The sequence below is a fragment of the Scandinavium sp. M-37 genome, from assembly GCF_043558715.1.
Classification (GTDB): domain Bacteria; phylum Pseudomonadota; class Gammaproteobacteria; order Enterobacterales; family Enterobacteriaceae; genus Scandinavium; species Scandinavium vulneris_A.
This window is the reverse complement of the sequence record NZ_JBIGIN010000009.1, coordinates 56,265-113,271: the sequence shown is the minus strand read 5'-3', so window position 1 is coordinate 113,271 and position 57,007 is coordinate 56,265. Positions and strand designations below refer to the sequence as shown.

The 57,007-nt window shown below is 54.3% G+C and carries 52 protein-coding genes (2 of these 52 only partly in view); 31 read left to right on the top strand and 21 right to left on the bottom strand.

Annotated elements, in window-relative coordinates; genetic code table 11:
• Positions 1 to 1,621, bottom strand: the 5' portion of a protein-coding gene (locus ACG0Z5_RS09245; protein ID WP_394446636.1) for a cation:proton antiporter. Its footprint begins 167 nt before the window's first position; the window shows 1,621 of its 1,788 coding nt (coding positions 1-1,621); the start codon lies at positions 1,619 to 1,621; its stop codon lies off the left edge, out of view.
• A 197-nt stretch (positions 1,622 to 1,818) separates the two neighbouring features.
• Between ACG0Z5_RS09245 and pgi the strand changes: the two genes are divergently transcribed.
• A complete protein-coding gene (gene pgi, locus ACG0Z5_RS09240; RefSeq protein ID WP_394446635.1) occupies positions 1,819 to 3,468 on the top strand; it encodes a glucose-6-phosphate isomerase in 1,650 nt (549 codons plus the stop codon).
• A gap of 71 nt (positions 3,469 to 3,539) precedes the next feature.
• Here the strand turns inward: pgi and ACG0Z5_RS09235 are convergent, their stop codons facing one another.
• Positions 3,540 to 4,955: an arabinose isomerase gene (locus tag ACG0Z5_RS09235; RefSeq protein ID WP_394446634.1), complete on the bottom strand. Its 1,416-nt coding sequence runs from the start codon at positions 4,953 to 4,955 to the stop codon at positions 3,540 to 3,542.
• Positions 4,956 to 5,445: 490 nt separating this feature from the next.
• On the opposite strand from ACG0Z5_RS09235, the gene yjbE reads away from it, so the two are divergent.
• The 5 genes from yjbE (at position 5,446) to psiE (ending at position 9,764) form a co-directional block, all read left to right on the top strand.
• Positions 5,446 to 5,688 carry an exopolysaccharide production protein YjbE gene (gene yjbE / locus ACG0Z5_RS09230; RefSeq protein ID WP_319627616.1) on the top strand — a complete coding sequence of 81 codons (243 nt, stop codon included), beginning with the start codon at positions 5,446 to 5,448 and terminating at the stop codon, positions 5,686 to 5,688.
• Positions 5,689 to 5,753: 65 nt separating this feature from the next.
• Positions 5,754 to 6,392 carry a YjbF family lipoprotein gene (locus tag ACG0Z5_RS09225; protein WP_394446632.1) on the top strand — a complete coding sequence of 213 codons (639 nt, stop codon included), beginning with the start codon at positions 5,754 to 5,756 and terminating at the stop codon, positions 6,390 to 6,392.
• Positions 6,389 to 7,126: a capsule biosynthesis GfcC D2 domain-containing protein gene (locus ACG0Z5_RS09220; RefSeq protein ID WP_394446631.1), complete on the top strand. Its 738-nt coding sequence runs from the start codon at positions 6,389 to 6,391 to the stop codon at positions 7,124 to 7,126. The genes ACG0Z5_RS09225 and ACG0Z5_RS09220 overlap by 4 nt, the downstream gene beginning before the upstream one ends.
• Entirely contained in the window at positions 7,126 to 9,222 is a 2,097-nt protein-coding gene (locus ACG0Z5_RS09215) for a YjbH domain-containing protein (protein WP_394446630.1), read from the top strand. The genes ACG0Z5_RS09220 and ACG0Z5_RS09215 overlap by 1 nt, the downstream gene beginning before the upstream one ends.
• A 131-nt stretch (positions 9,223 to 9,353) precedes the next feature.
• The gene (gene psiE, locus ACG0Z5_RS09210) at positions 9,354 to 9,764 is read left to right on the top strand and encodes a phosphate-starvation-inducible protein PsiE (RefSeq protein ID WP_394446629.1); all 411 of its coding nucleotides are present in this window, start codon (positions 9,354 to 9,356) and stop codon (positions 9,762 to 9,764) included.
• A gap of 102 nt (positions 9,765 to 9,866) precedes the next feature.
• Here the strand turns inward: psiE and malG are convergent, their stop codons facing one another.
• The 3 genes from malG to malE form a co-directional block, all read right to left on the bottom strand.
• Entirely contained in the window at positions 9,867 to 10,757 is an 891-nt protein-coding gene (gene malG / locus ACG0Z5_RS09205; RefSeq protein ID WP_394446628.1) for a maltose ABC transporter permease MalG, read from the bottom strand.
• Positions 10,758 to 10,771: 14 nt separating this feature from the next.
• Positions 10,772 to 12,316 carry a maltose ABC transporter permease MalF gene (gene malF / locus ACG0Z5_RS09200; protein ID WP_319627622.1) on the bottom strand — a complete coding sequence of 515 codons (1,545 nt, stop codon included), beginning with the start codon at positions 12,314 to 12,316 and terminating at the stop codon, positions 10,772 to 10,774.
• A gap of 120 nt (positions 12,317 to 12,436) precedes the next feature.
• Entirely contained in the window at positions 12,437 to 13,627 is a 1,191-nt protein-coding gene (malE, locus tag ACG0Z5_RS09195; protein WP_394446627.1) for a maltose/maltodextrin ABC transporter substrate-binding protein MalE, read from the bottom strand.
• 372 nt (positions 13,628 to 13,999) lie between these two features.
• Here malE and malK point away from each other — a divergent pair, with 372 nt between their 5' ends.
• The 5 genes from malK (at position 14,000) to ubiA (ending at position 19,154) form a co-directional block, all read left to right on the top strand.
• On the top strand, positions 14,000 to 15,109 hold the full coding sequence (malK, locus tag ACG0Z5_RS09190) for a maltose/maltodextrin ABC transporter ATP-binding protein MalK (protein WP_394446626.1): 1,110 nt from the start codon (positions 14,000 to 14,002) through the stop codon (positions 15,107 to 15,109).
• Between the two features lie 40 nt (positions 15,110 to 15,149).
• The gene (locus ACG0Z5_RS09185) at positions 15,150 to 16,499 is read left to right on the top strand and encodes a maltoporin (RefSeq protein ID WP_394446625.1); all 1,350 of its coding nucleotides are present in this window, start codon (positions 15,150 to 15,152) and stop codon (positions 16,497 to 16,499) included.
• 117 nt (positions 16,500 to 16,616) lie between these two features.
• Positions 16,617 to 17,582, top strand: coding sequence for a maltose operon protein MalM (malM, locus tag ACG0Z5_RS09180; RefSeq protein ID WP_394446624.1), 966 nt, complete (start codon positions 16,617 to 16,619; stop codon positions 17,580 to 17,582).
• 191 nt (positions 17,583 to 17,773) lie between these two features.
• On the top strand, positions 17,774 to 18,271 hold the full coding sequence (gene ubiC, locus ACG0Z5_RS09175) for a chorismate lyase (protein ID WP_319627627.1): 498 nt from the start codon (positions 17,774 to 17,776) through the stop codon (positions 18,269 to 18,271).
• 13 nt (positions 18,272 to 18,284) lie between these two features.
• Positions 18,285 to 19,154, top strand: coding sequence for a 4-hydroxybenzoate octaprenyltransferase (ubiA, locus tag ACG0Z5_RS09170; protein WP_319627628.1), 870 nt, complete (start codon positions 18,285 to 18,287; stop codon positions 19,152 to 19,154).
• An 86-nt stretch (positions 19,155 to 19,240) separates the two neighbouring features.
• Here ubiA and plsB read toward each other — a convergent pair whose 3' ends face one another.
• Positions 19,241 to 21,661, bottom strand: coding sequence for a glycerol-3-phosphate 1-O-acyltransferase PlsB (gene plsB, locus ACG0Z5_RS09165; protein WP_394446622.1), 2,421 nt, complete (start codon positions 21,659 to 21,661; stop codon positions 19,241 to 19,243).
• A gap of 128 nt (positions 21,662 to 21,789) precedes the next feature.
• Between plsB and ACG0Z5_RS09160 the strand changes: the two genes are divergently transcribed.
• The 4 genes from ACG0Z5_RS09160 to ACG0Z5_RS09145 all read left to right on the top strand — a co-directional run bounded on the left by ACG0Z5_RS09160 (position 21,790) and on the right by ACG0Z5_RS09145 (position 24,649).
• Positions 21,790 to 22,158 (top strand): diacylglycerol kinase, encoded by a 369-nt coding sequence (locus ACG0Z5_RS09160; RefSeq protein WP_319627630.1) that lies wholly within the window; start codon positions 21,790 to 21,792, stop codon positions 22,156 to 22,158.
• A 109-nt stretch (positions 22,159 to 22,267) separates the two neighbouring features.
• Positions 22,268 to 22,876 carry a transcriptional repressor LexA gene (gene lexA, locus ACG0Z5_RS09155; protein ID WP_394446621.1) on the top strand — a complete coding sequence of 203 codons (609 nt, stop codon included), beginning with the start codon at positions 22,268 to 22,270 and terminating at the stop codon, positions 22,874 to 22,876.
• Between the two features lie 95 nt (positions 22,877 to 22,971).
• Entirely contained in the window at positions 22,972 to 24,291 is a 1,320-nt protein-coding gene (dinF, locus tag ACG0Z5_RS09150) for an MATE family efflux transporter DinF (RefSeq protein WP_394446620.1), read from the top strand.
• A 148-nt stretch (positions 24,292 to 24,439) separates the two neighbouring features.
• On the top strand, positions 24,440 to 24,649 hold the full coding sequence (locus ACG0Z5_RS09145) for a CsbD family protein (protein WP_125354113.1): 210 nt from the start codon (positions 24,440 to 24,442) through the stop codon (positions 24,647 to 24,649).
• Between the two features lie 77 nt (positions 24,650 to 24,726).
• On the opposite strand, the gene zur is transcribed toward ACG0Z5_RS09145, so the two are convergent.
• Entirely contained in the window at positions 24,727 to 25,248 is a 522-nt protein-coding gene (gene zur, locus ACG0Z5_RS09140; protein WP_394446619.1) for a zinc uptake transcriptional repressor Zur, read from the bottom strand.
• Positions 25,249 to 25,359: 111 nt separating this feature from the next.
• Here zur and ACG0Z5_RS09135 point away from each other — a divergent pair, with 111 nt between their 5' ends.
• From ACG0Z5_RS09135 to pspG, 4 genes are all read left to right on the top strand, one after another.
• Entirely contained in the window at positions 25,360 to 25,848 is a 489-nt protein-coding gene (locus ACG0Z5_RS09135) for a cupin domain-containing protein (RefSeq protein ID WP_394446618.1), read from the top strand.
• 176 nt (positions 25,849 to 26,024) lie between these two features.
• A complete protein-coding gene (gene traF / locus ACG0Z5_RS09130) occupies positions 26,025 to 27,335 on the top strand; it encodes a conjugal transfer protein TraF (protein ID WP_394446617.1) in 1,311 nt (436 codons plus the stop codon).
• A 99-nt stretch (positions 27,336 to 27,434) separates the two neighbouring features.
• Complete coding sequence (dusA, locus tag ACG0Z5_RS09125; RefSeq protein WP_319627637.1) at positions 27,435 to 28,433, top strand: tRNA dihydrouridine(20/20a) synthase DusA; 999 nt, start codon at positions 27,435 to 27,437, stop codon at positions 28,431 to 28,433.
• Between the two features lie 146 nt (positions 28,434 to 28,579).
• A complete protein-coding gene (gene pspG / locus ACG0Z5_RS09120) occupies positions 28,580 to 28,810 on the top strand; it encodes an envelope stress response protein PspG (protein WP_319627638.1) in 231 nt (76 codons plus the stop codon).
• Between the two features lie 168 nt (positions 28,811 to 28,978).
• Here the strand turns inward: pspG and ACG0Z5_RS09115 are convergent, their stop codons facing one another.
• Positions 28,979 to 29,962 (bottom strand): quinone oxidoreductase, encoded by a 984-nt coding sequence (locus ACG0Z5_RS09115; protein WP_394446616.1) that lies wholly within the window; start codon positions 29,960 to 29,962, stop codon positions 28,979 to 28,981.
• 84 nt (positions 29,963 to 30,046) lie between these two features.
• On the opposite strand from ACG0Z5_RS09115, the gene dnaB reads away from it, so the two are divergent.
• Together dnaB and alr are read left to right on the top strand one after the other, a co-directional pair.
• Positions 30,047 to 31,462, top strand: coding sequence for a replicative DNA helicase (gene dnaB, locus ACG0Z5_RS09110; protein ID WP_319627640.1), 1,416 nt, complete (start codon positions 30,047 to 30,049; stop codon positions 31,460 to 31,462).
• Between the two features lie 16 nt (positions 31,463 to 31,478).
• Positions 31,479 to 32,558 carry an alanine racemase gene (alr, locus tag ACG0Z5_RS09105; protein ID WP_394446615.1) on the top strand — a complete coding sequence of 360 codons (1,080 nt, stop codon included), beginning with the start codon at positions 31,479 to 31,481 and terminating at the stop codon, positions 32,556 to 32,558.
• Positions 32,559 to 32,610: 52 nt separating this feature from the next.
• Here the strand turns inward: alr and ACG0Z5_RS09100 are convergent, their stop codons facing one another.
• Entirely contained in the window at positions 32,611 to 33,114 is a 504-nt protein-coding gene (locus ACG0Z5_RS09100) for a hypothetical protein (protein WP_394446614.1), read from the bottom strand.
• A gap of 311 nt (positions 33,115 to 33,425) precedes the next feature.
• On the opposite strand from ACG0Z5_RS09100, the gene ACG0Z5_RS09095 reads away from it, so the two are divergent.
• On the top strand, positions 33,426 to 34,031 hold the full coding sequence (locus ACG0Z5_RS09095) for a response regulator transcription factor (RefSeq protein WP_394446613.1): 606 nt from the start codon (positions 33,426 to 33,428) through the stop codon (positions 34,029 to 34,031).
• Positions 34,032 to 34,289: 258 nt separating this feature from the next.
• Here ACG0Z5_RS09095 and ACG0Z5_RS09090 read toward each other — a convergent pair whose 3' ends face one another.
• Genes ACG0Z5_RS09090 through ACG0Z5_RS09075 form a run of 4 tightly spaced genes read right to left on the bottom strand, consistent with a single transcriptional unit; the run spans position 34,290 to position 36,520 of the window.
• Entirely contained in the window at positions 34,290 to 34,769 is a 480-nt protein-coding gene (locus ACG0Z5_RS09090) for a ribonuclease (RefSeq protein ID WP_394446612.1), read from the bottom strand.
• Positions 34,770 to 34,799: 30 nt separating this feature from the next.
• Positions 34,800 to 35,249: a lysozyme gene (locus ACG0Z5_RS09085; protein WP_394446611.1), complete on the bottom strand. Its 450-nt coding sequence runs from the start codon at positions 35,247 to 35,249 to the stop codon at positions 34,800 to 34,802.
• The gene (locus ACG0Z5_RS09080; protein ID WP_394446610.1) at positions 35,246 to 35,854 is read right to left on the bottom strand and encodes a DUF2589 domain-containing protein; all 609 of its coding nucleotides are present in this window, start codon (positions 35,852 to 35,854) and stop codon (positions 35,246 to 35,248) included. Before ACG0Z5_RS09080 ends, ACG0Z5_RS09085 begins: the two co-directional genes overlap by 4 nt.
• Before the next feature lie 57 nt (positions 35,855 to 35,911).
• The gene (locus tag ACG0Z5_RS09075) at positions 35,912 to 36,520 is read right to left on the bottom strand and encodes a DUF2589 domain-containing protein (RefSeq protein ID WP_394446609.1); all 609 of its coding nucleotides are present in this window, start codon (positions 36,518 to 36,520) and stop codon (positions 35,912 to 35,914) included.
• Between the two features lie 198 nt (positions 36,521 to 36,718).
• Between ACG0Z5_RS09075 and tyrB the strand changes: the two genes are divergently transcribed.
• The 3 genes from tyrB to ACG0Z5_RS09060 all read left to right on the top strand — a co-directional run bounded on the left by tyrB (position 36,719) and on the right by ACG0Z5_RS09060 (position 39,160).
• Entirely contained in the window at positions 36,719 to 37,912 is a 1,194-nt protein-coding gene (gene tyrB, locus ACG0Z5_RS09070) for an aromatic amino acid transaminase (protein ID WP_394446608.1), read from the top strand.
• A 66-nt stretch (positions 37,913 to 37,978) separates the two neighbouring features.
• A complete protein-coding gene (aphA, locus tag ACG0Z5_RS09065) occupies positions 37,979 to 38,695 on the top strand; it encodes an acid phosphatase AphA (protein WP_394446607.1) in 717 nt (238 codons plus the stop codon).
• Positions 38,696 to 38,806: 111 nt separating this feature from the next.
• On the top strand, positions 38,807 to 39,160 hold the full coding sequence (locus ACG0Z5_RS09060; protein ID WP_319627644.1) for an MmcQ/YjbR family DNA-binding protein: 354 nt from the start codon (positions 38,807 to 38,809) through the stop codon (positions 39,158 to 39,160).
• Here ACG0Z5_RS09060 and uvrA read toward each other — a convergent pair whose 3' ends face one another.
• The gene (gene uvrA, locus ACG0Z5_RS09055) at positions 39,161 to 41,983 is read right to left on the bottom strand and encodes an excinuclease ABC subunit UvrA (RefSeq protein WP_394446606.1); all 2,823 of its coding nucleotides are present in this window, start codon (positions 41,981 to 41,983) and stop codon (positions 39,161 to 39,163) included.
• 246 nt (positions 41,984 to 42,229) lie between these two features.
• Between uvrA and ssb1 the strand changes: the two genes are divergently transcribed.
• The 3 genes from ssb1 to ACG0Z5_RS09040 all read left to right on the top strand — a co-directional run bounded on the left by ssb1 (position 42,230) and on the right by ACG0Z5_RS09040 (position 45,382).
• Positions 42,230 to 42,766 carry a single-stranded DNA-binding protein SSB1 gene (ssb1, locus tag ACG0Z5_RS09050; protein WP_394446605.1) on the top strand — a complete coding sequence of 179 codons (537 nt, stop codon included), beginning with the start codon at positions 42,230 to 42,232 and terminating at the stop codon, positions 42,764 to 42,766.
• Between the two features lie 506 nt (positions 42,767 to 43,272).
• Positions 43,273 to 44,802 carry a catalase gene (locus ACG0Z5_RS09045; protein WP_394446604.1) on the top strand — a complete coding sequence of 510 codons (1,530 nt, stop codon included), beginning with the start codon at positions 43,273 to 43,275 and terminating at the stop codon, positions 44,800 to 44,802.
• A gap of 40 nt (positions 44,803 to 44,842) precedes the next feature.
• The gene (locus ACG0Z5_RS09040) at positions 44,843 to 45,382 is read left to right on the top strand and encodes an ankyrin repeat domain-containing protein (RefSeq protein ID WP_394446603.1); all 540 of its coding nucleotides are present in this window, start codon (positions 44,843 to 44,845) and stop codon (positions 45,380 to 45,382) included.
• 62 nt (positions 45,383 to 45,444) lie between these two features.
• Here ACG0Z5_RS09040 and ACG0Z5_RS09035 read toward each other — a convergent pair whose 3' ends face one another.
• The 6 genes from ACG0Z5_RS09035 to ACG0Z5_RS09010 all read right to left on the bottom strand — a co-directional run bounded on the left by ACG0Z5_RS09035 (position 45,445) and on the right by ACG0Z5_RS09010 (position 52,547).
• Positions 45,445 to 46,413 carry a carbohydrate kinase family protein gene (locus ACG0Z5_RS09035; RefSeq protein WP_394446602.1) on the bottom strand — a complete coding sequence of 323 codons (969 nt, stop codon included), beginning with the start codon at positions 46,411 to 46,413 and terminating at the stop codon, positions 45,445 to 45,447.
• Positions 46,413 to 47,789: a NosD domain-containing protein gene (locus ACG0Z5_RS09030; RefSeq protein ID WP_394446601.1), complete on the bottom strand. Its 1,377-nt coding sequence runs from the start codon at positions 47,787 to 47,789 to the stop codon at positions 46,413 to 46,415. The genes ACG0Z5_RS09035 and ACG0Z5_RS09030 overlap by 1 nt, the downstream gene beginning before the upstream one ends.
• 39 nt (positions 47,790 to 47,828) lie before the next feature.
• Positions 47,829 to 49,514: a glycoside hydrolase family 32 protein gene (locus tag ACG0Z5_RS09025; protein WP_394446600.1), complete on the bottom strand. Its 1,686-nt coding sequence runs from the start codon at positions 49,512 to 49,514 to the stop codon at positions 47,829 to 47,831.
• Positions 49,498 to 50,919 (bottom strand): glycoside-pentoside-hexuronide (GPH):cation symporter, encoded by a 1,422-nt coding sequence (locus ACG0Z5_RS09020; RefSeq protein ID WP_394446599.1) that lies wholly within the window; start codon positions 50,917 to 50,919, stop codon positions 49,498 to 49,500. Before ACG0Z5_RS09020 ends, ACG0Z5_RS09025 begins: the two co-directional genes overlap by 17 nt.
• 122 nt (positions 50,920 to 51,041) lie before the next feature.
• Positions 51,042 to 52,052 (bottom strand): LacI family DNA-binding transcriptional regulator, encoded by a 1,011-nt coding sequence (locus ACG0Z5_RS09015; RefSeq protein WP_394446598.1) that lies wholly within the window; start codon positions 52,050 to 52,052, stop codon positions 51,042 to 51,044.
• 207 nt (positions 52,053 to 52,259) lie between these two features.
• Positions 52,260 to 52,547 carry a YjcB family protein gene (locus ACG0Z5_RS09010; protein ID WP_394446597.1) on the bottom strand — a complete coding sequence of 96 codons (288 nt, stop codon included), beginning with the start codon at positions 52,545 to 52,547 and terminating at the stop codon, positions 52,260 to 52,262.
• Positions 52,548 to 53,039: 492 nt separating this feature from the next.
• Between ACG0Z5_RS09010 and ACG0Z5_RS09005 the strand changes: the two genes are divergently transcribed.
• Both ACG0Z5_RS09005 and ACG0Z5_RS09000 read left to right on the top strand, forming a co-directional pair.
• Complete coding sequence (locus tag ACG0Z5_RS09005; protein ID WP_394446596.1) at positions 53,040 to 54,434, top strand: diguanylate cyclase; 1,395 nt, start codon at positions 53,040 to 53,042, stop codon at positions 54,432 to 54,434.
• Positions 54,435 to 54,651: 217 nt separating this feature from the next.
• A complete protein-coding gene (locus ACG0Z5_RS09000; RefSeq protein WP_394446595.1) occupies positions 54,652 to 56,250 on the top strand; it encodes an EAL domain-containing protein in 1,599 nt (532 codons plus the stop codon).
• Here the strand turns inward: ACG0Z5_RS09000 and soxS are convergent.
• On the bottom strand, positions 56,235 to 56,564 hold the full coding sequence (gene soxS, locus ACG0Z5_RS08995; RefSeq protein ID WP_319627655.1) for a superoxide response transcriptional regulator SoxS: 330 nt from the start codon (positions 56,562 to 56,564) through the stop codon (positions 56,235 to 56,237). The two genes, ACG0Z5_RS09000 and soxS, sit on opposite strands and share 16 nt — an antisense overlap.
• An 86-nt stretch (positions 56,565 to 56,650) precedes the next feature.
• Between soxS and soxR the strand changes: the two genes are divergently transcribed.
• A protein-coding gene (gene soxR / locus ACG0Z5_RS08990) for a redox-sensitive transcriptional activator SoxR (protein WP_319627656.1) crosses the window boundary here: on the top strand, positions 56,651 to 57,007 show its 5' portion. 105 nt of this gene lie beyond the right edge of the window; 357 of the gene's 462 nt are visible here — the first part of the coding sequence; the start codon lies at positions 56,651 to 56,653; the stop codon falls past the right edge of the window.

The following is a 57,007-nucleotide window of genomic DNA, read 5'->3' as shown; positions in this document are numbered from 1 at the left end:
TCAGGCGTGTAACTTTCACCACCGCCCCTTTGGCCAGCAGGCTGCTGAGCCGCGCCCAGGTCAGCTCTTTATCAAACAACCGTTCATGGCGTGTCTCGGTTTCACTGCGGCCTTTAGTTGCCGGGCCAGTACGAATCGAGAACACCCGGTTTTCGCCGAAGATGTGTTTGAAATGCAGCACCGCGAGCGCATTTTGATGGCGGTTAGGCGAGAGGGCGATCACCTGGCGCGTCTCGCTCAGATTGAGGAAGTTCTCGGCATGTTCCGACCAGACGTTGCCGTAATAGGTCGGCAGCCCTTCCATCCGCGCCAGGCGATAATATTCCCAGCTGTTGTCGCTAAGCTGCACCGGAATATCGAGTTTTTTCAGCGCTTGCGCCAGGGTACGCGCCACGGTATTTGCGCCGACAATCAAAATGCCGCGTGGTTTACGCTGCTGCACCCCGAGCAGACGCGCCAGCCAGCCGCTGGTCAGGCTTTGCAGCACCACGGTGCCGATGATAATGGCGAAGACCACCGTCACCAGCTGGTCGGCGCCGTCATAGCCCTTTTGTTGCAGCGTCAGGGCGAACAGTGAGCTGACCGCCGCGGCCACAATCCCGCGCGGGGCAATCCAGCACAGCAGCAGCTTTTCACGCCAGTGAAGAGAGGAGCGGTAGGTCGAGGCCAGAATACACAGCGGACGGGCGATGAACTGCACCACCAGTAATAGCCCCAACAGCGGCCAGCCCATTGCCCACAGGGCCTGAATATCCAGCCGTGCGGCCAGAATGATAAACAGCGCCGACAGCAGAATAGCGGAAAGTTCTTCTTTGAACTCAACGATATCCGTGGTTTCGACCTCTTTCATATTGGCGAGCCAAATGCCGAGTACCGTCACCGCCAGCAGGCCGGATTCATCGGCGAGGGTGTTAGACAGCCCGAAGGTCAGCAGCACAATCGCCAGCACCGCAAAGTTTTGCAGATAGCCCGGGAGCCAGCCGCGCTTTAGCGCATTGCCGAGCAGGAAACCGAAAATTCCGCCGCTGACCAGCCCGACGACCAGCGTCTGCGCCAGCATCAGCAGCAGGTGGAGGCCACCACCGGAGACATCCTTGAGGGTGATAAATTCAAACACCATCAGGGTGAAGATCGCGCCAACCGGATCGATGACGATGCCTTCCCAGCGCAGCACCTGGTTAATGGACGAGGACGGGCGCACCACCCGCATCAGCGGGGCGATCACCGTCGGGCCGGTAACCACCGTCACCGCGCCTATCAGGGCGGAAATTTGCGGCGTCAGGCCGAGAATGCCCCAGCAGGCCAGTGAGATGACGGCAAACGTAATCAGCATCCCGACGGTGACCAGATTGCGCACCACGCCGCCGAGCCCGCGAATTTCGTCAACGCGTAGCGTCAGTGCGCCTTCGAACAGAATGATCGCCACCGACAGCGACACCAGCGGAAACAGCAGCGAGCCGAACAGCAGGTCGGGTTGCAGAATGTGCAGCCCCGGGCCAAGCCCTACGCCAATCAGCAGCAGTGGCAGAATCGCGGGGATGCGTAAACCCCAAGCCAGCCACTGGGCCAGCAGGGAGGCGATAGCGATGATCACCAATAGAAACGGGACAGGCAGTTCCATTTTTTCTCTTTATCCTCAATAACGTGGGCGGTTGAACCCGTCTAACGGCAGTATGCACAGAGTATAAACAAGACTGTTGGTAACAGAGCCCTCCCGGTGCGTAAGAAATCGCTGAATGACACAAAAATCATCACAAAAACCGTCGCAGGCGCTACAATCGAGCGAAGTCACATTTTTCAAATCAGAAGAGTATTGCTATGAAAAACATCAATCCAACGCAGACCTCTGCCTGGCAGGCATTACAGAAACATTATGATGAAATGAAGGACGTGTCGATTGCCGACCTGTTCGCGAAAGATGGCGACCGTTTCGCCAAATTCTCCGCGACGTTCGACGATCTGATGCTGGTGGATTTCTCCAAAAACCGCATCACTGAAGAGACGCTGAGCAAGCTGCAGGCGCTGGCGAAAGAGACCGATCTGGCCGGTGCCATTAAGTCGATGTTCTCAGGCGAGAAGATCAACCGTACCGAAGACCGTGCGGTGCTGCACGTTGCGCTGCGTAACCGCAGCAACACCCCGATTATCGTTGACGGCAAAGACGTGATGCCGGAAGTGAACGCGGTGCTGGAAAAGATGAAGCATTTCTCAGAAGCGATCATCTCCGGTAGCTGGAAAGGCTACACCGGCAAAGCCATCACCGACGTAGTGAACATCGGTATCGGCGGCTCTGATTTAGGTCCGTTCATGGTGACCGAGGCGCTGCGCCCGTACAAAAATCACCTGAACATGCACTTCGTGTCTAACGTCGATGGCACCCACATCGCTGAAGTGCTGAAGGGCGTGAATCCGGAAACGACCCTGTTCCTGGTGGCTTCTAAAACCTTCACCACCCAGGAAACCATGACCAACGCCCACAGCGCGCGCGACTGGTTCCTGAAAACCGCCGGTGACGAAAAACACGTGGCGAAACACTTCGCGGCGCTCTCCACCAACGGTAAAGCGGTTGGTGAGTTCGGGATCGACACTGCCAACATGTTCGAGTTCTGGGACTGGGTCGGCGGTCGTTATTCCCTGTGGTCGGCGATTGGTCTGTCGATCATCCTCTCCGTTGGCTACGACAACTTCGTTGAGCTGCTGTCCGGCGCGCATGCGATGGATAAACACTTCTCCACCACCCCGGCTGAGAAAAACCTGCCGGTGCTGTTGGCGCTGATCGGTATCTGGTACAACAACTTCTTCGGGGCTGAAACCGAAGCTATCCTGCCGTATGACCAGTACATGCACCGCTTCGCGGCGTATTTCCAGCAGGGCAACATGGAATCCAACGGTAAATACGTTGACCGTAACGGCAACGCGGTGGATTACCAGACTGGGCCAATCATCTGGGGCGAACCGGGCACTAACGGTCAGCACGCGTTCTATCAGCTGATTCACCAGGGCACCAAAATGGTACCGTGCGATTTCATCGCCCCGGCTATCACCCACAATCCGCTGTCTGACCACCATCCGAAGCTGCTGTCTAACTTCTTCGCCCAGACCGAAGCGCTGGCGTTTGGTAAAGCGCGTGACGTGGTTGAGCAGGAATATCGCGATCAGGGTAAAGATCCGGCCACCCTGGATCACGTGGTACCGTTCAAAGTGTTCGAAGGCAACCGTCCAACCAACTCCATCCTGCTGCGTGAGATTACTCCGTTCAGCCTCGGCGCGCTGATTGCGCTGTATGAACACAAAATCTTCACCCAGGGCGCGATCCTCAACATCTTCACCTTTGACCAGTGGGGCGTTGAATTGGGCAAACAGCTGGCGAACCGTATTCTGCCAGAACTGGCCGACGGCAAAGACGTCAGCAGCCATGACAGTTCGACCAACGGTTTGATTAACCGTTATAAGTCCTGGCGCGGCTAAACAAACCGTCACGGCTTGCACGGGCCTACAAGATCGTAGGCCCGGTAAGCGAAGCGCCACCGGGCGATAACTCAGGCTATCCGCAGACTCCTTATTCCCAGTAGTTTCGCGATAGCCTCTATTTTTTCCCCGACGTGACCCATACCTATCGCGCAATGATGCGCCGGACCCCCTTCGCACCAGCGACGGGTGAACTCCCGGGCAGAGAGCGAAAACCGATAGTGGCTGTTGGTGTTACCGATATCCAGTACCTCGCCCGGCACCGCTTCCCCTTCGGCATATTGCAGCGTCACGCTGCCGTCGCAATGTTCTACCACCGATAAAAAGGTCACTGGCCCCGGGGCGACCGTCATTTGAATCGACACCCCTTTGCCTGGCTTGCCGTGATACACCGGCAACGGCACCAGCCGCACTTTCTCCGTCGACATCAGCGGATGCGCGGGCCCATCGTGACCCCATTGCACGGTGTCACCCTCAAAATCAATGCCGTAAGGCTCCGAGAACGATCCGCCCGCCTTTAACAGGCTGAGGATTTTCATGGCGATCACATTCTTGATTTCGCACTCGCCCGCCACCGGAATATCCCGTGCGGTGAGGAGCGTATTGCCGAGGATCACCGAGGTAATACTGTTTTCCTCCGGCGAACCGGATGCGCCTTCGTAGTAATACGCCATCGCGCCGAGTTGATGGCGCGCCACCAGTTTATCCAGCGCCACCGAAGTACTAATGGCGCGATGCAGCTCAAATTCTTCACAGGCCGGGTCGACGTTGAGCGCCGCGAACACCTGCTCGCGCTTGTGCTGGCGCTCGGTGTCCGTGATCGGCGAGGCGGCCAGCTCGCAGACTTCCAGTACCTTAAAACGCACGCCGAATTTGGCCGACAGGTTGGTCATGTTGGAATAGACGTCAACCATGCCGTTGTAGTAATGCCCGAGCACGCCGATATGAGTGGTTTTCAGCGTCTTGACGGTTCTGGCTGCGTCGAGCCAGCTGGCGATTTCCTGCCATGCCTGCGGATCGTCGAGATATCCCGGCACCAGCGTGTAGCTGATGTTAGCGCGTTGAAACACGTTCACCAGCTCCGGGGCGCTACAGGCCTGGCAGTGCGCCAGCCATTGTCCGGTACGCTCCCCGCGATCTTCGCGCTGATTGATAGTGGCGCATGGCACTTTTTTCTCTGGCTGCAACGCCAGAATCAGCACCGGCACCTTGAGCTGCTGCACCAGCGGCAGCACCGTCGAGCTCAGGGCGTAGGTGGTGATGTACAGCACCAGTGCATCAACGTTTTGACGGGCAAACACCTCGGCGGCGTTATCCATGCAGTGTGGATTATCAACCAGCCCGGCGTTGATCACCGTGACCTCCCGCTGTTGCAACTGGTTATCGACCCGCCCGAGATAGCCGACGAGCTGCTCGCGCAGGCCATCAAACTGCGGCCAGTAGGTATCCAGACCAATGCCGAACAAACCAACGGTAAATGCTTTCATGAGACGTTCCTGGGAAAAGTGCGAGGGAGTGGGGTCACTTTACGCAGGGGGGTGGGGGAAAACCTGTCGCTGATGGACAGCGCAAAGTAGGGCGTGGCAATACCACCGAGGATTGCCTTAGACGGATCGCATAATAGTTATTCCGTTCGTGAACAAAGATTAATTTCCCCCGAAAACTGCAGGGAATAATGCGGAGATGACCGATATCTATTCCTGCCGTCGTGTTCAGGTTAATCCTAAAAACGGTTGTGATCGCGAAAGCATATTTTATTTTTTAGGATTTTCTTGAGGAACTGGAATTTACATCTAAATGATTTTCAAGGTTTTATATATTTTCATTGTTCCTGGAATAAAGATTTCTTCCCATAGTCCTAAAACCCGCTTGCTTATTTCCTGCGCCGTAATCCGGCTGCCTGAGTTGTGTATACTCGATGACGCCTGAATATCTCAGGTGAATCTCCATTCATTCAACCAATGAAGGGAAATAGTAATGAAAAAAGCTCTCTATGGCATTTTTGCCATTTCTGCGCTTGCGGCGACGTCTGCCTTTGCGGCTCCGGTGGAAACCGGTGAAGCGGCAGGGTCGGCAGCGACGTCTGTGTCTGCGGGCAGTTCTGCCGCAACCAGCGCCAGCGCCGTAAGTTCGGCCGTGGGGGTCGCACTGGCGGCGACCGGTGGTGGTGATGGCTCCAATACCGGAACCACGACCACGACAACCACAAGTACCCGCTAAGTCTCACGGGTCATTAACCCTAACCACACTTCGGTGTGGTTATTTTGCCCCCTCGGAGAAGAGTCGTGAAGCGACCCATTATTGTTACTCTTTGCCTGCTGCTTCAGGCCTGTTCCGCCAGCACGGAAGGGCTGGGCAAATCGTTTTGGCACAGCCTGTTCGGCACCCCCGGCGTGCAGCTGACCGCCGATGATATCCAGAACATGCCCTACGCCAGTCAATACATGCAGCTCAATAACGGTCCGCAGCTGTTTGTGGTTCTCGCCTTTGCCGAAAACGGCCAACAGAAATGGGTCACCCAGGATCAGGCGACGGTCGTCACCCAGCACGGGCGCATCGTGAAAACCTTGCTCGGCGGTGACAACCTGCTCAGCGTCAGCAATCTCGACGCCGATCCGCTGGTGAAGCCCAATCAGATTGTCGATGGCGCAAGCTGGACCCGGACAATCGGCTGGACGGAACACAAACAGGTGCGCTATGCCACCGCTCGCTCGCAGTTCCACTGGGAAGGCAGCGACACGCTGACGCTGGCCGGTGATTCCACCGCCGTTCGCGTGCTGGTGGAGGATGCCAGTACCGATCAGGCGAGCTGGCAGAACCGTTTTTGGGTCGACAGCGATGGGCAGATTCGTCAATCCGAGCAGTATCTCGGGGCGAATTTCTTCCCGGTGAAAACCATTCTGATCAAGGCGGCGAAGCAATGACAATACGCACCCTTGCCGCCCTGATGGCGTTGCTTATCTCCCCGCTGGCACTGGCCGCAGGCACCGTTGATGTTTATATCAATGGCGCAACACAACCGAAAACCCTGACTGATGCCGCTCATCTGGCGGATTTAGTCGGGCAGCCACGGCTGGAAAACAGCTGGTGGCCAGGGGCCGTGATTGCTGAAAAACAGGCGACCGCCGTGGCCCAGCAGCAGAAAACAGAATTACTGGCGCAGCTTGCCGCCCTGGCGGCAGAGGAAGACGGTGACGACGCGGCGGCGATTAACGCCATCCACCAACAGCTGCAGGCGCTGAACGTCACCGGGCGGCAGTTTGTCAGCCTCGACCCGGACCGTGTGCGTCTGGGGCGTCGCGCGAACCCGCCGCTGGAAGGACACTACAGCCTGTGGGTCGGCAAGCCACCGTCGACGGTAAGCGTTTTCGGCCTCGTCAGCCGTCCGGGCAGCATGGCGTTCACGCCGGGTAAACCGGTCGCCGATTACCTGGACGAAATGAGCCTGCTTAGCGGGGCCGACCGCAGCGATGCCTGGATTATCTATCCCGATGGACGCACAGAAAAAGCCCCGGTTGCCTACTGGAATAAGCGTCATCTCGAACCCATGCCCGGCAGCATCATTTTTGTCGGTTTCGCCGACTCACTTTGGACGAAGAAATATGCCGATCTGAACGCCGCCCTTCTTCGCGCCCTTGCACAGCGGATCCCGGAATAATGAAAAACAGATTTCTCTACAGCCTGCTGGCGCTGGGTGTCAGCGCGGCCTGCCATGCGGAAACGTACCCGGCGCCGATTGGTCCGTCGCAGTCTGATTTTGGTGGCGTGGGCCTGCTGCAAACCCCAACCGCCCGCATGGCGCGTGAAGGTGAGTTGAGTCTCAACTATCGCGATAACGACCAGTACCGGTATTACTCTGCCTCGGTGCAGCTGTTCCCGTGGCTGGAAACAACCCTGCGCTACACCGACGTGCGCACCAAGTCGTACAGCAGCGTGGAATCCTTCTCCGGGGATCAGACCTACAAAGACAAAGCGTTCGACCTGAAATTACGCCTGTGGGAAGAGAGTTACTGGCTGCCGCAGGTCTCGGTGGGGGCGCGTGATATCGGCGGGACCGGGCTGTTTGACGCCGAATATCTGGTGGCGAGCAAGGCCTGGGGGCCGTTTGATTTCAGTCTCGGGCTGGGCTGGGGTTATCTTGGCACCAGCGGCAACGTTAAGAACCCGCTGTGTAGCTACAGCGACAAGTATTGTTCTCGCGATAACAGCTATCGCCAGGCGGGTTCGGTGGACAGCAGTCAGATGTTCCACGGCCCGGCCTCGCTGTTTGGCGGGGTGGAATACCAGACGCCGTGGCAGCCACTGCGCCTGAAGCTGGAATATGAAGGGAATGATTACAGCCAGGACTTTGCCGGAAAGCTCGACCAGAAAAGCAAGTTTAACGTCGGGGCGATTTATCGCGTAACGGATTGGGCCGACGTTAACCTGAGCTACGAGCGCGGCAACACCTTCATGTTCGGCGTGACCGTGCGCACCAACTTTAACGATTTACGCCCGTCGTATAACGACAATTCGCGGCCAAAATATCGGCCGCAGCCGCAGGATGCTATCCTGCAACATTCGGTGGTGGCTAATCAGCTGACGTTGCTGAAATACAACGCCGGTTTTGCGGATCCGAAAATTCAGGTCAAAGGCGACACCCTATACGTGACCGGCGAGCAGGTGAAATACCGTGATTCGCGGGAAGGTATCGAGCGAGCGAACCGCATCATCATGAATGATTTGCCGGACGGCATCAGCACTATCCGGGTCACCGAAAATCGTCTCAACATGCCGCAGGTAACTACCGAAACTAACGTTGCCAGCCTGAAGCGTCATCTGGAAGGCGAGCCGCTGGGCCATGAAACGCAGCTGGTGCAGAAACGCGAAACGCCGATCGTGCCGGATAAAACCGAGCAGGGTTGGTACATCGACAAATCGAGCTTTGATTTCCATATCGATCCGGTGCTGAGTCAGTCAATCGGCGGCCCGGAAAGTTTCTACATGTACCAGCTGGGGGTCATGGCGACCGCCGACTGGTGGGTGACCGACCACCTGCTGACCACCGGCAGCCTGTTTGGCAATATCGCCAACAACTACGACAAGTTCAACTACACCAATCCGCCGACCGATTCGACGCTGCCGCGCGTGCGTACCCACGTGCGTGAATACGTCGAGAACGACGTCTACGTGAACAACCTGCAGGCCAACTATCTGCAATATCTGGGCAATGATTTTTATGGTCAGGTATACGGCGGCTATCTGGAAACCATGTACGGCGGCGTGGGGGCCGAAGTGCTGTGGCGTCCGGTCGACAGCAACTGGGCGTTCGGGGTGGACGCCAACTACGTGAAACAGCGTGACTGGACCAGCTCGCTGAACATGATGAAGTTCACCGATTACAGCGCCAAAGTGGGTAACCTGGCCGCCTACTGGACCCCGCCGTTTGCCCAGGACGTGCTGATTAAAGCCAGCGTTGGGCAGTATCTGGCGGGTGATAAAGGCGGCACGCTGGAAGTGTCGAAACACTTCGACAGCGGCGTGGTTGTCGGGGCCTACGCGACCATCACCAACGTGTCGGCAGATGAATACGGCGAAGGCGATTTCACCAAAGGGGTGTATGTTTCTGTCCCGCTGGACCTGTTCTCGTCTGGCCCGACCCGCAGCCGGGCAGCGGTTGGCTGGACGCCGCTGACGCGTGACGGCGGTCAGCAGCTGGGTCGTAAGTTCCAGCTGTACGACATGACCAGCGATCGCAGTCAGAACTTCCGCTAAGTTTTCCCTCGCCACAACCCTCTCCTTTCGGGGAGAGGGGACTGCGTTGCATAAAACATAAACAAAAAATGTAGATCTGCGTCACATTTTTACGTTATACAGGGATCTCGTCTTTGGGAAGGAGATACAGAATGACGCCGCTTATTCGTCCACGCGTAGAGTTTATCTCCACCGTTTTGCAGACCGTGTTGAACCTGGGTTTGCTCAGTCTTGGCCTGATATTAGTCGTATTCCTCGGCAAAGAAACGCTCCACCTGGCGGATGTGCTGTTCGCCCCTGAACAAACCAGCAAGTACGCGCTGGTAGAAGGGCTGGTGGTCTATTTTCTCTATTTTGAATTTATCGCTTTGATCGTGAAGTACTTCCAGTCCGGTTTTCATTTCCCGCTGCGTTACTTCGTCTATATCGGGATCACCGCCATCGTGCGGCTGATCATCGTCGATCATAAGTCCCCGCTTGATGTGCTGATCTACTCTGCGGCGATCCTGTTGCTGGTGGTCACTTTGTGGTTGTGTAACTCGAAGCGCCTAAAACGTGAGTAAAAAAATGGCGCTCCAGGGAGCGCCAAACAACAGTCACAAGTATGAGGGATAACGATTACAGCGGCATTACAGTGGCATTACAGTGGCATAGAACAATGAAACTTACCCTTTCACCCCGCCGGCGGTCAGGCCGTTAACCAGCCAGCGCTGGGCCAGCAGGAACACCAGGGTTATCGGAATGGCGGAGAGCACAGCCGCAGCGGCAAAGTCGCCCCACAGGTAGTTTTGCGGGTTGAGGTATTGCTGCATCCCGACGGCCAGGGTGTAGCTGTTCACGTCGCGAAGCAGCAACGAGGCGACCGGCACTTCGGTGATGGCGGCGATGAACGACAGAATAAAGACCACCGCCAAAATCGGCACCGACAGCGGCAGCAGCACCAGGCGGAAAGCCTGCCACGGCGTAGCGCCGTCCAGCGCGGCGGCTTCTTCCAGCGAGCCGTCGATGGTTTCGAAATAGCCTTTAATCGTCCAGACGTGCAGGGCGATCCCCCCCATATACGCGAAGATGACCCCGCCGTGGGTATTCAGGCCGATGAACGGAATGTACTGTCCGAGGCGGTCAAACAACGCATACAGCGCGACCAGTGACAGCACCGCCGGGAACATCTGGAAAATCAGCATACTTTTCAGCAGGGTGGCCTTGCCCGGGAACTTCATGCGGGCGAAAGCGTAGGCGCAGGTGGTGGACAGCGCCACGATACCCACCGCGGTGATCCCCGCAATTTTGATTGAGTTCCACAGCCACAGCAGCACCGGGAACGGCGGCGGCGTGACCCGGCCATCGGCGTGTTCGACGCTAAAGCCCAGCGCCAGCTTCCAGTGCTCCCAGGAGATTTGATCCGGGATGAGGCTGCCGGTTGCAAAGTTACCTTCACGCAGCGAGATAGCGATAACCATCAGCAGCGGGAACATGATCGCGGCGATAAACATCAGCAGTAACAGATGCGTGATGAACAGACGCAGCTTTTGAGATTTCGGTTGAACCATTGCCATTGTCGATAGCTCCCTTAATCGAATTTCATGCGCGTGGCTTTGAGGTTAATAATCGCCAGCGCCCCTACCAGCAGGAAGATCAGCGTCGCAATCGCCGCCGCCAGGCCGAAGTCCTGACCGCCGCCGCCTTCAAAGGCAATACGGTAGGTGTAGCTCACCAGCAGGTCGGTATAACCCGCCGGGGTGGTGGTGCCGAGACGGTCCGGGCCCCCGTTGGTCAGCAGCTGGATAAGCACAAAGTTGTTAAAGTTAAAGGCGAAGCTGGCAATCATCAGCGGCGTCAGCGGCTTGATAAGCAGCGGCAGCGTAATCTTAAAGAAGTTCTGGAACGGGCCTGCGCCGTCCATCGCCGAGGCTTCGTACAGGTCTTCCGGAATCGCCTTCAGCAGCCCCATGCACAGGATCATCATGTACGGATAGCCGAGCCAGGTGTTGACGATGATGATCATCGAGCGGGCAGTGGTCGGGTCGCTAAACCACGCCGGCTTGATGCCAAACAGCGCGCTCAGCATCATGTTGATTTCACCAAAGCTCTGGTTGAACAGCCCTTTGAAGATGAGGATCGAGATGAACGACGGCACGGCATACGGCAGGATTAACAGCACGCGGTAAATGGCTTTGCCTTTCAGCGATTCCCACTGCACCACGCATGCAAGCACCATACCTACGGCGACGGTCAACAGCACGGTCAGCACCGAGAACACCACCGTCCAGACGAAGATGGCGAAGAACGGTTTCTGAATGCCTTCGTCGGTGAATACCCGGGTGAAGTTGTCCCAGCCGATGCTAACGGTATAACCCGGGCTGAGTTTCTCATCGCCCCAGTTGCCGTCGGCGTTGACCGACTGATAAAAACCTATCTGATTATTCGGGCGGTATTTCACGCCGCTCTGATTGTTGGTCAGCTCACCTTTTTCGCCCTCGGTATACAGCGGGCGGGTACCGGAGAACTGGCGCAGGGAGCTCATGATGACTTTGCTGTCATCCGGCAGAATAGCGGTCAGTTGGTTCAGCGCCTGGCGATTCTGGGTGATCACCCGCAGGTTGCCGCGTTCGCCTTCCGGCAGCGCGTCGGCTTCTTTCAACGTAATCTTTTGCTCGCCGCCAAATTTAAAGGCATCGGAGACATAATTTTTACCGCTCTCGCCGTCGGTCAGCGCCAGTTTCCACTCACTGCCCGCCGGGTATAAGCCGAAGTTATAGGTTTTGCCCGCCTGATAAGAGCGGTCCATTAACACCTGCTGCGCACGCTCCTGCGTCAGCTGGTTGGTGCTGCTGTAGTTGGTGAAGGCGATGGCGATGGTACACACCAGCGGGAACAGCACGAACAGGCCCATCCCGGCCATACCAGGATAGACATAGCGCCACGCATAGGCTTTGCGGTTGGCGAAGATATACAGGCCAGCAGAGCTTAAAATCAGCGTCATGATGGCGAACAGGTATTCCCCCTGGGCATACATTAAAACAACAAGGTAACCCACCAGCAGGCCCAGTAGCCCGACCACGGACCACTTCAGCGTTTCGCTTTGCCACCAGTGACTCTTTTTAACGACATCCATGGGGTAATTTCCTCTACAGCTGTGAAAACGTGTAGGCCGGATAAGACGCTTTGCGTCGCCACCCGGCAACAGCGCCTGATGACGCTTCGCTTATCAGGCCTACATTTCGTGCCTTATGACTTACTTAGTGATACGACCCTGAGCATCTTTCAGCGCAGCATCCACGCTCTGACGTCCGCTGGCGGCGTTGATGACCGCGGTGCGGGTGGCGTACCAGAAGGCGGCCATCTGCGGGATGTTAGGCATAATTTCACCTTTCTGGGCGTTGGCCATGGTGGCGGCGATACGCGGATCTTTTTCCAGCTGTTCCTGGTAAGATTTCAGCGCCACGGCACCCAGCGGTTTGTCCTTGTTCACATCCGCCAGACCGTCGTTGGTCAGCAGGTAGTTTTCGAGGAACTCTTTTGCCAGCTCTTTGTTCGGGCTAGCAGCGTTGATGCCCGCACTCAGCACGCCCACAAACGGTTTAGACGCTTTGCCTTTGAAGGTTGGCAGCAGCGTTACGCCGTAGTTGATTTTGCTCTTGTCGATGTTGGACCACGCCCACGGACCGTTGATGGTCATCGCGGTTTCGCCCTTGTTGAACGCCGCTTCCGCGATGGAGTAATCGGTATCCGCGTTCATGTGTTTGTTCTTAATAAGGTCAACCAGGAAGGTCAGGCCCGCTTTTGCCCCTGCATTGTCTACGCCGACATCTTTCACGTCGTATTTACCGTTTTCAAACTTGAAGGCATACCCGCCGTCGGCAGCAATCAGCGGCCAGGTGAAGTACGGTTCTTGCAGGTTGAACATCAGCGCGGATTTACCCTTCGCCTTCAGCGCTTTATCCAGCGCTGGGATCTCTTCCCAGGTTTTCGGTGGGTTCGGCACCAGGTCTTTGTTATAGATGAGCGACAGCGCTTCGACCGCGATTGGGTAGGCGATAAGCTTGCCGTTGTAGCGTACGGCATCCCAGGTGAACGGATACAGTTTGTCCTGGAACGCTTTGTCTGGGGTCACTTCAGCCAGCAGGCCGGACTGCGCGTAGCCACCAAAACGGTCGTGCGCCCAGAAGATAATGTCCGGGCCATCGCCAGTAGCGGCAACCTGCGGGTATTTCTCTTCCAGTTTATCCGGGTGCTCAATGGTCACTTTGATGCCGGTGTCTTTCTCGAATTTCTTACCGACTTCAGCAAGGCCGTTATAGCCTTTATCGCCGTTGATCCAGATAACCAGCTTGCCTTCTTCAATCTTCGCGAAGGCAGAGGCGGAAAACATCATCGTGGTCAGTGCAGACAGCGCGAGGATGCGAGCGCCAGTTTTGATTTTCATATATCCCGTCCTATTTGGTGATGTGCTCGTGGATACGCCTGGTGGCTTTTACAACGCTGAGTTTCCTTTCTTAGCAACCTCTTTCCATCCTCCCCAACCCTACGCCCCACCGCTCCTTTCTGTGATCTCTGTTGCATAAACTTTAGTTATGAGTCCTGGCGCACACAAAACGACGCCGAATTTTGCCGTGTGCATCACGAATTTCGCCAGACCACGCCAGACGCGGGGGCAGAGCAGCCCTCCTCATCCTCCCGTCTCCTCCCCCATCAAAAACCCAGGGGGTGGAGGATTCACGAAAGTTATTGGTCGCGCATAGTCAGCCCCAGAATGAATATTTCTTTTCGTGACAGGTTGTAACCAAGGGAGAAGGGGATGGCGAGCGTACAGCTGCGTAATGTAACGAAAGCCTGGGGTGACGTGGTGGTGTCGAAAGACATCAATCTCGACATCCATGAGGGGGAGTTCGTGGTGTTTGTCGGGCCATCAGGCTGCGGTAAATCCACGCTGCTGCGCATGATCGCCGGGCTGGAAACCATCACCAGTGGGGACCTGCTGATTGGTGACAAGCGGATGAACGACACGCCGCCCGCCGAGCGTGGTATCGGCATGGTGTTCCAGTCTTATGCGCTTTACCCCCATCTCTCGGTGGCAGAGAACATGTCGTTTGGCCTCAAGCTTGCAGGGGCGAAAAAAGATGTGATCGCCCAGCGCGTGACCCAGGTGGCCGAAGTGCTGCAGCTGGCTCACCTTCTGGAGCGTAAACCGAAAGCGTTGTCCGGCGGGCAGCGTCAGCGCGTGGCGATTGGCCGTACGCTGGTGGCTGAGCCGCGGGTGTTCCTGCTCGATGAACCGCTTTCAAACCTCGATGCCGCACTGCGTGTGCAGATGCGTATTGAGATCTCCCGACTGCATAAGCGTCTGGGGCGCACGATGATTTACGTCACCCACGATCAGGTCGAAGCGATGACCCTGGCCGACAAAATCGTGGTGCTGGATGCCGGGCGCGTGGCGCAAATCGGCAAGCCTCTCGAGCTTTATCACTATCCGGCGGACCGGTTCGTCGCGGGCTTTATCGGCTCGCCGAAGATGAACTTCCTGCCGGTGAAAGTCACCGCCACCGCCATTGAGCAGGTGCAGGTGGAATTGCCAAACCGTCAGCAAATCTGGCTGCCGGTGGAAAGTACCGGCGTGCAGGTTGGCGCCAACATGTCATTAGGCATTCGTCCTGAGCATCTTCTACCGAGTGATATCGCCGATGTCACCCTCGAAGGGGACGTGCAGGTCGTCGAGCAACTGGGTCACGAAACGCAAATTCATATCCAGATCCCCGCCATCCGTCAGAACCTGGTGTACCGCCAGAATGACGTGGTGTTGGTAGAAGAGGGAGCCACATTCGCTATCGGTCTGCCGCCAGAGCGTTGCCATCTGTTCCGTGAGGATGGTTCCGCATGTCGTCGGCTGCACAAAGAACCGGGCGTTTAAATCCCATAACAAAAGAAAAGCAATGGTCTCAGGAGATAGAATGATGATTACTCTGCGCAAACTTCCAGTGGCAATCGCCGTGACAGCAGGCATTTTGTCTGCGCACGCGGGCGCCGTAGATTTTAAAGGTTACGCCCGTTCGGGTATCGGCTGGACCGGTAGCGGCGGCGCGCAACAGTGTTTCCAGGCAACTGGCGCACAAAGTAAATATCGTCTCGGTAACGAATGTGAAACGTACGCCGAACTGAAATTTGGTCAGGAAGTGTGGAAAGAGGGCGATAAGAGCTTCTACTTCGACACCAACGTCGCTTACTCCGTAGCACAGCAGAACGACTGGGAAGCCACCAGCCCGGCATTCCGTGAAGCGAACGTGCAGGGTAAAAACCTGATCGACGCTCTGCCAGGTTCCACTATCTGGGCCGGTAAGCGCTTCTATCAACGTCACGACGTTCACATGATCGACTTCTACTACTGGGATATCTCCGGTCCGGGTGCAGGTCTGGAAAACGTGGATGTGGGCATCGGTAAACTCTCCTTCGCGGCAACCCGTTCGACCGAAGCAGGCGGCTCCAATGCCTTCGCCAGCGACAATATTCGTGATTACACCTCCTCAACCGCCAACGACGTGTTTGACGTGCGTTTGGGCCAGATGGAAATCAACCCAGGCGGTACCCTGGAGCTGGGTGTGGATTACGGTCACACCAACGTAAATGACGATTACTACCTGCAGCCACAGGCATCGAAAGATGGCTGGATGTTCACCGCTGAACACACCCAGAGCATGCTGAAAGGCTTTAACAAGTTTGTGGTGCAGTACGCCACCGACTCCATGACTTCTCAGGGTAAAGGCCAGGCACAGGGTGCTGGTGTTGGTCTCGGCAATGACGAGAGCGGCAAACTGTACGCGTACGGCATTAACAACGACGGCCACCTGCTGCGTATCCTCGACCACGGTGCAATCTCCCTGGGCGACAGCTGGGACCTGATGTACGTCGGTATGTACCAGGACATCAACTGGGATAACAACAACGGCACCAAATGGTATACCGTCGGTGTTCGTCCGATGTACAAATGGACCCCTATCATGAGCACCTTGCTGGAAGTGGGCTACGACAACGTCAAATCCCAGAACACCGGCGACACCAACAACCAGTACAAAATTACCCTCGCACAACAATGGCAGGCTGGCGACAGCATCTGGTCCCGTCCGGCTATCCGTGTGTTCGCCACCTACGCCAAGTGGGATGAGAAATGGGGTTACGACACTTCCGGCAGCCCAGCGACCAACAACGGAAACTACAACTCCAACTTCGGTATGCAGACCGCTGGCCTTGGCCGTGGCGACAACGACGAGTGGAGCTTCGGTGCCCAGATGGAAATCTGGTGGTAATTCGCAGTTAAGTTAACCCACTGTTATGCCACACAAAGAGGGACGAAAGTCCCTCTGTTTTAGACTCAGCGCGCTATTGCCTGGCTACCGCTGAGCCCTGTCTTTGAGGTGATAAAAATGAAAATGAACAAAAGTCTCATCGCGCTGTGCCTCTCTGCTGGTCTGCTGGCAAGCGTCCCCGCCGTCAGTTTTGCTGAAGTGAATTTCGTGCCGCAGAACACCACTGCCGCACCGGCTATCCCGGCAACTGCGCTACAGCAGTTGGTCTGGACGCCCGTTGATCAAGCTAAAACCCAAACCACTTCTCTCTCCGGTGGCGGTCAGTCGCTAAACGTGCCGGGGATCTCTGGCCCGGTGGCGGCGTACAGCGTCCCGGCAAACATTGGTGAGTTGAACATTACCCTCACCAGTGAAGTGAACAAACAAACCAGCGTGTATGCGCCGAACGTGCTGATTCTGGATCAGAACATGACGCCATCGGCGTTCTTCCCGAGCAGCTACTTTACCTACCAGGAGCCGGGCGTCATGAGCGCCGACCGTCTGGAAGGGGTAATGCGTCTGACCCCAGCATTGGGTCAGCAGAAAATTTATGTGCTGGTGTTCACCACCCCGCAAGATTTGCAGCAAACCACGACCCTGATTGACCCGGCAAAAGCCTACGCTAAAGGTACAGGTAATGCGGTGCCGGATATTCCGGACCCGATTGCCCGGCACGTGACCGAAGGCACGCTGAAGCTGAAAGTGAAAACCTCGTCCGCCTCCAGCGTGCTGGTTGGCCCACTGTTTGGTTCTTCAGGCCCTGGTCCAGTCACCGTGGGTAACACGGCGGCACCGGTTTACAGCGCACCTGCGGCCGCCCCGGCGACGGCGGCAGTCGCAGCCTCAGCCACCGCGGCATCAGCACCGGCAGTGAAGAGCGAACCGGTTCTCAATGACACCGAAAGCTATTTCAACAACGCAATTAAACAGGCTGTGGAAGAGGGCAATATCGATAAAGCCCTGAAACTGTTAAACGAAGCCGAGCGCCTCGGTTCGACTTCAGCGCGTTCCACCTTTATCAGTAGTGTAAAAGGCAAGGGGTAAAAACATCTCCCCACATTGCTGATGTTTAGGCCCTGGCCATTCGGTGCGTCTCCCTCGACGCACCGTTTTTTCTGACGCAACGGCGGATGTTGCATCCCTGTTGCGCCGCCGCGCGGATATTAACGTTTCTTCCTCCCGCTAACCCTTTTCTACGATACAATGCCGATAAGTTTTGTATCGGAGAGTCTGGCATGTCACACCCTGCGCTGGCGCAGCTGCGTGCACTACGCTATTACACCACCCTTCCGGAACTCGATGCGGCGCTGCTCGACTGGCTGCTGCTGGAAGATTCCATGACCAAACGTTTTGAACAGCAGGGCAAGCGCGTCACCGTGACGCTGGTGCGTGAAGATTTCGTGGGTCAGGATGAGGTCGCCGAAGAACTGGCGCTGCTGCCCGCCGAGCCGCGCTACTGGCTGCGTGAGATTTTGCTCTGCGCCGACGGCGAACCCTGGCTTGCCGGGCGAACGGTGGTGCCGGAATCTACCCTGTCGGGACCGGAGCTGGCGCTGCAACAGCTCGGCAAAACCCCGCTGGGGCGCTACCTGTTTACCTCATCCACCTTAACCCGTGATTTTATTGAAATTGGTAAAGATGCAGAGCTGTGGGGGCGTCGTTCCCGCCTTCGGCTGAGCGGAAAACCGCTGCTGTTAACCGAGCTTTTTCTGCCTGCGTCGCCGCTGTACTGAGAGGAAGAGAATTATGGAGAGGAGTCTGACGCAAAATAAGCTCCAGGCTTATAGCCGTCTGATGCGTATTGATAAGCCGATAGGCTCGCTGCTGCTGCTCTGGCCGACGCTGTGGGCGCTGTGGGTAGCCATGCCTGGCGTACCGCCGCTGTGGATCCTCGCGGTGTTCGTGGCGGGGGTGTGGATGATGCGTGCCGCGGGCTGCGTGGTGAACGACTACGCCGACCGTAAAATTGATGGTCACGTCAAACGCACCGCCCATCGCCCGTTACCGAGCGGCGATATCAGCGAGAAAGAGGCGCGCATCCTGTTTGTGGTGCTGGTGGTGCTCTCGTTCCTGCTGGTACTGACGCTCAACACCATGACTATTCTGCTGTCGGTGGCCGGTCTGGCGCTGGCGTGGGTGTATCCGTTTATGAAACGCTACACCCATCTGCCACAGGTGGTGCTGGGCGCGGCGTTTGGCTGGTCTATCCCGATGGCCTATGCCGCGGTCAGTGAATCGTTGCCGCTGAGCTGCTGGCTGATGTTCCTGGCAAATATCTGCTGGACGGTGGCCTACGATACCGAATATGCGATGGTTGACCGGGATGACGATTTAAAGATTGGCGTCAAATCTACCGCGATTCTGTTTGGCAAACACGACAAGCTGATCATCGGGATTTTACAGGTCTTATCGCTGGGATTGATGGTGGCGGTCGGCTGGCTGAGCCATCTGAACTGGGAATTCTACTGGTCGATTTTCATCGCCGGGGCGCTGTTTATTTATCAGCAGAAGCTGATTAAAAACCGCGATCGTGATGCCTGCTTTAAAGCGTTTATGAACAATAACTACGTGGGGCTGGTGTTGTTTATCGGTCTGGCGATGAGCTATATGCTTTAACCTCTTCCCGGCGGCGAAATGCTTGCCGGGCAAAAACAAAAAAGCCGGAGCAACTCACATTGCTCCGGCTTTTTTACGCGCTAAGGTCAGGCGTCCTGATTGGCGCTCTCGACGGTCAGACGCACATCGGAAGCAATCAGCTCCGCCAGCATCTGATACACCTTCAGCGTTTCCGCCGGTTCGGCATCGCCGGTATCACTGATGTATCCTTCGTCACGCAGGGTCAGCACCAGGGTACTGAACACCGCTTTATCGAAGAACTCCGGCGCGTTGATGCCATGCAGCACTGACAGGCGTTGTGCCACGGTGCGGCTCTCTTTCTCCAGCGTGCTGCGGTTGATGGACGGATTCGCACTCAGTAGCCAGAAGGTAATGGCGTAGCGTTGCAGCGTTTCACGGGCACCGGCAGCCAGCAGTTGCAGGGTACGGGAGTGCGACGGATTGACGCTAACGTCGTCATTCTCAACGGTGATCAGCGCCTGACGCTGCATCTCGGCCAGCAGCAGGTCGATAACGCCCGCCAGCTCGTCTTTTTCCCAGCGCAGGAACAGCTCGGCTTTCAGCATCGGGTACAGCACTTCCACATGTCGCACCATCTCCGCGCGGGAGATTTTGCGATGCTGGGTCACAATCGCGGCCAGCAGCGACGGGATCATCAGCATGTGAGTGATGTTGTTGCGATAGTAGGTCATCAGCACTGCCTGCTCGCGCGGCAGGATGATGATATCGCCGATGGTGTCTTTCTCGACTTCGAACTTGTTCATCTGCAACGCGTGATCGATAAGCTCACCGGCGGTGGCAGAGGGCACGGTGGAATCCGAGGAATACGGCACATTGCGCATCAGCTGCAGATAGCAATCGAGCTGCTCGGTTAGCTGTTCACGGGTCAGCGAGCGCTGACGCGAGGCCAGCAGCGCCGTCACACACAGGTTCATGGCGTTGGCCGCCCCGGCGTTGTTAATGCGCACCATCAGGTCTTCGGCGATGTTGTTCACGGTCGGCGTCAGCCAGGCCGGACGAATGGATTCAATCGGGTCGATGGACTCCCGCCACTCCGGCACGTGCTGGTTGAGATAGGTCATCAGCGGCATCGGTTCGCCAAAGTTGACGTAGCCCTGACCGAGATTACGCAGTTTGCTCAGGCCGCGCAGCATCTGCGGCAGGCTCTCTTTCTCTTTGGTCGCCCCGCGCAGCTCTTTGGCGTAGGTGCCCACTTCCATCACGTGCTCGTAGCCGATGTAAATAGGCACAAGGGTGATTGGACGGGTGCCGCCACGCAGCATTGCCTGAATGGTCATAGACAGGGTGCCGGTTTTCGGATCCAGCAGACGACCGGTACGGGAACGCCCACCTTCCACGAAGTACTCAACGGAATAGCCGCGGCTGAACAGCTCGCCTAAGTATTCGCGGAATACGGTGGAATACAGCTTGTTACCCTTGAAGGTACGACGAATAAAGAACGCGCCCAGGCGGCGGAAAATCGGGCCCGCGGGCCAGAAATTCAGGTTGATGCCGGCGGCGATATGCGGCGGTACCAGGCCCTGGTGATAAAGCACGTAAGAGAGCAGCATGTAGTCCATGTGGCTGCGGTGGCAGGGCACATAGACAATCTCATGGCCGTCGTGCGCCAGCTGACGCACGCGCTCGGCGTTATTGACGTTGATCCCCTGGTACAAACGGTTCCAGGTGAAGCCGAGTACGCGGTCGGTGAGACGAATCATCTCGTAAGAGAAGTTGGCGGCAATCTCTTCCATCAGCGCAATGGCGTTCTGCTGTGCTTTTTCATGGGAGATTTTCTTGCTACGCGCTTCGTCTTCCACCGCACGGGCAATCGCTTTGGACGCCAGCAGCTTATTGAACAAGTCCTGACGGGCTGGCAGACGCGGGCCAACGGCAGCCAGACGCTGACGGGCAAAATGGGTACGCGCTACGCGGGCCAGCTTCTGAGCGATGATTTTATCGGTGCCATGCTCGGTGGCCATGCGGCGCAGCGACACGGACGGCGAGAAACGCACGAAGCTGTCGCGACCAAGCCAGGTCACGGCGAAGAATTTCTGGAAGCCGTTCATCATGCGCAGTGGCGGATTAGCTTCGCCTTTTTCACGGCCCGGTGAGCGACCAAACATCACCGACACAGGGACCATTTGCACATCGAGTTCTGGATTGCTGCGATGCAAATCCAGATAATTATGGAAGAGCTTGATAGACTCTTCTTTCGGCGTGTAATACGTAAACGCGCGCGGCCCGCCGTGAATGAACACGTAGCGCGGCAACACGGTGCCGTCGATCTCCAGCGGTTCCAGTGGATCCGGGAGGTCATGCGCCAGACACTGGGCGCGTAAGGTCAGCAGATCTGCTTTCGAGTTATACGGCAGAACATACATAATTGGGCGTGAGGTATCGAGTCCCAGCTCCTCGGCAGGATTTGCCGGGATAGACTTGCTTTTTACCAGCACGCTTAATGGTAAATTCAGTAATTTATAGTAAATTCGTGGCCAGCCAGACATAAACGATGTAAAGCCTCTGGTTAATCATGCAAATGCGCCGCAAGGATAACAGAAAGTGCACAGAATATCTGTTCTACCACGCGCGGCACACACCGACATTGACGCTAATAATGTAAAAGGTTCTTTTGATGGCAAATGATACCACCGGGTTCACCCGAATCTTCAAAGCGGCAGGCTATTCCTGGAAGGGCTTCCGCGCCGCATGGCAAAACGAAGCGGCCTTTCGCCAGGAGGGAACCGCCGCCATTATCGCCGTCATTATTGCCTGTTGGTTAGACGTGGATGCGATAACCCGGGTGCTGCTGATTGGCTCGGTCCTGTTGGTGATGATAGTGGAAATTCTCAACAGTGCGATTGAAGCCGTGGTCGATCGCATCGGCACAGAACGTCACGAGCTGTCCGGGCGAGCAAAAGACATGGGCTCCGCCGCGGTACTGCTGTCGATTATGGTCGCCGTCTTCACCTGGGTGTCGCTGCTGTGGACGCATTTTCGCTAACGCTCGCATAATTACGCAAACGTCTGGTTTTTTGTGCGTTTTGCGGTTCCAAAATCGCCATTAGCTGTATATACTCACAGCATAACTGTATATACACCCAGGGGGCGGAATGAAAGCGTTAACGACCAGGCAGCAAGAGGTGTTCGATCTTATCCGGGATCACATCAGCCAAACGGGCATGCCGCCAACGCGTGCGGAAATCGCGCAGCGCTTGGGGTTCCGTTCCCCGAACGCGGCTGAAGAGCACCTGAAAGCGCTGGCACGTAAAGGCGTAATCGAGATTGTTTCCGGCGCATCCCGCGGTATTCGTCTGCTGATTGAAGAAGAATCAGGCATTCCGCTGATTGGCCGCGTCGCAGCAGGTGAACCCCTGCTGGCACAGCAACATATCGAAGCACATTACCAGGTCGATCCAGCGATGTTTAAGCCGAGCGCTGATTTCCTGCTGCGCGTTAGCGGCATGTCGATGCGTGATATCGGTATTCTCGACGGCGATCTGCTGGCGGTACACAAAACCCAGGACGTGCGTAACGGCCAGGTGGTTGTCGCCCGTATCGATGACGAAGTGACCGTGAAACGCCTGAAAAAGCAGGGCAGCACCGTTGAACTACTGCCGGAAAACAGTGAGTTTTCCCCGATTGTGGTCGATCTGCGCAAGCAGAACTTCTCCATCGAAGGGCTGGCGGTTGGCGTTATCCGCAACGGCGAATGGCAGTAACCGTCTCGCCAGGCCGGAATTAAGTATTTTCAGTGGCGCCGTTCTGGCGCCATTTTGTTATCTTTTTTACCTCATTCACTCTCACAGGTTTTCTCATGTCGCTATTCACCGCTGCGGACAAGGCATTGTGGCGTCTCGCGCTACCGATGATTTTCTCCAACATTACCGTGCCACTGCTTGGGCTGGTGGATACGGCGGTTATCGGCCATCTCGATAGCCCGGTGTACCTCGGCGGCGTGGCGGTCGGATCAATGGCGACCAGCTTCCTGTTTATGCTGCTGCTGTTCCTGCGTATGAGCACGACCGGCCTGACCGCGCAAGCCTTCGGCGCAAAAGATCCTGTTCGCCTCGCCAGAGCGCTGGTACAGCCGTTGCTCCTGGCGCTGGGCGCGGGAGCGGCCATCGTGCTGCTGCGCATCCCGTTGATTGACCTGGCGCTGCATATTGTCGGCGGCAGCGAGGCGGTGCTCGAACAGGCCCGCCGCTTCCTCGAGATTCGTTGGCTGAGCGCGCCTGCATCGCTGGCTAACCTGGTGCTGTTGGGCTGGCTGCTTGGGGTTCAGTATGCGCGGGCCCCGGTGATTTTGCTGGTGGTCGGCAATGTGCTGAACATCGCGCTCGATTTATGGCTGGTGATGGGCCTGCACATGAACGTGCAGGGCGCTGCGCTGGCCACGGTCTGCGCCGAATACGTGACTTTTTTCATCGGCCTACTGATGGTGCGTCGGGTGTTACACCTGCGGGGCATTTCGTGGGCGCTATTGAAAGACGCCTGGCGCGGTAATATTCGCCGCCTGCTGGCGCTCAACCGCGACATCATGCTGCGCTCGCTGCTGCTCCAACTGTGCTTTGGCGCGCTGACGGTAATGGGCGCCCGGCTTGGGAGCGACATCGTCGCGGTCAACGCGGTGCTGATGACCATGCTGACCTTTACCGCCTACGCGCTGGACGGCTTTGCCTACGCGGTGGAAGCCCACTCCGGCCAGGCGTATGGTGCGCGGGATGGCAGCCAGCTCTTGCAGGTCTGGAAAGCGGCGTGCCGTCAATCCGGCATTGTCGCCCTGGCGTTTGCGCTGATTTATGCCCTGGCGGGGGAACACATTGTCGCCATGCTAACGTCCATCACTGAACTGCGTGAACTGGCCGATCGCTACGTTATCTGGCAGGTGGTTTTACCGGTAATAGGCGTGTGGTGTTATCTGCTTGATGGCATGTTTATTGGTGCGACGCGTGGGGCGGAGATGCGTAACAGCATGGCGGTAGCGGCGGCGGGTTTTGCCCTGACTCTGCTCACCGTGCCCGTTTTCGGCAACCACGGATTGTGGCTGGCGCTGGCGGTATTCCTCGCTCTGCGCGGCCTGGCGCTGGCGTGGATTTGGCGGCGTCACTGGCAACACGGAACCTGGTTTTCGTAGCCGCTTCGTTTTTAGTCGATGGTTAAAGATTCTGAATAATCTCCAGCTGGCAAAATCCTTACCTATACTGAATATCACGTCCAGCAGAAAACAGTGTTTTACGGACGATGTTATTTCACTCTCTCCACCGAACTAAGAGGAATGGATCATGAATAAAGACGAAGTCGGCGGTAACTGGAAACAGCTCAAAGGTAAAGTGAAAGAGAAATGGGGTAAGCTGACCGATGATGATTTTACCGTCATTGAAGGTAAGCGCGACCAGCTGGTCGGGAAAATCCAGGAGCGTTACGGCTATGCGAAAGATCAGGCCGAGGACGAAGTGAAAGACTGGGAAACCCGCAACGATTACCGCTGGTAAATAAATGCACTACCCGTGCGTACACGGATGTACAACCCTCAGGGCGGCTTAAAGGCCGCCCAATCTTTTTCTGGCGCTTATTTCTGACCCGGTTTGCGTTTGATGAGGATAGTATGATCGTGACCGCAGCAGTCCTGCGTGCGGCAAGCTTCCACTTCGACACACCCTGAACACAGCCCATGGGCTTCAATAACGTTATGGCGCAGCGCGAATCCCATCCGGGCCGCCAGCGCATGCATAATGTCTTCCACCCCGTCAGCCGCTTCTTCCTTCACCACGCCACAGCGATCGCAGATAAACATCGCCGATGTATGCGAGGGTTTATCGAACAGATGGCACAGCACATAGCTGTTGGTGGACTCCACCTTATGCACAAATCCCTGCTCGAGTAAGAATTCCAGCGCCCGATACACGGTCGGCGGCTTGGCCTGTGGTTCGCTCACTTTCAGCAGGTCCAGCAGGTCATAGGCGCTGATCGCACCCTGTTGCAGCGTCATCAGGCGGAGCACTTCGAGGCGTTGGGGTGTCAGTCGCACGCCACGTTGGGCGCAAAGCCTTTCGGCCTGCACGAGCATGTCTTGTGGAGTGGAGTTGTCCATAGGCGCCTCGAATCGGGTGTAAAGTAAACGCCTACTTTATCATGTTTAGGCCCAAACGCCGATAACCTGCCGAGTGTGCTATACATGACCCAACAACCCAGGAGGGACAAGATGAAAAGACCTGACTGTATTCGACACTGGCGTGAGCTGGAAGAAGCCGATAATTCAACCTATCCCGACAGCAGCGAGCTGTTTTCCATAGGCGCACCGCTGGCGCGTAAGCTCGGGCTGATGCGGCTTGGTATTCATCACGAACGCCTGCCACCGGGCCGCCGCACCTCATATCCTCATGCCGAAAGTGATGAAGAAGAGTTTATCTATGTGGTGAGTGGCCGCCCTCAGGCGTGGATCAACGGCTACCTTTGGCAGCTTGAACCGGGTGATAGTGTGGGCTTTCCATCGGGCACTGGCGTCTGCCACACCTTTATCAACAATACAGAGGCCGACGTAGAATTATTGGTGGTCGGAGAGGCCAATAAAAAGCATAACCGTATTTATTACCCGCTGAATCCGGAATATGCCGCCACTCGTCAGGACCGCTGGGTCGACCATCCGCCACAATTTTTTGGTCCTCACGACGGGAAACCTTCGCGAAAATAACAATCTCTTCTATAAATATTGAGGGGCATCACATAATTCAACCTTAACACAGTGAGCCTTAAGGCAAATCATCCTAATTGGCTGCTTTTTACATCGTTATTCACAGCAATAGTTCGGCCCTTTTCAGCGGATAACTGAACGGGGAAAAACGTTCACCTGCATATAACGAGCATACTGTGAAAAAAAATATTAAATATTCTGTGGTGTCAGCGGCCGTCTCCCTGTTTATGGCAAATCAGGCGGGAGCGGCCAATACCTGGTCCGAGGCAAGAAACGATGCAATGGGGGGAACCGGGGTGGCGTCGGCCAATTATGGCAGCGCGGTGCTGATTAACCCCGCGCTACTGGCGAAGGCACAACCGGACGATGATGTCTCTGTCGTTATTCCATCTGTGGGGGCGCAGATTACCGACAAAGACAATCTTCGCGATCAAATTGACGATATCAGCGATGAAATCAACCACTACAAAAAGGTACTCGATAACCTGACGCCACAAGACATCCTGTTGAACCCTGGCGGCACGTTAAACGAATTCCAGAGTGCGGCGGGGGATCTGGCCGGACAGCTGGAAGACCTGAAAGGAAAAACCGCCCGCGCGACCGCCGGAGCAGGGATCGCCGTTAGCGTGCCAACCTCGGCGGTATCTCTGGCCTTTGTCGCCAAAGCCTATGCTCACGCGCGTGCCAGCTCCAGTATCGATCAGAACGATATCGACTACCTGCGTAACATTCAGAACTCCGACGCGTTCGCGGCTACCCAGGCCGCCAATGCGGTGATCAGCGGCAGCGACGAAATCACCAACAACCTCAACTCAACGGCGTCCGGTAAAGGGGCAATTGTTTCCGATTATGGGATAGCGATTGCGCGCCAATTCGATATCGGCGGCGTGCCGGTGTCGTTGGGTGTGACGCCAAAACTGCAGCAAACCTGGCTCTACAACTACACCACCTCTATCGATGACTATCACAGTGACGACTGGAAAAAGGACAAATACCGTACTGACGACACCGGTTTTAACGTCGATGCCGGTATCGCGGCGGATTTCGGTGAAAACTGGACCCTGGGCCTGAGCGGTCAAAACCTGATGTCGCGTGATATCGACACCAAAGACGTGCGCATCACCAACGGGGCCACCGGGGTGACCACCAACTACAAAGACACCTATCAGATCCGTCCGCTGGTGACGGCTGGCGTGGCGTGGCATACCGATTTTGTGACGCTGAGCGCCGACGGTGACCTGACGGAAACCAAAGGCTTCAAGAGCGAGGACGACTCGCAGTATGTCGGAGTGGGGGCAGAGGTGACACCGCTGAGCTGGCTGGCGGTGCGGGGCGGTTATCGTGCGGATGTGAAGGGTAACGACAGCAACGTCTTCACCGCCGGGGTAGGCTTCGCGCCGTTGAACACCGTGCACGTCGACTTAACGGGGCTGTATGGCGAAGATCAAACCTGGGGCGCGGGCGTGCAGTTGGGCCTGACCTTCTGATTCGCGTTGGTTAATAGGATGAAGCGGAGGCCATGCGCCTCCGCATTTTCTTTGTGCTATAGTAGCGCCCCATTTCCACCGGATGCTCATAAATTCGCCATGCTGCCAGAAACACAATCCACCGCTTATCCTGCTCACCGCTTCTCCATCGCACCGATGCTCGACTGGACGGATCGGCATTGTCGTTACTTCCTGCGCCAGCTGTCTCGCCACACGCTGCTGTACACCGAAATGGTGACCACCGGGGCGATCATTCACGGCAAAGGCGACTACCTGGCCTACAGTGAGGAAGAACATCCGTTGGCATTGCAGCTCGGCGGCAGTGACCCGGCAGCGCTGGCGCACTGCGCTAAGCTTGCGCAAGAGCGCGGTTACGATGAGATCAATCTCAACGTCGGCTGCCCGTCCGACCGCGTACAGAACGGTATGTTCGGTGCCTGCCTGATGGGCAATGCCCAGTTGGTGGCCGATTGCGTCAAAGCGATGCGCGACGTCGTGTCCATTCCGGTGACGGTCAAAACCCGGATCGGCATTGATGACCAGGACAGCTACGAATTCCTCTGTGATTTTATCAACACCGTTTCCGGCAATGGCGAATGCGAGATGTTCATCATCCACGCGCGTAAAGCCTGGCTTTCCGGCCTGAGCCCGAAAGAAAACCGCGAAATTCCCCCGCTGGATTATCCGCGTGTCTATCAGCTCAAGCGTGACTTCCCGCACCTGACAATGTCGATTAACGGCGGCATCAAATCGCTGGCGGAAGCCCACGAGCATTTGCAGCATATGGATGGCGTGATGGTGGGCCGCGAGGCGTATCAGAACCCGGGCATTCTGGCCTCGGTCGATCGTGAGATTTACGGCGTTGACGGGGTTGACCCTGACCCGGTGGCGGTGGTGCGTGCCATGTATCCGTACATTGAGCGCGAGCTGAGTAACGGCACTTATTTAGGCCACGTTACGCGGCACATGCTCGGCTTGTTCCAGGGCATTCCGGGGGCGCGGCAGTGGCGTCGCTACCTCAGCGAGAACGCCCATAAGGCCGGTGCGGACATTGAAGTTTTAGAACAGGCGCTGCAACTGGTGGCGAATAAACGTTAATTTTTACGCTAAAAGTTAGTCTGATTGACCACGCCTCGCACAGTGCTGCGGGGCGTTTTCATTTTTAATCAATGAATTACGTTTTGGCATGATTTTTGTATTTGTCACAGTAAAGGCAGAGAATAATTTCATAAGGGGAATAAGCCATGCTGGAACTGTTATTTATCATCGGATTCTTTGTCATGCTGCTGATCACCGGGGTATCGATGCTGGGTATTCTGGCGGCGATTGTGGTTGCCACCGTATTGATGTTTGTCGGTGGCCTGTTTGCGCTGATGATCAAACTGCTACCGTGGTTGCTGCTTGCCGTCGCCGTGGTGTGGATTATCCGCGCCGTTAAAGCGCCGAAAGTGCCGCAGTACCGTCGCCGTTATTAATGATTGCGGGATACGTCACAACCTGAGAAGGGCAGCGTAGGCAGCGCGTCATAAATCTGTCATTGTTAGCGCGATAATGAATTCATCGCGCTGTACCCTACATACAGCGAACGATAAAAAAAGAAGGGCTTCCCACGGGAAGCCCTCATTATTTCTGCCCGTGCCCCGCTAGGGAATCAACAAGCTTGAACCTTCTGTCGCCCGGCTCTCCAGCGTTTCGTGCGCCTTCTGCGCATCGTGTAAGGCAAATTTCTGGCTGTCGGCCACATCCACTTTAATCACCCCGCTGGCGATCAGTGAAAACAGCTCATTGCTGGCTTCTTCCAGCTCTTCCCGGTTAGTGATATAGCCCTGAAGGGATGGGCGCGTCACATACAGGGACCCTTTTTGATTCAGGATCCCGAGATTCACGCCGGTAACCGCGCCCGAGGAATTACCGAAGCTGACCATCAGGCCTCGGCGTTGCAGACAGTCGAGTGAAGCTTCCCAGGTCTCTTTCCCTACCGAGTCATACACCACGCGCAGCTTTTTACCCTGGGTTATCTCTTTCACCCGTTCTACCAGATTTTCCTCACGATAGTTAATCACCTGCCAGGCCCCGGCCTGAAGCGCGCGCTGCGCCTTTTGCGCTGAGCCCACGGTGCCGATCAGCTGCGCCCCGAGCGCTTTCGCCCACTGGCAGGCAATCAGCCCCACGCCGCCCGCCGCCGCATGGAACAGGAACGGTTCGTTGGGTTTGATTTCCCAGGTTTTACGCAGCAGATAAAACACCGTTAGCCCTTTGAGGAACGAGGCGGCGGCCTGCTCGTAAGAGATGGCCGCAGGCAGAATGGCGGCTTTGTCTGCCGGAACGTTATGCACCGAGCTGTACGCGCCGAGCGCCGATTGCGCATACACCACGCGATCCCCCGCCTTGATGTGCTGCACGCCGCTGCCCACTTTGCTGACCACGCCTGCGGCTTCCGTTCCCAGACCGCTCGGCAAAGCGGGCGGCGGATACAGTCCGCTGCGGATATAGGTATCGATATAGTTAATGCCGATGGCTTTGTTCTCCACCTGGATCTCGTTTTCTTTCGGATCCGCTGGAGTAAATTCCACGGCGTTGAGTACGTCAGGCCCACCGTGTTGATGAAATTCAATGCGCGTTGCCATGCTTCCTCCGTACATATCGTTTAGCAGGGGCATCAGATATGATAATCTTACGACCCACTCTTTAACCCGGTAACTCCATTCACTATGGCAGGAAATAAACCCTTCAACAAACAACAGACTGAGCCACGTGAACGCGATCCGATGGTCGCCGGGCTGAAAGTACCGCCGCACTCGATTGAAGCGGAACAGTCGGTGTTGGGCGGTTTGATGCTGGATAACGAGCGCTGGGACGACGTGGCAGAACGCGTCGTGTCTGAAGATTTCTATACCCGTCCGCATCGCCACATCTTTACCGAGATGGCGAAATTGCATGAGTCGGGTAGCCCGATTGACCTGATTACGCTCGCGGAATCGCTGGAGCGGGAAGGGCAATTGGACAGCGTCGGCGGTTTTGCCTATCTGGCGGAATTGTCGAAAAACACGCCAAGTGCGGCGAACATCAGCGCTTATGCGGACATCGTGCGTGAACGTGCGGTCGTGCGTGACATGATCTCCGTCGCCAACGAAATTGCCGAGGCCGGTTTTGATCCGCAGGGACGCACCAGTGAAGATCTGCTGGATTTAGCCGAATCCCGGGTATTCAAAATCGCGGAAAGCCGGGCCAACAAAGACGAAGGCCCGAAAAATATCGCCGAAGTGCTCGACGCTACCGTGGCGCGTATCGAACAGTTGTTCCAGCAACCGCATGACGGCGTCACCGGGGTGAACACCGGCTATGACGATCTGAACAAGAAAACAGCCGGTTTGCAGCCGTCGGATTTGATTATCGTCGCCGCGCGTCCGTCGATGGGTAAAACGACCTTTGCGATGAACCTCGTCGAAAACGCGGCGATGTTGCAGGATAAGCCGGTGCTTATCTTCAGTCTTGAAATGCCCTCGGAACAGATAATGATGCGTTCTCTGGCCTCACTGTCGCGCGTCGATCAGACCCGAATCCGAACCGGTCAGCTTGATGATGAAGACTGGGCGCGTATTTCGGGCACCATGGGTATTCTGCTGGAAAAACGTAACATCTACATCGATGACTCTTCCGGTCTGACGCCAACGGAAGTGCGCTCCCGCGCGCGCCGCATCGCCCGTGAGCACGGCGGCATCGGCCTGATCATGATCGACTACCTGCAGCTGATGCGCGTCCCGTCATTGTCGGATAACCGTACCCTTGAAATCGCCGAAATCTCGCGTTCTCTTAAAGCGTTAGCCAAAGAGTTGCAGGTGCCGGTGGTGGCGCTGTCGCAGCTGAACCGCTCCCTGGAACAACGTGCGGACAAACGCCCGGTCAACTCCGACCTGCGTGAATCCGGCTCCATCGAACAGGATGCCGACTTAATCATGTTCATCTACCGTGATGAGGTTTATCACGAGAACAGTGACCTGAAAGGCATCGCCGAAATCATTATTGGTAAGCAGCGTAACGGCCCGATCGGTACGGTACGTCTGACGTTCAACGGGCAATGGTCGCGTTTTGATAATTATGCGGGCCCGCAATACGATGATGAGTGATATCTAAGGAATTTAAATGCAAGCGGCAACTGTAGTCATTAACCGCCGCGCTCTGCGACACAATCTGCAACGCCTGCGTGAACTGGCCCCGGCCAGTAAGCTCGTTGCGGTCGTGAAAGCGAACGCCTATGGACACGGTCTTCTGGAGACCGCGCGCACGCTCCCTGACGCCGATGCCTTTGGCGTTGCTCGCCTGGAAGAGGCGCTGTGCCTGCGAGAGGGGGGCATCCGCCAGCCTGTTCTGCTGCTGGAAGGTTTTTTCAATGCCAGCGATCTGCCGCTGATATCAGCCCAGGGTTTTCACACCGCGGTGCATAATCCCGAACAGCTTGAAGCACTGGAGCAGGCAGAATTGCCTGAACCGGTAACGGTGTGGATGAAACTCGATACGGGTATGCACCGTCTGGGCGTGCGTCCGGAAGAGGCCGATGCGTTTTACCAGCGCCTAAGTCAGTGCAAAAACGTGCGCCAGCCGGTGAATGTGGTGAGCCACTTTGCCCGGGCGGATGAGCCTGATTGCGGCGCTACCGAGCAGCAGCTCGATATCTTCACCACCTTCACCGAAGGCAAGCCGGGTCAACGTTCCATCGCCGCGTCCGGCGGGATCCTGCTGTGGCCCCAGTCGCATTTCGACTGGGTGCGCCCGGGCATTATTCTCTACGGCGTCTCGCCGCTGGAAGGTTCACAGTGCGGCGAAGATTTTGGCTTCCAACCCGTGATGTCGCTGACCTCGAGCCTGATAGCGGTACGTGAACACAAAGCTGGCGAGCCGGTAGGCTACGGCGGCACTTGGGTAAGCGAACATGACACCCGTCTCGGCGTGGTCGCTATGGGCTATGGGGATGGTTATCCGCGCGCTGCACCATCCGGCACGCCAGTGCTGGTTAATGGTCGCGAAGTGCCGGTGGTTGGCCGTGTCGCCATGGACATGATTTGCGTCGATCTCGGCCCGCAAGCCGCTGACAAAGCGGGCGACCCGGTGATTCTGTGGGGCAATGGCCTGCCGGTTGAACGCATTGCTGAAATAACGAAAGTAAGTGCTTACGAACTTATCACGCGCCTGACGTCACGGGTAGCGATGAAATACGTCGACTGAAAAGCAGACCGGTGTACGCGTTTGTACCCCGGTCTGAACCCCTCACAGCCGCTTAGCGACGCGCGCGAATAGCTTGCAGAATGGCGTCGCGCAGTTCGATTTCTGTTGCGTCTCGTGCCGTCAATGTTATCCGTCCCCGATCGTTCTCCATCACCAACCGAGCCAGCGTGACCATATCTTCACGGGTGATCCCCGCAGGCAGGCGTGGATCGCTGGTGATCGGGTTGCCGCGATGCACAAAACTTGCCGGTGTGGTGCTGTCAAAGACGGAGTAGCCGACCACAGGATCCTGCGGCAGCGGCTCACCGTTGTAACATAACTGATGCGCCTCATTGATGCTCCAGCGCTCGAGTTGGCTGGTGCGATAGCCATCGCCATTCGCCACAAAACCGACGGCGCGAGTCGCACGATAAGAGACAATAGTGTCCCCGTTATCTTGCTCGCTGGCGCTGCGGCCCAGTTCGATACGGACGCGACAAAATTCATGGGTCGTACGGTTGTATAAATAGCAAGAAGCGAAAGAATTCGCTGGTTGTGTGAACCAGGATATACACATATTGCGTTCCTTCTTTTATTGACAGGGAATGAGTTAATGCATTTCTGATGAAAATGCCACTCAACAATAATCGCCAACGCTAACCTTGAAAATATGCCTGTCGTCATAGGTCATTCACAGTGACGGGCGGTCCATTATTTAATGAGCAATAATTAGCACATTAGTAATGCTTAAATATCAGGCCCAATATGATATTTGGCATAGGCCAAATGCTGTTTTCTCACTTTACTTTTAGGAATCATACTAAAAACTCGCTGATACAGTGGTGATGACATCCTGAGAAAATAAACACAGCAAGAGGTTGCGTTGTTATGCATATTTTAATGATCGATGAGTTGCCGTTTTATATCCATGGTATGAAAGTAGCACTTGGAAAGATAATGCCCGATTGCCAGATTATTGAAGCCACTACTCTCGATGAGGCGATTGTGATTCTCGACCAGAAGCCGGTGACGCTGATCCTGTTGGATGGCGAGTTAGTCTCGACAGCGTTTGTTCAGCGGCTGGCGCAGTATTATCCGCAGATCCCGGTGGTGGTGATGCTGAGAAAAATGGCCGGTAAACCGGTGGGTTACGATCTACGCCACAATATTAAGGGCATCATTACCAAAGAACAAACCGCCGAAAAGATCAGCCTGATCCTGAAAACGGTGATGGCCGGGATTGTCTGTTTTCCCGACCAGTCGGTGGTGGCTTTCAGTGAGAAGAGCGCGCAAACGCCTTCGTTGCTCAGCCAGCGTCAACAGGAGGTTCTGAGCCTTCTGGCGAATGGCGGTACCAATAAACAAATCGGTCGTCAGTTAAATATCAGCGCCGGGACGGTCAAAGTGCATCTGGAATCAATATTTAATCGCTTGCAGGTGCATAACCGCACTCAGGCAGCACGCCTCTGGCTCAAGTATATGGACACACACTAGCGCGTAATTGATCCTCAAAAGGACTACTTTCGAAAATAACCTCAACGTCGTGAAATAATCGATTTAAATTTTGAAGGTGCTGGAAAATAATCCCAAGCAGGGGCTGAAGGACTCATTTATAAACCCTGGAAAGGTGAACAATTCTTCGTCTACAGGCACAGCACAGAATAACCCGCTCTGTGGGAACAGCATTGCTTCCGGATATATTCCTTAGCTGAAATCTGCGCCGTACTCCGTGTGGCGGTACGGCGCAGCGGTTTACTGGCAGGGAGCGACTTCAAGGAAGCGCAGATATTTATCGGGGGTGATATATTTTTTCGACGTTTCCGGACTATAAATAAGGCGCAGGTTACTGCGATAACCTCGGCTGCCATCAACATCGGCACTGTACCAGACCTTGTCTCCGTTTAGCATCGAATTGCGGTAGGCGTCGCCACCAATAACCTTTCCATTGGTAGGGGTTAATCCCCATAACGTTTTACTGTCATCCCATGATGGGTTCAGCTTTTTGGCTTCAGCGCTGGTGATGTACTCTTTTGGCAGGCGGCCGGATTGATTTAATTCTCGCAGCGTGGTCGCAAGCTTGGCCGGATCGTTAATCTTTACCACGCCGCGCTTGACCAACTCTTTATTCAAGGTGCCGACCTCGCCTTCACAGGTCGTTGCCGCCAGCGACGCGTTGCAGATAAAAATCCCCGATAATGCCAGGGCCAGAACCGTTTTATGAATAGCTTTCATCTTTATTCACCTGTTAAGTTGCCGAGTCGATTAACTCAGGAATAATTTCCTTTCCGCATCACGCCGACGAGTTAAACCCGCCAGCACTTTCCCCCCGGCTTTATTCCAGCTTTTGAATTGCAGGGCTGCACCTTGAATATCCCCCGTATTGAGTTTTTTCAGTAAGGTAGATTTTTTCAGACTGCCGACGCCGAGGTTAAAGGCAAAAGAAACCAGGGCATCGAACTGGTTTTGCGTCACGCTGACGGTGAGTAACTTTTTAACGCCCACCTCGGTACGATGTAGATCCTTGCGCAGCAGATTTTTCGCCTCGCCAGTGGTGACTTTAAGCAGCGTATTCATCTCCTCTTTAAGGATCAGATGCCCATAGCCAATGGTCCACAGGCCGACAGCATCGCGATAGCGCGCCAGCTTCAGACCTTCATATTCGCAAATGAGCTGAATGCCTTTATCACCTGTGCTTTCGGGTTTATTACTCATGGTGCGGACTCCTCTGTTTTGGCGATCGGAACCACTTTATTGGTGTACTCATCAATCAACCGCATCACGCTTTCCGGCGGTTCGAGCACCGTAAACTGCATCTCCACGTCCACATGACGACTGTCGCGCCCACCCTGAGTGTCACTGGCGGGGGACATGCTGACGTGAAAACGGCCAAAGTGGTTCTCGCCATTCTGCTGAACCGGGCTTTGAACGCCTTCGGTACGGATCGTCAGGTTGACCTTCATTTTTTCCAGCATCAGGCCACGTGGTGTCGACATGGCTATCAGCGGCAGGTTGAAGTAGTGCTTATCATCCAGCCCCAATTGCACCGTTCGCGGCTGCAAAGTGCCGTCTTCCGCTGGCTCGAAAAAAGGGTCCAGCGCCTTCATGTATTGCTGGGCGATCATTTCGTTCGCGGCGGTCGCGGCGTACTGCATCCCGCGGGTAATATCCTCCAGTGTGACCGGCACATTGGGCATTCCACCTCCTGGCGGCGAGCGATTGCCTTGCTCCGGAGGTGGAGGCGATCCCTCGCTTCCCTGCGGGGGGGTTATTTCAGGCTCGTTATCCTTTCCACCCTGTAACCATTTCTTGAAAGGCATGATTCTCTCCAGAAATGAGGCCACCGGGGGCGGCCTCATTGGCGGTAAAAGGGCAGGTTATTTAGGCTGAGTCTGTGGCGGTGTTTGCGATTGTGGATCTGACGGCGGCGCGGCGGCGGTCACCGGTTTAGTTTTCGCTTCGGTCAGATAATCAATCACGCGCATCAGGGCTTCCGGCGGGTCCTGACGTTTTACCTGGGTGTGGATGGAGTATTTAGCGCGGGTATCGGTGGAGCGTGTCTGTTCCGATTTATGCGACACCTTACCGGACAGCTTAGCCTTGACCGGGCCCCAGCCGAGAGAGACTTCGGTCGAGGCTTCCGCATCGGTGCTGCTTGAGCTGGCTTCGCTTTGACTCACTTCCAGTTCGAAGTCGATGGTCCCTTCTTCGATGGAGATAATCGGGTGCGAAATGGCCGCCAGCAGGGGAATCGACATTTTTTTGGTCAGTACGCCTTTGCTGACGCCTTGCTCATCAACCAGCGTTTCGTCGTAGTCGAATTCAATCGCCACGGCTTTGCCATCTTTAATACACACCGACAGCAGAAAATCGGTATAGGACTTGCTCGCTTGTACCTGGGCTTTAATCATTGCCTGCAGTGGGCCACCAATCATGTGTTCCAGTGGCAGGGCGTTAATCACAGAACCAATAAATTGCGAATCCATAATGTATTCCTCAAGGTAGTCATTGCGCGGTTGCGCAGGATTCAGACTACGGAGGAACAGCGGCGGCCACTATTTGCCGGATGGGGTAACGGACGGCGGGAGAAGCCCGATGACAAATGGCAGAGTCTTTTTTGCCATTCGAGGCAAATCCGGTTTATTGTGTTTATCCCTGCCCCGAAAACTCTGGAGAATCCACCTGTGTTTCAGAACGTTGACGCCTATGCAGGCGACCCCATCCTTTCTTTAATGGAACGGTTTAAAGAAGACACTCGCACCGACAAAGTGAACCTCAGCATTGGCCTGTATTACAACGAAGACGGGATTATCCCGCAGCTGCAGGCCGTGGCAGAAGCAGAGGCGCAGCTGAACGCTCAGCCGCACGGGGCGTCGGTGTATCTGCCGATGGAAGGTCTGAACACCTACCGCACCGGCGTGGCGCCGCTGCTGTTTGGCGCTGACCATCCGGTGCTGAAACAGAACCGCGTGGCGACCATCCAGACGTTGGGCGGTTCCGGCGCGCTGAAAGTGGGGGCGGATTTCCTCAAACATTATTTCCCGGGCTCAAAAGTATCGGTCAGCGATCCAACCTGGGAAAACCACATCGCCATATTTGAAGGGGCTGGATTCGAAGTAAGCACTTACCCTTGGTTCGATTCTGAGACCAACGGCGTGCGTTTCGATGCGTTGCTCGAAAAACTGAATAGCCTGCCTGAAAAAGACATTGTGCTGCTGCATCCGTGCTGCCACAACCCGACGGGTGCGGACCTGACCAACGCCCAATGGGATGCGGTCACTGAGGTGCTGAAAGCGCGGAATCTGATCCCATTCCTCGACATCGCCTATCAGGGCTTTGGCGCGGGCATGGAAGAAGATGCCTACGCTATCCGCACCATCGCGGGCGCAGGTCTGCCGGTGCTGGTCAGCAACTCGTTCTCCAAGATTTTCTCGCTCTATGGTGAGCGCGTGGGCGGCCTGTCGGTCGTCTGCGATGACAGCGAAACCGCAGGTCGCGTGCTCGGTCAGCTAAAAGCGACCGTGCGTCGCATTTACTCCAGCCCGCCGAATTTTGGAGCGCAGGTGGTATCTGCCGTGCTGAACAACGCCGCGCTAAAAGCCTCATGGCTGGCGGAAGTGGAAGCCATGCGCATTCGTATTCTGGCGATGCGTCAGGAACTGGTTAACGCGCTGAAACAGGCGATACCGAACGGCAATTTTGACTACCTGCTCAAGCAGCGTGGGATGTTCAGCTATACCGGGCTGAGTGCGGCTCAGGTCGATCGGTTGCGTGAAGAGTTTGGCGTGTACCTGATTGCCAGCGGCCGCATGTGCGTCGCGGGCCTCAACACTCGCAACGTTCAACGCGTGGCGCAGGCGTTTGCTGCTGTAATGTAAGCGCTCACTTACATTCTCTCTCCCGGCAGGGAGAGAGGTTAACAATCGGATGTTAAAGGAATATCTATGCGCAAGGTTACATTAGCGCTCAGCGCTATCTGCTTGTTGTTTACCGTCAACAGCGCCGTGGTGGATGCACACGCTTCATCACCCTCTCCGCTGTATGTCGGGACAAACGTTGCAAAACTCGCCGAACAGGTGCCGATTCATTGGGTCTCCGTGGCACAGATTGAAAACAGCTTGATGGGCCGCCCACCGATGGCCGTCGGTTTTGATATTGATGATACCGTGCTGTTCTCAAGCCCAGGCTTCTGGCGCGGTAAAAAGACCTTTTCCCCGGACAGTGAAGACTATCTGAAGAATCCGGAATTCTGGGAAAAGATGAACAACGGCTGGGATGCGTTCAGCATCCCGAAAGAAGTGGCCCGCGCGCTGATCGCCCTGCACGTCAAACGTGGGGACAGCATCTATTTCGTCACCGGGCGCAGCCAGACTCAAACCGAAACCGTGTCTAAAACGCTGCAGGATGATTTCCTGATCCCGGCTGCCAACATGAATCCGGTCATTTTTGCAGGCGATAAGGCCGGGCAGAACACTAAGGTTCAGTGGCTGAAGGAGAAGAACATCAAAGTCTTCTATGGCGATTCCGACAATGACATTACTGCCGCCCGCGACGTGGGTGCCCGGGGTATCCGTGTCCTGCGGGCTTCGAACTCCACCTACAAGCCGCTGCCGAATGCCGGGGCGTACGGTGAAGAAGTGATCGTCAATTCTGAATACTGACAATCAAAAACGGCAACCGAGAGGGTTGCCGTTTTTTTAATCAGAAGCGTTTCCCCTTTCTCCCGTCTTGCTGCACACTTAGAAAAGACTTTTTCGCTGAGGGGAACCAAGATGACCATTTCGGAGTTGCTGCAATACTGCATGAACAAGCCCGGAGCCGAACAGAGCGTTCACAGCGACTGGAAGGCTACGCAGATTAAAGTGTCTGATGTGCTGTTTGCGATGGTGAAAGAGGTGGAAGGCCGCCCGGCAACCTCGCTGAAAACCAGCCCGGAACTCGCGGATTTATTGCGTCAGCAGCACAGCGATGTGCGTCCCAGTCAGCATCTCAATAAGGCCCACTGGAGCACGGTATATCTTGACGGGTCACTGCCGGATTCGCAGATTTACTATCTGGTGGATGCTTCTTATCAGCAGGCGATGGGGATGCTGCCTGACCAGGTCAGGCAGCATCTTACAGAGTGATTACAGCAACGGCTTGAGGAAGCGCGCCGTGTGTGAGGCTTCGCACTCCGCGACCGTTTCTGGCGTGCCGGAGACGAGGATCTCCCCGCCGCCGCTGCCGCCTTCCGGGCCGAGATCGACAATCCAGTCTGCGGTTTTGATCACGTCCAGATTGTGCTCGATAACCACGATGGTGTTGCCCTGGTCCCGCAGCTTATGCAGCACGTCCAGCAGTTGCTGGATATCGGCAAAGTGCAGACCGGTGGTCGGTTCATCGAGGATATACAGCGTCTGGCCGGTGCCGCGTTTCGACAGCTCACGCGCCAGCTTCACGCGCTGGGCTTCACCGCCGGAAAGCGTCGTCGCCGACTGACCCAGACGAATGTACGTCAGGCCAACGTCCATCAACGTTTGCAGCTTACGCGCCAGCGCAGGAACGGCATCAAAGAACTCACGCGCTTCTTCAATGGTCATATCCAGCACTTCGTGGATGGTCTTGCCCTTGTACTTAATCTCCAGCGTTTCGCGGTTATAGCGTTTGCCTTTGCACTGATCGCATGGCACGTAGATATCCGGCAGGAAGTGCATCTCTACCTTGATAACGCCATCGCCCTGACAGGCTTCGCAGCGACCGCCGCGCACGTTGAAGCTGAAACGGCCCGGCGTATAACCGCGTGAACGCGATTCCGGCACGCCGGCGAACAGTTCGCGCACTGGCGTAAAGATGCCGGTGTAGGTCGCCGGGTTAGAGCGCGGCGTACGGCCAATCGGGCTCTGATCGATATCAATCACTTTGTCGAAATGCTCAAGGCCCGCGACATCACGATACGGAGCCGGTTCGGCAATGGTCGCACCGTTGAGCTGGCGCTGGGCAATCGGGAACAGCGTATCGTTGATCAGCGTCGATTTACCGGAACCTGACACCCCTGTCACGCAGGTGAACAGGCCAACCGGCACCGTCAGCGTCACGTCTTTGAGGTTGTTGCCGCGCGCACCGGTCAGTTTCAGCACTTTGGCCGGGTCGGCAGGGACACGCTCTTTCGGCACTTCGATTTTACGCTTGCCGCTCATGTACTGGCCGGTCAATGATTCCGGCACTGCCATAATGGCTTCCAGCGGGCCTTCGGCGACCACTTCACCGCCGTGGACGCCAGCGCCTGGGCCGATATCAATCACGTGGTCAGCCGCGCGGATAGCATCTTCGTCATGCTCCACCACAATCACCGTGTTACCGAGATTACGCAGGTGAATCAGCGTGCCGAGCAGGCGTTCGTTATCGCGCTGATGCAGGCCGATAGACGGTTCATCCAGCACGTACATCACGCCCACCAGACCAGCACCAATCTGGCTTGCCAGACGAATACGTTGGGCTTCGCCACCGGAGAGCGTTTCCGCCGAGCGGGAGAGTGAAAGATAGTTCAGACCGACGTTGACCAGGAATCGCAGGCGATCGCCAATCTCTTTCAGCACTTTCTCAGCGATTTTGGCGCGTTGCCCGCTGAGCTTCATGTTCTGGAAGAACTCCATCGCATGGCCGATGCTCATATCTGAAATCGTTGGCAGCGGGGTATTCTCGACGAATACGTGGCGCGCTTCGCGGTTCAGGCGGGTACCGTCACAGCTGGTGCACGGACGGTTGCTGATGAACTTCGCCAGCTCCTCACGCACCGCGTTAGATTCGGTCTCTTTGTAGCGGCGCTCCATATTATGCAGCACGCCTTCGAACGGATGACGACGTACAGACGTATCGCCACGATCGTTCATGTATTTGAATTCAATTGACTCTTTTCCTGAACCGTACAGCACGACTTTCTGCACGTGTGCATTCAGGCTGCCCCACGGGGCTTCAACGTCGAATTCATAATGCTCCGCCAGCGAGCGCAGCATCTGGAAGTAGTAGAAGTTACGGCGATCCCAGCCGCGGATAGCGCCGCCTGCCAGCGAAAGTTCCGGGTTCTGAATGATGCGGTCCGGGTCGAAATATTGCTGCACGCCCAGGCCGTCACAGGTTGGACACGCGCCCGCCGGGTTGTTGAACGAGAACAGACGCGGTTCCAGTTCGCGCATGCTGTAGCCGCAAATCGGACAGGCAAAGTTGGCGGAAAACAGCAGCTCATCGGCTTTCGGGTTGTCCATGTCGGCGACAATCGCGGTGCCGCCAGACAGGTCCAGCGCCGTTTCAAAGGATTCGGCCAGACGCTGGGCCAGATCTTCGCGCACCTTGAAGCGGTCAATCACCACTTCGATGGTGTGTTTCTTTTGCAGCTCGAGCTTCGGCGGATCGGAAAGGTCGCAGACCTCGCCGTCAATACGGGCGCGGATGTAGCCCTGGCTCGCCAGGTTTTCCAGCGTTTTGGTGTGCTCGCCTTTACGCTCTTTAATCACCGGAGCCAGCAGCATCAGGCGTTTACCTTCCGGCTGCGAAAGCACGTTATCGACCATCTGGCTGACGGTTTGTGCCGCCAACGGAACGTCGTGATCCGGGCAGCGCGGCTCGCCCACGCGGGCAAACAGCAGACGCAGATAATCGTGAATTTCGGTGATGGTCCCGACGGTGGAACGCGGGTTATGCGACGTTGATTTTTGCTCAATAGAGATGGCCGGAGACAGCCCCTCGATATGGTCAACGTCGGGTTTTTCCATCAGCGACAGGAACTGACGCGCATAGGCGGAGAGTGATTCCACGTAGCGCCGCTGCCCTTCGGCATACAGCGTATCAAACGCCAGCGAAGATTTTCCTGACCCAGAAAGCCCGGTCACGACAATCAGTTTGTCGCGAGGGATGACGAGGTTGATGTTTTTGAGATTATGGGTGCGGGCGCCCCGAACTTCGATCTTATCCATTCACCTTTCCCGGTAGAGACTCGGAATGCCTGGTTTGCTTGAAGGACAAACGGCGGAAACGGCTAATTATGACACAGTTTGACCTGAATGAATATACAGTAGTGGAATCGTGCTTCAGCGTTTCGCTGCAACGAACTGTATCCAAAATGGATTACTGGAATCCGGCTCGCAAACTATCAAATCGACACTTTGTAATGCTACAATCCCCCGTTTACACTATAAAGAAATGTTTCAGGAGACACGATCATGGCCAGCAGAGGCGTAAACAAGGTGATTCTCGTCGGTAATCTGGGTCAGGACCCGGAAGTACGCTATATGCCGAGTGGTGGTGCAGTTGCCAACATTACGCTGGCTACTTCTGAATCCTGGCGTGATAAAGCGACCGGCGAAATGAAAGAGCAGACTGAATGGCACCGCGTCGTGCTGTTCGGCAAACTGGCGGAAGTGGCCGGTGAATATCTGCGTAAAGGTTCCCAGGTCTATATCGAAGGCCAACTGCGTACTCGCAAATGGACCGATCAGTCCGGCGCTGAAAAATACACCACGGAAGTCGTGGTCAACGTTGGCGGCACCATGCAGATGCTCGGCGGCCGTCAGGGCGGCGGCGCACCAGCAGGTGGCGGTCAGCAGCAGGGTGGCGGAAGCTGGGGTCAACCACAGCAGCCACAGGGCGGCAACCAGTTCAGCGGCGGCGCGCAGTCCCGTCCGCAGCAGCAGCCGTCCTCCGCTCCGGCACCGTCTAACGAACCGCCGATGGATTTCGACGACGATATCCCGTTCTAAAAATACCTGAGTGTATTTTAGTGATATTTAATTCTCTAAGCCCCGTAATTCGGGGCTTTTTTATTTTTGATAAAATGAAGTTTAATTAATTTTTTTCGATGTGACTATCAACTATTTCAAAAGCAATGAATAACATTCGGAAGAGATAACAGTGACGAAATGCCTGGAGTTATCCATCGGGATGAAAATTAATATTTTTATTGTCATTGCGACCCCTGTCACTTAAATAGCTCAATTCTAACGATTACTCAGCCTTTTGACTATTGAAGAAATAGGCGGTGGCTATCCGGCATTTATTGTAATCCGTTGATATCTTTCTTGTGTATATCAGTTTGATGATGATTTGTCAGGTTTTTTGTTATTTCAGAATGCAATGTTCTAAATAATAGCCTGATGGCTTTTTTATTCTGCTTTTTTGCATTTTGTTTTTATTTCAAATATAAGAAAGGAGAACCAATTGGTATCCAGGTGAAATATAGGTATCTATACGAGAGAGGGTAGGGATTATGAATAAATTGATTTTAAATAGTGGTATTTTATTGTTTATGTCACCCCTTGTTGCTTTGGCGGCCATGAATAATCAAATGACGCAAGATAATGGGGCAGCTGTTGGTGACAACCAAAACTCACAAACTGCCGGACCTAATGGCCCAACGCTACTGCAGGATGGTCACCTGATTCAGAAGTTACAACGATTCGATCGCGAACGGATACCCGAGCGTGTCGTCCATGCCCGCGGCACGGGGGTATATGGTGTGTTCAAAGCAGAAAAGGACATTACAGACTTATCACAGGCTGCAGTCTTTACCTCAGGTACCACAACCCCCGTGTTTGTTCGCTTCTCTACGGTTATCCATTCAAAAGGGTCGCCGGAGGAATTACGCGATCCTCATGGATTTGCCATCAAATTTTATACCTCAGCGGGGAATTGGGATTTAGTCGGTTTAAGTGAGCCCATATTCTTTATTCGTGATGCAATGAAGTTTCCAGATATGATTCACTCACTTAAGCCATCACCTGTTACCAATGTGCAGGACCCTAACAGATACTATGATTTTTTCAGCCATCAGCCTGAAAGTACCCATATGCTGACCCGTATTTTTTCGTATCAGGGTATACCCACGTCCTATCGAAAAATGGATGGTTTTGGCGTGCATGCCTTCAAGTTTGTAAACAGCAAAGGTGAAATTAACTATGTTAAATTCCATTTCAAAAGTCGCCAGGGGGTAGCGGGTTATAGTGGTGCGCAGGCTAAAGTGCAACAAGCTAAAGATTTTAATAATCTGACCAACGATCTGTACAACACGATTAATGCAGGAGAATACCCGGTTTGGGATTTATACATTCAAACGCTCAAGCCAGAACAGCTTGATAATTTCACTTACAACCCTTTGGATGACACGAAAGAGTGGCTTAATGTACCCGAAACAAAAATTGGCACACTAACACTCAATAAAGTTCCGGAAAATTTCTTCGAAACAACAGAGCAGGTCGCTTTTGATCCTTCTAATCTTGTGCCGGGGATTGAACCGTCCGAGGACAGGATGTTACAGGGAAGACTCTTCTCCTATGCTGATACGCACATGTATCGTCTTGGAGCAAACTACCAAAGTATTCCCATCAATCGTCCGAAAGTAGAGGTTCGAAATTATAATCAAGAAGGTAGTGGACACCAGGGAATGACTAAAGGAGATGTGAATTATCAGCCTTCGGTTACCCGCGATGCTTTTAAAGACGATCCTGCTTACAAAAAAAGCACGCCAGCCCTGAATGGTACTGTGCAACAAAAAATTATTGCGAAAACTGATAATTTTACGCAGGCAGGTGTTTATTACCGTTCATTAAGCCCACAGCAGCAAAACGACCTTATTGAAGACTTGGGTAACGATCTGATGCAGGTCAAAAACCAGCAAGTTCGACAGACTATGCTGAGTTATTTCTACCGTGCCGATACTGATTATGGAAAGCGTCTTGCAACGCATACAAAAGATGATGTTGCAGTGATAAAAACAATGGCTGAAGCACTGTCTGACTAAAATTAAGGAGCCTGCCTGTGAAAACAGGCAGGGAATAACGTTGAGAAAAATTTACTCTTTATCATGCCTTTGTGCGCTTTTTTTTATCCAGTCAGCTATGGCCGCGTTGAGTCCCCAGACGATTGATGCCGCTCGCAACGGTGAAATAAAGGTTATAAAAGCCCAGATTGCGTCCGGTCTTGACGTGAATGCAGCAGATGCACAGGGTTACACTTTACTTATATTGGCTGTCTATCATGGTCAATATGCCATGGCAGAATATCTGTTATCCCAAGGTGCTGACCCTTCAGCATTAGATAATAACGGAAGAAGTGCGCTGATGGGCGCGGCATTTAAGGGGGATATCGCGGGCGCAAAAATTCTTTTTAGCGATCCACGCACTAACGTCAACCAGCAAAATAATATCGGCCAGACTGCGGCTATGTATGCCGCACTGTTTGGGCACAAAGCCTTTTTAGAATATCTGCTTGAACAGGGGGCTGATTTCAGCCTCGCCGACGCAAAAGGCAATAGTGCAGCGACACTGGCAAAGCAGCAGGGCAATACCACATTATCTGATTGGATTATTTCTCACAGCTAGTGATCTTTAGCCGCACTGGATGCAAAAAGGCCAGTCACTTGTATGGCTGGCCTTTTTGTTTTTCAGCGTTCGCTATTTTTTATGAATGTGTCCACGTCGTGCGCGAGTGGAATAGCGTCAATGGCACCAAATTTCGTGCAGGTCAATGCGCCGCAGACATTCGCCCAGCGCACCGCATGCAGGAATTCTGACTCGTCGTCTAACCTGCAGCCGGATTGGGCAACCTGGGCTAACAATGCGCCAATAAACGCATCACCCGCCCCGGTCGAATCAATGGCATCCACGGGTACAGAGGGGACGAGTTGTTGCCCGCCGGATTGATGACTGACCCATGTTCCCCGTCGACCACAGGTGACGGCCACATAGCTGACACCCGCCTCGTGCAACTGGCGGCCCCCTTCGCTATTGGTCTTCGCCCCGGTAATGCAGTGCAGTTCCTCTTCACTGACTTTGACGATATCCGCCTGCTGAAACCACGGCGTGCAACGGGCGATAAACCGTTGCGGATCCTGACCCCACAAGCCGTCCCGATAATTGGGATCAAATGAGATCAACACCCCACGCTGTTTAGCTTCATGCAGCAGGCGCTGATAGGTGGCATAAAGTTCACCGTCCAACAGGCCAGTGGCGGCCCCAAAATGAACGATGCCGACATTATCAAGAAAATCAGCGGGAATATCCCGCCACGAAAGATCGCCATCGGCGCCACGGCAAAAGGTAAAATCGCGCTCACCGTCGTCCTGTAAACCGACAAAGGCTAACGTAGTGGGTGTGGCGCAGCGCGTCACGCCAGTGCGCTCAATGCCCTCAGATTCCAGGGTGTGCAGCAGGAAATCGCCGAAGGGATCGTGGCCGACTTTCGCCGCCAGCTTCGCGTAACCGCCGCTACGGTTGATGGCTGCGGCAACGTTAGCGGGGGCGCCCCCGGCTTTTTTGAGGAAGCGAGCCCCCTGTTTCAGGCCCAGTCCAATGTCGGTGCAGACAAAATCAATTAACAGTTCACCAATGCAGGCAATGTGATATCCACCCATTAACGTTGTCCTTCCGCCGTTGCGCCGGGAGTCGGTGTCGCTCTGAAGGCGTTCACGGTTTTATCAATCACCACCTGGCCGTCAGTGCCTGAATCCAGCACCGTATTTTGCTGCGAGGCGGGTTCTATCTGCACGGCAGTCACCGTCAGCGCTTCGAGACCCTGAGTAGACAGCAACGCGTTGACCTGAGTCGAGAAACAGGCGCTGGCGTCTGCTGCCTCCTGCACGGTGGAAGTTTCGGTAGTAGCAACAATCGGGTTATTAGAAATCGTATTTCCTTTGCCGGAAACGACCCGAATAATGACCGGTGTCGCGCCTGTTGGCGTAATATATTGCGTATCAATGGTCTCGGAAATATGGTTGGCAACGATCGAGTTATTATCGCCACTGATATACAGCAGGCCATATAAATCATCTAACCCATTGTTGTAGGCCTGCATCGGGGCCCAGGGTTCACGCTCGCGGAAGAAATGGTTGGACGATACCAGGTTTTCAGAACTGCCTTCCTCCATTATCAACATGCCAGGGTAAAATGAATGGAATCGGTTGCTGCTGATTGAGGAGCGAACCACATTCGAGAAATGAACGCTGCTTTTTCCGCGCGGGAATATATTGTTGGCGGTAATTAACAGGCCACCGAAGTTTTCTGCGTACAGAGAATAACCACGGTAACCTGCCCCAATCAGATTATCGGTTATTTTAGATGCCTGACCGGACTCGCGTAACTCGATGCAGTTCCCACATTCAGCGATGAAGTTGTTATGGATAGCCAGGGCGTCAGCATTATAAATTGTCACCCCGTGTTCAAGATAGACCAGCCCCATGCCGCTGATACGGAAGGAATCCTGCGCGCTGGCAATGTAGATGCCGGTCTTACCGTTAAGGTAGCTGTTCTCCGGGTCATTGCTGCCAGAGTTGTCATCGACAAAGTGCAAACCGTCAATACAGAAGTCAGCAAATTCGACGGAGCTTATTCGCGGATCTCCGCTGCGGGCGATATAGAATGCGGCCCCGGCGGATTCCGCTGCGCCATCTTCCGGTGACATATCTACCAGAATACGGCTGCCACCCGGCCATAACTCGTGCCAGTTTGGCCAATTACTCTTGGGAGTATTAAAACGGATGCTGGACGAGGTGAAACCATGTCCGGAACCCATGATTTTCAGATAGCTAATATCTATCACCACCTGAGTGAGAAGATGATAATCACCCGGTGGAATATAAATTACCGCGCCGGGTTTACCACCTTCATTCGCATTGGTGTCAGTTTGTCGGCTTTTAATATCGGCAATCATGCTATTAATCACTTCACCAATGTCAGTGTACGGATTACCTGTGTCCCATTCCGTGACATCGTAATAATTATTACTCGACATATATTAAGTCCTTCTGTGACATTAAATTAAACAGGTTTATTACTGCGGATAAGCAGCACGATAGTGGGTGACTATGGCCGGGGTGCCCGTGAGGTGTATTTGCGTCAGCGTACTGCATGAATAATAACGTCGCGTCCCGCAGATGCTGCCCGCGTTGGCAAAGACTTCAACGATCCCGGCGTCGAAGCACAGCGTGACATCTTCCACGTTCGCCACTGGCGCATGATATCGGCCATCATCCTGACCTTTTTCGCGCAGCGTCAGCAACTTACCGTCATATTCGAGAACAATTTCCTGACCGCTGTCTCCGCTGAGGGTCAGACAAAAAGCGGCTGTCGGGCTAAACGCGATCGCACAGGCTTTGCTGCCCTTAGTCTCCGACCAGGCAACGTTATCAGCCAGTCTGGTCTGACCGATGATCAGTGATTCGGGCGGTAAAACAGGCGTCATGCAGAGCTGCCGTTGCGCATTGAGATGAAAGCGGCGCGGTAAAGACATTTCGCCGCAATAGCTAGAGTCGACGCTTTTTTGCGTGGCCCAGTTATACAGCCAGGCAAAGCCGGTACGCGCATCTTCTTCACCCCAGGTTTGCAGGGCATAGAAATCGGTGCCGAAATCCAGCATTTGCAGCGGGTGTGCTGATGGGGTGAAATAGCCGTCGCGGAAATCGCCGGTTTGGGCAAACAGCAGGTTGTGACGGCCGGTGACGGGTTCGGTATAGCCTACGACGCCGATGATTAACACCCACACGCCATCCAGACAGAAAAAGTCCGGACATTCCACGCAGCGGCCACCGTTTTCGCGAAAGTAGGCCGGGGCCACGTACAGCACATGGTGAAACGCCCAGCTTTCACTGTCTGTGGAGTGAAACAGCAGCATTGCCGGGTCGCCGTTTACGGCGGCACCGAGGATCATATAGAAGGTGGCATCTGCCTCTTCATACCAGACTTTCGGATCGCGGAAATCACAGTCGACGCCGGGAGGCAGCTCCGTTAGGACCGTTTTCACTGAGGCGGGTTTGTCGTAACTTTGCAGCGGCACGGCCATTTTCTGAATTTCGCGGTAGCCGCGATATAAATCGTAAGCGGGCAGTCGCTCGGTATACCAGAAACGGGTTTGCCCTTGCGCATCAATAAACGCGCTACCGGAGAAGGCACCGCCTGTCGCCCCCAGAGCTGCCAGATTTTGTTCCGGCTGGAGAAAGACCGGGTAGTGTCGCCAGTGATAAAGGTCTTTGCTCACCGCGTGGTTCCAGTGCATTGGCCCCCACTGGGTGCTGTGCGGGTGATACTGATAAAACAGGTGCCATTCGTCGCCTTTGCGATGCAGGCCATTAGGATCGTTCATCCAGCCGGTGTGTGGAGAAAAATGCAGCGCCGGGCGTAACGGATCCTGCAAATAGCCGTTGGCAATATCGGAGTCGCTCAACAACCGGAGGGCGTTGTCCTGAGTGGCGATGAAACTGACCCCGTTTTCGGGCAGCGTATCCGGATGCCAGGTATAGCACAGCGAGATCTCGCAGTGCTCAGGCAACCACTCCAGGCTGGCTATTCCGTCCTGCCATGCGGTCCAGGTAAAATAGTGGTAGTAGCGGGGCGCGGTGGTGATTTTAAAGAGCACCTCATTTTCCATACGGATGGAAAACAGAGGGAAGCTGGCTGGCTTTGTTTCTTTCAGCCATAAATCAATCCGCTGGCCTTGCTTAACATTAAACGACAGGGACATCTTTATACTCCTGAGTCTGGGCAGTGCTGTTTTGCAGTTCACGTTTCGCAAGATCGACTTTAATGGTTTCGAGCAAGGTGTTGTTCAGTTTGAAATAGCGCACTATCCAGGCGCTGATGAAATAGCTCACCATCGGTAATAACGAGAACATGATAATAATGCCCTGTAAGGTCTGTTCATTTTGCTGCGGCTTATTGGCAATATAACCGGTGTACGACAAGATCCAGGCGACAATTGCCCCAGCGACGGCCAGGCCCATTTTCAGCATGAACAGGTTTCCGGCAAACGAAATACCGGTCAGGCGTTTGCCTAATTTCCAGTCACCGTAATCGTCGACATCAGACATCATTGCCCACAAAATAGGGCCAGACTGAATCAGGTGCAGAATATTAATCACAATAAACAGTGCCAGCAGTGGCGTCAGTGAATGTGGATCGACAAACCACAGGGCGAAAGAAAGGATGCCGAGAATAATATTAATAATACGGAACAGTTTGATTTTATCAAAACGATCGGTCAGCGGTTTTGCAATAACGCTACCCAACATATTGCAGGCCACGCCGAGGGCCATAAAGAAGGTGATAAATCCAACGGAGGCCTGCATCACGTAGGTGGCATAATAGATGGTCACCGCCCCGCGAATAAAAGCCGGGAAAACGTTCAGGAAGGTAATCGTTATCATTAACAGCCATTGATCATTTTTAATAATGTCTTTGAGATCCTTCCTTAAGGTGTCATTGGCTTTAATGGAGACCACGCGCTCTTTGATACTGGAGAAACAGAACAGGAACATTAACGTCGCTGCGCCGCCCATGATCATCATCGTCCCCTGGAAGCCGGACGCCCGGTTGCCATCACCCAGCCAGTCGGTTAACGGTAAAATCGAGGAGGAGACGATAAGTGTCGCCAGGCCGTTGAGGAAGAAGCGCCATGACAGGCAGCCCAGACGTTCTTTTTGGTTGAGGGTAATGACGCCTGCTACCGAGCAATATGGGATATTGATGGCAGTATAAATCAATGACATGACTAAGTAGGTGACCCAGGCATAGATGATTTTTCCGTTCATGCTCAGGTCGGGCGTGGTGAACATTAACACTGCGCCAAGGCCAAATGGCACGGCCATCCACAGCAGCCAGGGCCGGAATTTACCCCAGCGGGTTCGGGTACGGTCGCAAATTGCGCCCATGACCGGATCGCTAAAGGCGTCAAAAATACGGATCACCAGAAAGAGGGTGCCAACAATTCCAGGATCAAGGCCATACACGTCGGTATAAAACCAGGTTAAATAGAGCGCCAGCACGCTCCAAATCATACAGGAACCGGCATCACCCATACCGTAGCCGATCTTTTCTTTGAGGCTCAATTTTTCATAAGCACTGTGTTTTTCTGCTACTGTAGCAGACATAAATATCCCTCAATATTGTTCTGTCATAAATACAATGCATGGAGTATTGCGACCCATGCCGGAGTAAATACAGGGGAGTATTATCTCTCCTTCAAAATTCATGGTGTTCAGAAATGTAAAACTTACAGCGTAGTAATATTAAGATTGATACTGCTCTCACGAATAATTAAGCGCGAGACTATTTCATACATTTCGATACTCTCCTGCTTGTTGTTATTGCTGACCATCTGGAACGCCAGGTGTGCGATCTCATTGATCGGTTGTGCAACGCTGGTGATTTTTTTCGTCTGCGCCAATAACGTATTATCGAAACTGACGATGGCAATGTCCTGTGGAACGGATATGCCCTTATTGTTTAACCCATCAATAATATAACTGGCGGCAACATCGTTATAGACCATCAGGCACGTACATACCGTTTCCCGGCTGGCTAATCTTTCGATAATGTCATCCAGGATACTGATATGCCCAGATATTTTTTCACCTTCGCCTTTCGCTATCCAGAATTGATTCTGTGGGTTAAGGGCTAATCCGTAGCCGGTGATCTTTTTGCTCCAGGCTGACACTTTACGATTGTCGACGCCCTCCTGTGCAATAAAACCTAAGGCGGTGTGTCCGGTCTGGATAAAATGCTCGGCAATATTTTCCGCGCCTTTGCTCTGATTAATCGATACCGAGTTAAAAAACCGAGAAACCTGTGTCACAACCGCAACCGGAATGTGGGTGGCTGCCAGCCACTCCGCAAGTTCCGCTTCCGCTTCTGTGGGGATCCACAGCAGACAGTCAATTCCCATCCCGATCAGGGTATGAATAATCTGTTTATCCTGCTGCGGTTGGTTCTGGTGTGTTTTCACGATCACCGTCTTGCCAATGTATCGCGCTTCTTCCTCAAAGGTGGCCAGCAGTTCACAAAAGTGCGGGTTAACCAGGTTCGGCAGAACGACGGCTACCAGACCAGAACGTTTACCGCTCAGTTGAAACGCGCTTTTACTGGGCACATAACACAGGTAATCCATCGCATCCCGCACCGCCTGACGTGTTTCTGGCACCACGCTGGGATGATTGTTCAGCACCCGCGATACGGTAGCCGTTGATACTCCTGCTTTTTTTGCGACATCTTTAATGGAAGCCATAATGATGAAATGTGCCCTCTAAACCGTGAAGTCACTATAAAGTGTGATAGAGGTCAAAAATGTAAGCCAGTTCACATGTTGTTGCGTTACATGAAACCCGGTTCATGCTCTCACTTCTTCAGATCCATAAGATGCAAAAAAGGCCAGTCACTTGCATGACTGGCCTTTCACCCTCGCGGGAAAGCAGTGTGGTGCGGATGTCGCCTGTCAGGTCACGACCATTGGCCATTCTGACGGGACCGGAGTCTGACTCATCACTTCTATCATTACGTCTTTAATGTTGTTCCAGACGATGGACATATCGTGCAGGGTAATCCCCAACAGGCCAGTGGCAAACCAGCACGAGGCGACGACACCGAGTAAACTGCAAATAACTGCCAGCCCGGCGTAATCGGACTTTCGGAGCTGAATTTTTAAGGTGCTGGCGAGAAACATCAGCACGGCGCTAACGATTGGCCAGCGAAGAAGAACCACGCCGGTGGTGACTGAAACCATGAAACATACCCTCTGACTATCGGCAGGCATCGACCAATACAATGAAACACTGTTTCGCGTTTCACAAGAATATGTGAACTATATCACGTTTGTTGTTTTATTCGCCACTGTCAGGATGAAAATTTTCATACTCTGCAAGCAGACATTTTGTGGGAACCATTGATGGGAAGAATATATTCTCCGCGCCTTTTGGGAAGGGTTATCTGGTAATTCAGTGGGATAGCAAATCGTCACAACGTTTAAGCATTTGTACAATATTTACATTATGAAATAGTTGGCTTATGCTTTCTGGACAATAATTTTTACTTGCGATCAATTAATCAGCTATTGATTTTATTGACTATTTTATTTTTTGTAATTCTTTTAAGACAACACAGTGTGTTTTGTTACCCTGAGCTTACACTTTAATGATTAACCTGTGCTTAATCATGCAAATCAGTATCTGATTTATTCATTGCGGGTTTCGACACTAACGAACCTGTGATTGAAAAAATGAAAAAAGAGAGACTACACACAGCAATTAACGATGCAGAACTCAGTCTGCATCGACTGGCCAAACTCATGCCCGGGCTGTCGGCACACCGACGGCTGGCCGACGTTTTGCAGCTGATTCACGGCGTGTTTGAGGCACGTATGTCCTGGATAATGCTGGAAACTGACGAGCTACGGCATCTGGAAGTGCTGGGCGATTCGCTACCCAACGATAGCGCCGAACGTTTGCTGGCTGAGCTGCGCCAGCATCGGGCGCCGTGGCGGGTCAAGTGTTGGCACAAAAATGTCGGTCGGTTGCTCTATCCTGAGGATCATCCTTTGGCGCAGGAATTAAAATGCGGCGTGCTCTGCCGTATATTCCCCTTGCAGGATGATGCCCGCGCCTTTCTATTTTTGGCGTTTGATCAGCCTTTATTAGCGCCCGCAGTATTGCGCAGCGTGGCGCAGATTATTGCTGAAAAATTGCATGACGCAATGACCGAACTAATATCCCGGGAGCGCACCGCCGTTGAGCTTAAAAATATTATCAATCAATATCGTATTCTGTTTGACCGCGCGCCGGTGTTAATGAACTCTTTTGATAAACATAATCGCTGTACCTTATGGAACGGTGAATGCGAGCGGGTATTCGGCTGGACGCTGGAGGAAGTTAATCGTGAAGCGGATCCGCTGGCGCTGTTTTATCCCGATCCGGAGGTCCGCCAGCGGGTGCGCGAAACCATCAATACCTCGCCTTCGCTTGAGATGCATGAATGGTACCCGCAACGCCGTGACGGAGCTGTCCTGGCGACGCTGTGGTCCAATATTATCTTGTCCGACGGCGAAATCATGAATATTGGCGTGGATATCACCGAGCGCAAACGTACTGAGAATTTGCTGGCGTTCCAGGCCACGACCGACGCGCTGACCTGCTGTTATAACCGGTTGGCTATTCTCGATCACCTGCAAAAAAGCCTCGACAATTGTCAGGCAGAACAGCACGAGACGCATTTTGCGATGGTGATGATCGACCTGGATCATTTCAAACAAATCAATGACCAATGGGGGCATGCGGCGGGCGACGAGGCGCTGGTCTATTTCTGCCAACGTATTCGCGAGCAGTGTGGGGGCCAGCCGCGATTGGGGCGGCTCGGCGGCGAAGAGTTCCTGCTGCTGCTGCCTGTCGCCGACCCCGGTGAGGCCATCGCGTTTACCGACCGGCTGCGCGCCCAGCTGTTGGCCGCCCCTTTCACCCGGGATGACGCCTCGCTGACGTTATCCTTCAGCGCCGGCGTACTTGTTGTTTGCCAGCGGCATTATGAACGTGCGGTGTTATTAACCTTGGTGGATAACGCCCTTTATGATGCCAAACGAACCGGGCGTGGGAAAACGGTAGTGGCATCATTAATGCAGTAATTTTAAACGGTTGTTTAATAAATAGCTGACTTAATAAAAACGTCAGCCCCGCTTTAAGTTTGCCTTACGGGAAAATATTATCGTCATAACTCAATAATCGTTTTTTGAAGCTAAAAGACGGTTGCTAATGTTGAGTGATTCATGCAACGTAATCACCTGTCAGAAAGCGTCCAGCCTGAATAACAGGCACATAAAATGCAGGGATATCAGGCTGAATATGAATCAGAGTGCGCGAAGCTACGTGCTGAGGGGCTTGGGGGTGATCATCGTCGTGCTCTTGCCGGTGATGCTTGCGCTTTGGTTTTCACAGCTCAGAGCGGAATCTGAAACCCATAATCAACTCAATACCTTTGCGCGTATCGCCCTGAACAAAACGGAGCAGGTGATTCGGCAGGCCGATCTGGCTCGCGATGCCGCCGAGCGTTACACCGGCGCTATTTGTTCGCCAGAACACCAGCAGCAGATGTTAAATATCATTCGTGGACGTCTGTATGTCGCCGATTTAATTTACGCCCACGGCAATCAATTTATCTGTTCTACCGCCGTACATCCTAATAATGGCTGGTCGATGCCTGCACCGAATTACCAGCGTAAACCCAATATTTCTATTTATTATTATCGCGATACCCCCTTTTATCCGGGGTATAAAATGACCTACATGCAGCGTGGAAATTACGTCGCGGTGATTAATCCTTTGTCCTATGGGGAAATCGTCACTGAGGACGATGATCTGGCCTTTGGGGTGTATGACACCAAAACCAATGCGTTCTTTTCCGTCAGTGAAAACACCAGCCCGACCGTCTTAATGCCGCTGATCCGCGACACTGAGTCTGTTTTCCAGCGCGACAACCGTTTTTATACCATTGCGCTTGCTGAGCATCGGCCCATCGCCGTTATTATTTCCTCACCAGATTCACGCTATTACCAGAACTTGCGTCACCAACTGACCCTGACGTTGCCGCTGGGGTTAATTTGCAGCCTTTTGATTCTATTAGTCTGGTCGCGTACCCGTCAGCGTTTAAATTCGCCGAAGCGTCTGTTACAGCGTGCATTGAATAAGCAACAACTGCGCCTGCACTATCAGCCGATTATCGATATCAAACATAATAAGTGTGTCGGTGCCGAGGCGCTGCTGCGCTGGCCGGGGTTTGATGGGCCAGTGATGAGCCCGGCGGAGTTTATTCCGCTGGCAGAGAAAGAAGGGCTGATTGAGCAGGTGACGGACTATGTGGTGGAAACGGTGTTTACCGATCTCGGGCGTTTCCTGCAACACAATCCGCAGCTGTATGTTTCCATCAACCTGTCGGCGTCAGATTTTCACTCATCGCGCCTGATTGCGATGATTTCCGATAAGGCTCAGGCGTATCGGGTTCGTGCGCAGCAGATTAAAATTGAGGTCACAGAACGCGGATTTATTGATGTGCCGAAAACCACCCCGGTTATCCAGGCGTTTCGTCAGGCGGGTTATGAAGTGGCGATTGATGACTTCGGGACCGGTTATTCCAACCTGCACAATCTCTATTCCCTGAACGTCGATATTCTGAAAATCGATAAATCGTTCATTGATACGCTCACCACCAACAGCACCAGCCATTTGATTGCCGAGCACATCATCGAGATGGCGCAAAGCCTGCGGCTGAAAACCATCGCTGAAGGGGTCGAAACCGCCGAGCAGGTGAGCTGGCTGCTTAAACGCGGGGTGCAGTTCTGTCAGGGCTGGCACTTCGCGAAAGCCATGCCGCCGCACGAATTTGTCCAGTGGCAGCAGGGCTCAACGCCGTGGGTGGGCCACCACGTTTCTCACGCCGAGATCTGATGACGGTAGTCGCTCGGGGTGCGATCGAACTCCCGACGAAAAACGCGTGAAAAGGTCTGCTGTGAGACGTATCCCAAATCCATCGCAATATCAAAAATCGGACGCTTAGTGGTGCGCAGCGCTTCGGCCGCCATCAACAATCGGCGTTGACGGATGTAATCGCCCAGCGTCTGGTGCATCACCGTGCGGAACATCCGCTGCAAATACCATTTCGAATAACCCGATTTTCTGGCGACCACGTCAATATTAAGCGGTTGATCAATATGGTCATCAATCCATTCAATCAGCGTTTCAATGATGTCGTGATGGGACATAAGCGGCCTCTCTTTCACAATTTCGGTTCGTGGTTTGGTCTGCGGGCGAGTATAATTCCTCAAGTTAACTTGAGGTAAAGCGCTTTATGGAAAAGAAATCTCCCCGCATTAAAACGCTGCTGACGCCCGGTGAAGTGGCAAGGCGTAGCGGCGTCGCCGTTTCGGCGCTGCATTTCTATGAAAGCAAAGGATTAATTGAGAGTACGCGTAACGAAGGCAACCAGCGTCGATACCGTCGTGACGTGCTGCGCTACGTGGCGATCATCAAGATTGCCCAACGAATAGGTATTCCGCTATCGACCATCAGCGACGCGCTGGGCGTATTACCGGAAGGGCATAACCTCAGTCCGAAGGCGTGGAAACAGCTGTCGTCGCAGTGGCGTGAGGAACTGGATAGCCGCATCCACACCTTAGTGGCGCTGCGCGATCAGCTCGATGGCTGC

What these genes read in the sequence shown, in the direction of transcription:
- pgi (WP_394446635.1), top strand. Translation starts at nt 1,819, where the DNA reads ATGAAAAACATCAATCCAACGCAGACCTCTGCCTGGCAGGCATTACAG.
- ACG0Z5_RS09235 (WP_394446634.1), bottom strand. Translation starts at nt 4,955, where the DNA reads ATGAAAGCATTTACCGTTGGTTTGTTCGGCATTGGTCTGGATACCTAC.
- yjbE (WP_319627616.1), top strand. Translation starts at nt 5,446, where the DNA reads ATGAAAAAAGCTCTCTATGGCATTTTTGCCATTTCTGCGCTTGCGGCG.
- ACG0Z5_RS09220 (WP_394446631.1), top strand. Translation starts at nt 6,389, where the DNA reads ATGACAATACGCACCCTTGCCGCCCTGATGGCGTTGCTTATCTCCCCG.
- ACG0Z5_RS09215 (WP_394446630.1), top strand. Translation starts at nt 7,126, where the DNA reads ATGAAAAACAGATTTCTCTACAGCCTGCTGGCGCTGGGTGTCAGCGCG.
- psiE (WP_394446629.1), top strand. Translation starts at nt 9,354, where the DNA reads ATGACGCCGCTTATTCGTCCACGCGTAGAGTTTATCTCCACCGTTTTG.
- malG (WP_394446628.1), bottom strand. Translation starts at nt 10,757, where the DNA reads ATGGCAATGGTTCAACCGAAATCTCAAAAGCTGCGTCTGTTCATCACG.
- malF (WP_319627622.1), bottom strand. Translation starts at nt 12,316, where the DNA reads ATGGATGTCGTTAAAAAGAGTCACTGGTGGCAAAGCGAAACGCTGAAG.
- malE (WP_394446627.1), bottom strand. Translation starts at nt 13,627, where the DNA reads ATGAAAATCAAAACTGGCGCTCGCATCCTCGCGCTGTCTGCACTGACC.
- malK (WP_394446626.1), top strand. Translation starts at nt 14,000, where the DNA reads ATGGCGAGCGTACAGCTGCGTAATGTAACGAAAGCCTGGGGTGACGTG.
- ACG0Z5_RS09185 (WP_394446625.1), top strand. Translation starts at nt 15,150, where the DNA reads ATGATGATTACTCTGCGCAAACTTCCAGTGGCAATCGCCGTGACAGCA.
- malM (WP_394446624.1), top strand. Translation starts at nt 16,617, where the DNA reads ATGAAAATGAACAAAAGTCTCATCGCGCTGTGCCTCTCTGCTGGTCTG.
- ubiC (WP_319627627.1), top strand. Translation starts at nt 17,774, where the DNA reads ATGTCACACCCTGCGCTGGCGCAGCTGCGTGCACTACGCTATTACACC.
- ubiA (WP_319627628.1), top strand. Translation starts at nt 18,285, where the DNA reads ATGGAGAGGAGTCTGACGCAAAATAAGCTCCAGGCTTATAGCCGTCTG.
- plsB (WP_394446622.1), bottom strand. Translation starts at nt 21,661, where the DNA reads ATGTCTGGCTGGCCACGAATTTACTATAAATTACTGAATTTACCATTA.
- ACG0Z5_RS09160 (WP_319627630.1), top strand. Translation starts at nt 21,790, where the DNA reads ATGGCAAATGATACCACCGGGTTCACCCGAATCTTCAAAGCGGCAGGC.
- lexA (WP_394446621.1), top strand. Translation starts at nt 22,268, where the DNA reads ATGAAAGCGTTAACGACCAGGCAGCAAGAGGTGTTCGATCTTATCCGG.
- dinF (WP_394446620.1), top strand. Translation starts at nt 22,972, where the DNA reads ATGTCGCTATTCACCGCTGCGGACAAGGCATTGTGGCGTCTCGCGCTA.
- ACG0Z5_RS09145 (WP_125354113.1), top strand. Translation starts at nt 24,440, where the DNA reads ATGAATAAAGACGAAGTCGGCGGTAACTGGAAACAGCTCAAAGGTAAA.
- zur (WP_394446619.1), bottom strand. Translation starts at nt 25,248, where the DNA reads ATGGACAACTCCACTCCACAAGACATGCTCGTGCAGGCCGAAAGGCTT.
- ACG0Z5_RS09135 (WP_394446618.1), top strand. Translation starts at nt 25,360, where the DNA reads ATGAAAAGACCTGACTGTATTCGACACTGGCGTGAGCTGGAAGAAGCC.
- dusA (WP_319627637.1), top strand. Translation starts at nt 27,435, where the DNA reads ATGCTGCCAGAAACACAATCCACCGCTTATCCTGCTCACCGCTTCTCC.
- pspG (WP_319627638.1), top strand. Translation starts at nt 28,580, where the DNA reads ATGCTGGAACTGTTATTTATCATCGGATTCTTTGTCATGCTGCTGATC.
- ACG0Z5_RS09115 (WP_394446616.1), bottom strand. Translation starts at nt 29,962, where the DNA reads ATGGCAACGCGCATTGAATTTCATCAACACGGTGGGCCTGACGTACTC.
- dnaB (WP_319627640.1), top strand. Translation starts at nt 30,047, where the DNA reads ATGGCAGGAAATAAACCCTTCAACAAACAACAGACTGAGCCACGTGAA.
- alr (WP_394446615.1), top strand. Translation starts at nt 31,479, where the DNA reads ATGCAAGCGGCAACTGTAGTCATTAACCGCCGCGCTCTGCGACACAAT.
- ACG0Z5_RS09100 (WP_394446614.1), bottom strand. Translation starts at nt 33,114, where the DNA reads ATGTGTATATCCTGGTTCACACAACCAGCGAATTCTTTCGCTTCTTGC.
- ACG0Z5_RS09095 (WP_394446613.1), top strand. Translation starts at nt 33,426, where the DNA reads ATGCATATTTTAATGATCGATGAGTTGCCGTTTTATATCCATGGTATG.
- ACG0Z5_RS09090 (WP_394446612.1), bottom strand. Translation starts at nt 34,769, where the DNA reads ATGAAAGCTATTCATAAAACGGTTCTGGCCCTGGCATTATCGGGGATT.
- ACG0Z5_RS09085 (WP_394446611.1), bottom strand. Translation starts at nt 35,249, where the DNA reads ATGAGTAATAAACCCGAAAGCACAGGTGATAAAGGCATTCAGCTCATT.
- ACG0Z5_RS09080 (WP_394446610.1), bottom strand. Translation starts at nt 35,854, where the DNA reads ATGCCTTTCAAGAAATGGTTACAGGGTGGAAAGGATAACGAGCCTGAA.
- ACG0Z5_RS09075 (WP_394446609.1), bottom strand. Translation starts at nt 36,520, where the DNA reads ATGGATTCGCAATTTATTGGTTCTGTGATTAACGCCCTGCCACTGGAA.
- aphA (WP_394446607.1), top strand. Translation starts at nt 37,979, where the DNA reads ATGCGCAAGGTTACATTAGCGCTCAGCGCTATCTGCTTGTTGTTTACC.
- ACG0Z5_RS09060 (WP_319627644.1), top strand. Translation starts at nt 38,807, where the DNA reads ATGACCATTTCGGAGTTGCTGCAATACTGCATGAACAAGCCCGGAGCC.
- uvrA (WP_394446606.1), bottom strand. Translation starts at nt 41,983, where the DNA reads ATGGATAAGATCGAAGTTCGGGGCGCCCGCACCCATAATCTCAAAAAC.
- ssb1 (WP_394446605.1), top strand. Translation starts at nt 42,230, where the DNA reads ATGGCCAGCAGAGGCGTAAACAAGGTGATTCTCGTCGGTAATCTGGGT.
- ACG0Z5_RS09045 (WP_394446604.1), top strand. Translation starts at nt 43,273, where the DNA reads ATGAATAAATTGATTTTAAATAGTGGTATTTTATTGTTTATGTCACCC.
- ACG0Z5_RS09035 (WP_394446602.1), bottom strand. Translation starts at nt 46,413, where the DNA reads ATGGGTGGATATCACATTGCCTGCATTGGTGAACTGTTAATTGATTTT.
- ACG0Z5_RS09030 (WP_394446601.1), bottom strand. Translation starts at nt 47,789, where the DNA reads ATGTCGAGTAATAATTATTACGATGTCACGGAATGGGACACAGGTAAT.
- ACG0Z5_RS09025 (WP_394446600.1), bottom strand. Translation starts at nt 49,514, where the DNA reads ATGTCCCTGTCGTTTAATGTTAAGCAAGGCCAGCGGATTGATTTATGG.
- ACG0Z5_RS09020 (WP_394446599.1), bottom strand. Translation starts at nt 50,919, where the DNA reads ATGTCTGCTACAGTAGCAGAAAAACACAGTGCTTATGAAAAATTGAGC.
- ACG0Z5_RS09015 (WP_394446598.1), bottom strand. Translation starts at nt 52,052, where the DNA reads ATGGCTTCCATTAAAGATGTCGCAAAAAAAGCAGGAGTATCAACGGCT.
- ACG0Z5_RS09010 (WP_394446597.1), bottom strand. Translation starts at nt 52,547, where the DNA reads ATGGTTTCAGTCACCACCGGCGTGGTTCTTCTTCGCTGGCCAATCGTT.
- ACG0Z5_RS09005 (WP_394446596.1), top strand. Translation starts at nt 53,040, where the DNA reads ATGAAAAAAGAGAGACTACACACAGCAATTAACGATGCAGAACTCAGT.
- ACG0Z5_RS09000 (WP_394446595.1), top strand. Translation starts at nt 54,652, where the DNA reads ATGAATCAGAGTGCGCGAAGCTACGTGCTGAGGGGCTTGGGGGTGATC.
- soxS (WP_319627655.1), bottom strand. Translation starts at nt 56,564, where the DNA reads ATGTCCCATCACGACATCATTGAAACGCTGATTGAATGGATTGATGAC.